This window comes from Chromobacterium alkanivorans (assembly GCF_016937655.1).
Taxonomy (GTDB): Bacteria; Pseudomonadota; Gammaproteobacteria; order Burkholderiales; family Chromobacteriaceae; genus Chromobacterium; species Chromobacterium alkanivorans.
This window is the reverse complement of sequence record NZ_JAFHKL010000004.1, coordinates 113,661-169,403: the sequence shown is the minus strand read 5'-3', so window position 1 is coordinate 169,403 and position 55,743 is coordinate 113,661. Positions and strand designations below refer to the sequence as shown.

Annotated in this window: 59 protein-coding genes (2 of these 59 running past the window's edge); 46 read left to right on the top strand and 13 right to left on the bottom strand. The window is 61.9% G+C overall.

Annotated features, from left to right (window positions below; translation table 11 throughout):
* The 36 genes from rplJ to rplQ all read left to right on the top strand — a co-directional run.
* Positions 1-159, top strand: partial view of a 50S ribosomal protein L10 gene (gene rplJ, locus JW897_RS08820; protein WP_048416068.1) — the 3' portion only. The gene continues 339 nt to the left of window position 1, outside the view; only the last 159 of its 498 coding nucleotides appear in the window; its start codon lies beyond the left edge, outside the window; the stop codon is at positions 157-159.
* Between the two features lie 36 nt (positions 160-195).
* The gene (gene rplL, locus JW897_RS08815) at positions 196-567 is read left to right on the top strand and encodes a 50S ribosomal protein L7/L12 (RefSeq protein WP_019102910.1); all 372 of its coding nucleotides are present in this window, start codon (positions 196-198) and stop codon (positions 565-567) included.
* A gap of 158 nt (positions 568-725) precedes the next feature.
* Positions 726-4,901 (top strand): DNA-directed RNA polymerase subunit beta, encoded by a 4,176-nt coding sequence (gene rpoB, locus JW897_RS08810; RefSeq protein ID WP_048416067.1) that lies wholly within the window; start codon positions 726-728, stop codon positions 4,899-4,901.
* Positions 4,902-4,955: 54 nt separating this feature from the next.
* Positions 4,956-9,152: a DNA-directed RNA polymerase subunit beta' gene (gene rpoC / locus JW897_RS08805; protein ID WP_048416066.1), complete on the top strand. Its 4,197-nt coding sequence runs from the start codon at positions 4,956-4,958 to the stop codon at positions 9,150-9,152.
* A gap of 206 nt (positions 9,153-9,358) precedes the next feature.
* Positions 9,359-9,730 carry a 30S ribosomal protein S12 gene (gene rpsL / locus JW897_RS08800; RefSeq protein ID WP_019103491.1) on the top strand — a complete coding sequence of 124 codons (372 nt, stop codon included), beginning with the start codon at positions 9,359-9,361 and terminating at the stop codon, positions 9,728-9,730.
* 109 nt (positions 9,731-9,839) lie between these two features.
* Positions 9,840-10,310: a 30S ribosomal protein S7 gene (gene rpsG, locus JW897_RS08795; protein ID WP_021479140.1), complete on the top strand. Its 471-nt coding sequence runs from the start codon at positions 9,840-9,842 to the stop codon at positions 10,308-10,310.
* Between the two features lie 27 nt (positions 10,311-10,337).
* Positions 10,338-12,434: an elongation factor G gene (gene fusA, locus JW897_RS08790; RefSeq protein ID WP_048416065.1), complete on the top strand. Its 2,097-nt coding sequence runs from the start codon at positions 10,338-10,340 to the stop codon at positions 12,432-12,434.
* A 76-nt stretch (positions 12,435-12,510) separates the two neighbouring features.
* The gene (gene tuf, locus JW897_RS08785; RefSeq protein ID WP_205465835.1) at positions 12,511-13,701 is read left to right on the top strand and encodes an elongation factor Tu; all 1,191 of its coding nucleotides are present in this window, start codon (positions 12,511-12,513) and stop codon (positions 13,699-13,701) included.
* A gap of 15 nt (positions 13,702-13,716) precedes the next feature.
* Positions 13,717-14,028 carry a 30S ribosomal protein S10 gene (gene rpsJ, locus JW897_RS08780; RefSeq protein ID WP_011137734.1) on the top strand — a complete coding sequence of 104 codons (312 nt, stop codon included), beginning with the start codon at positions 13,717-13,719 and terminating at the stop codon, positions 14,026-14,028.
* A gap of 158 nt (positions 14,029-14,186) precedes the next feature.
* A complete protein-coding gene (gene rplC, locus JW897_RS08775) occupies positions 14,187-14,831 on the top strand; it encodes a 50S ribosomal protein L3 (RefSeq protein WP_107797928.1) in 645 nt (214 codons plus the stop codon).
* Positions 14,831-15,451, top strand: a complete 621-nt coding sequence (gene rplD, locus JW897_RS08770) for a 50S ribosomal protein L4 (RefSeq protein ID WP_048413700.1) — start codon at positions 14,831-14,833, stop codon at positions 15,449-15,451. The genes rplC and rplD overlap by 1 nt, the downstream gene beginning before the upstream one ends.
* Positions 15,448-15,756 carry a 50S ribosomal protein L23 gene (rplW, locus tag JW897_RS08765; RefSeq protein ID WP_019100830.1) on the top strand — a complete coding sequence of 103 codons (309 nt, stop codon included), beginning with the start codon at positions 15,448-15,450 and terminating at the stop codon, positions 15,754-15,756. Before rplD ends, rplW begins: the two co-directional genes overlap by 4 nt.
* Positions 15,757-15,767: 11 nt before the next feature.
* Positions 15,768-16,601, top strand: coding sequence for a 50S ribosomal protein L2 (rplB, locus tag JW897_RS08760; RefSeq protein ID WP_082158849.1), 834 nt, complete (start codon positions 15,768-15,770; stop codon positions 16,599-16,601).
* A gap of 6 nt (positions 16,602-16,607) precedes the next feature.
* A complete protein-coding gene (gene rpsS, locus JW897_RS08755) occupies positions 16,608-16,886 on the top strand; it encodes a 30S ribosomal protein S19 (RefSeq protein ID WP_019099947.1) in 279 nt (92 codons plus the stop codon).
* Positions 16,887-16,895: 9 nt separating this feature from the next.
* A complete protein-coding gene (rplV, locus tag JW897_RS08750; protein ID WP_019099946.1) occupies positions 16,896-17,225 on the top strand; it encodes a 50S ribosomal protein L22 in 330 nt (109 codons plus the stop codon).
* Positions 17,226-17,235: 10 nt separating this feature from the next.
* Complete coding sequence (rpsC, locus tag JW897_RS08745; RefSeq protein ID WP_048413702.1) at positions 17,236-17,937, top strand: 30S ribosomal protein S3; 702 nt, start codon at positions 17,236-17,238, stop codon at positions 17,935-17,937.
* Positions 17,921-18,337 (top strand): 50S ribosomal protein L16, encoded by a 417-nt coding sequence (rplP, locus tag JW897_RS08740; RefSeq protein WP_019101458.1) that lies wholly within the window; start codon positions 17,921-17,923, stop codon positions 18,335-18,337. The genes rpsC and rplP overlap by 17 nt, the downstream gene beginning before the upstream one ends.
* A complete protein-coding gene (gene rpmC, locus JW897_RS08735) occupies positions 18,337-18,525 on the top strand; it encodes a 50S ribosomal protein L29 (protein ID WP_011137725.1) in 189 nt (62 codons plus the stop codon). The genes rplP and rpmC overlap by 1 nt, the downstream gene beginning before the upstream one ends.
* A 1-nt stretch (position 18,526) precedes the next feature.
* On the top strand, positions 18,527-18,790 hold the full coding sequence (rpsQ, locus tag JW897_RS08730) for a 30S ribosomal protein S17 (RefSeq protein WP_043594104.1): 264 nt from the start codon (positions 18,527-18,529) through the stop codon (positions 18,788-18,790).
* A gap of 203 nt (positions 18,791-18,993) precedes the next feature.
* Positions 18,994-19,362: a 50S ribosomal protein L14 gene (gene rplN, locus JW897_RS08725; RefSeq protein WP_019104491.1), complete on the top strand. Its 369-nt coding sequence runs from the start codon at positions 18,994-18,996 to the stop codon at positions 19,360-19,362.
* Between the two features lie 9 nt (positions 19,363-19,371).
* Entirely contained in the window at positions 19,372-19,686 is a 315-nt protein-coding gene (rplX, locus tag JW897_RS08720; RefSeq protein ID WP_048413703.1) for a 50S ribosomal protein L24, read from the top strand.
* A gap of 10 nt (positions 19,687-19,696) precedes the next feature.
* Entirely contained in the window at positions 19,697-20,236 is a 540-nt protein-coding gene (gene rplE / locus JW897_RS08715) for a 50S ribosomal protein L5 (protein WP_019104493.1), read from the top strand.
* A 4-nt stretch (positions 20,237-20,240) separates the two neighbouring features.
* Positions 20,241-20,546 (top strand): 30S ribosomal protein S14, encoded by a 306-nt coding sequence (gene rpsN, locus JW897_RS08710; protein ID WP_081546296.1) that lies wholly within the window; start codon positions 20,241-20,243, stop codon positions 20,544-20,546.
* Between the two features lie 14 nt (positions 20,547-20,560).
* Entirely contained in the window at positions 20,561-20,956 is a 396-nt protein-coding gene (gene rpsH, locus JW897_RS08705) for a 30S ribosomal protein S8 (RefSeq protein WP_019104495.1), read from the top strand.
* 9 nt (positions 20,957-20,965) lie between these two features.
* Positions 20,966-21,499, top strand: coding sequence for a 50S ribosomal protein L6 (gene rplF, locus JW897_RS08700; protein ID WP_019104496.1), 534 nt, complete (start codon positions 20,966-20,968; stop codon positions 21,497-21,499).
* Positions 21,500-21,512: 13 nt separating this feature from the next.
* Positions 21,513-21,866 carry a 50S ribosomal protein L18 gene (gene rplR, locus JW897_RS08695; RefSeq protein WP_048411919.1) on the top strand — a complete coding sequence of 118 codons (354 nt, stop codon included), beginning with the start codon at positions 21,513-21,515 and terminating at the stop codon, positions 21,864-21,866.
* A 13-nt stretch (positions 21,867-21,879) separates the two neighbouring features.
* On the top strand, positions 21,880-22,398 hold the full coding sequence (gene rpsE, locus JW897_RS08690; RefSeq protein WP_043594101.1) for a 30S ribosomal protein S5: 519 nt from the start codon (positions 21,880-21,882) through the stop codon (positions 22,396-22,398).
* Positions 22,391-22,576 (top strand): 50S ribosomal protein L30, encoded by a 186-nt coding sequence (gene rpmD / locus JW897_RS08685; RefSeq protein WP_011137715.1) that lies wholly within the window; start codon positions 22,391-22,393, stop codon positions 22,574-22,576. Before rpsE ends, rpmD begins: the two co-directional genes overlap by 8 nt.
* Positions 22,577-22,579: 3 nt before the next feature.
* Positions 22,580-23,011: a 50S ribosomal protein L15 gene (gene rplO / locus JW897_RS08680; protein ID WP_048413704.1), complete on the top strand. Its 432-nt coding sequence runs from the start codon at positions 22,580-22,582 to the stop codon at positions 23,009-23,011.
* Positions 23,012-23,022: 11 nt separating this feature from the next.
* The gene (gene secY, locus JW897_RS08675; RefSeq protein WP_039755684.1) at positions 23,023-24,342 is read left to right on the top strand and encodes a preprotein translocase subunit SecY; all 1,320 of its coding nucleotides are present in this window, start codon (positions 23,023-23,025) and stop codon (positions 24,340-24,342) included.
* 262 nt (positions 24,343-24,604) lie between these two features.
* Positions 24,605-24,718, top strand: coding sequence for a 50S ribosomal protein L36 (gene rpmJ, locus JW897_RS08670; protein WP_011137711.1), 114 nt, complete (start codon positions 24,605-24,607; stop codon positions 24,716-24,718).
* Positions 24,719-24,788: 70 nt separating this feature from the next.
* Positions 24,789-25,151 (top strand): 30S ribosomal protein S13, encoded by a 363-nt coding sequence (gene rpsM, locus JW897_RS08665; RefSeq protein WP_048411917.1) that lies wholly within the window; start codon positions 24,789-24,791, stop codon positions 25,149-25,151.
* 19 nt (positions 25,152-25,170) lie between these two features.
* Positions 25,171-25,566: a 30S ribosomal protein S11 gene (gene rpsK, locus JW897_RS08660; protein ID WP_008955659.1), complete on the top strand. Its 396-nt coding sequence runs from the start codon at positions 25,171-25,173 to the stop codon at positions 25,564-25,566.
* An 18-nt stretch (positions 25,567-25,584) separates the two neighbouring features.
* On the top strand, positions 25,585-26,205 hold the full coding sequence (gene rpsD / locus JW897_RS08655; protein WP_043594097.1) for a 30S ribosomal protein S4: 621 nt from the start codon (positions 25,585-25,587) through the stop codon (positions 26,203-26,205).
* Positions 26,206-26,228: 23 nt separating this feature from the next.
* A complete protein-coding gene (locus JW897_RS08650) occupies positions 26,229-27,212 on the top strand; it encodes a DNA-directed RNA polymerase subunit alpha (protein WP_039755788.1) in 984 nt (327 codons plus the stop codon).
* A 25-nt stretch (positions 27,213-27,237) separates the two neighbouring features.
* Entirely contained in the window at positions 27,238-27,633 is a 396-nt protein-coding gene (gene rplQ / locus JW897_RS08645) for a 50S ribosomal protein L17 (RefSeq protein WP_048411916.1), read from the top strand.
* 114 nt (positions 27,634-27,747) lie between these two features.
* Here rplQ and JW897_RS08640 read toward each other — a convergent pair whose 3' ends face one another.
* Genes JW897_RS08640 through JW897_RS08630 form a run of 3 tightly spaced genes read right to left on the bottom strand, consistent with a single transcriptional unit; the run spans position 27,748 to position 30,924 of the window.
* Positions 27,748-28,659, bottom strand: a complete 912-nt coding sequence (locus JW897_RS08640) for a glutaminase (RefSeq protein WP_048413705.1) — start codon at positions 28,657-28,659, stop codon at positions 27,748-27,750.
* Positions 28,660-28,711: 52 nt separating this feature from the next.
* Positions 28,712-29,509 carry an MOSC domain-containing protein gene (locus JW897_RS08635; protein ID WP_205465834.1) on the bottom strand — a complete coding sequence of 266 codons (798 nt, stop codon included), beginning with the start codon at positions 29,507-29,509 and terminating at the stop codon, positions 28,712-28,714.
* 35 nt (positions 29,510-29,544) lie between these two features.
* Positions 29,545-30,924, bottom strand: coding sequence for an aminotransferase-like domain-containing protein (locus JW897_RS08630; RefSeq protein ID WP_275899855.1), 1,380 nt, complete (start codon positions 30,922-30,924; stop codon positions 29,545-29,547).
* Positions 30,925-31,209: 285 nt separating this feature from the next.
* On the opposite strand from JW897_RS08630, the gene JW897_RS08625 reads away from it, so the two are divergent.
* From JW897_RS08625 to JW897_RS08610, 4 genes are all read left to right on the top strand, one after another.
* Positions 31,210-33,066, top strand: a complete 1,857-nt coding sequence (locus tag JW897_RS08625) for a methyl-accepting chemotaxis protein (protein WP_053077298.1) — start codon at positions 31,210-31,212, stop codon at positions 33,064-33,066.
* 178 nt (positions 33,067-33,244) lie between these two features.
* The gene (gene aptA / locus JW897_RS08620; protein ID WP_048413709.1) at positions 33,245-34,561 is read left to right on the top strand and encodes an omega-aminotransferase AptA; all 1,317 of its coding nucleotides are present in this window, start codon (positions 33,245-33,247) and stop codon (positions 34,559-34,561) included.
* Positions 34,562-34,600: 39 nt separating this feature from the next.
* Positions 34,601-36,088, top strand: a complete 1,488-nt coding sequence (locus JW897_RS08615; protein ID WP_205465832.1) for a CoA-acylating methylmalonate-semialdehyde dehydrogenase — start codon at positions 34,601-34,603, stop codon at positions 36,086-36,088.
* Between the two features lie 197 nt (positions 36,089-36,285).
* The gene (locus JW897_RS08610) at positions 36,286-37,923 is read left to right on the top strand and encodes a methyl-accepting chemotaxis protein (protein ID WP_205465831.1); all 1,638 of its coding nucleotides are present in this window, start codon (positions 36,286-36,288) and stop codon (positions 37,921-37,923) included.
* 177 nt (positions 37,924-38,100) lie between these two features.
* Here the strand turns inward: JW897_RS08610 and kynA are convergent, their stop codons facing one another.
* The 9 genes from kynA to JW897_RS08565 form a co-directional block, all read right to left on the bottom strand.
* Entirely contained in the window at positions 38,101-38,943 is an 843-nt protein-coding gene (gene kynA / locus JW897_RS08605; protein ID WP_048413712.1) for a tryptophan 2,3-dioxygenase, read from the bottom strand.
* Between the two features lie 164 nt (positions 38,944-39,107).
* On the bottom strand, positions 39,108-40,592 hold the full coding sequence (gene lnt / locus JW897_RS08600; RefSeq protein WP_053077299.1) for an apolipoprotein N-acyltransferase: 1,485 nt from the start codon (positions 40,590-40,592) through the stop codon (positions 39,108-39,110).
* 256 nt (positions 40,593-40,848) lie between these two features.
* The gene (locus tag JW897_RS08595; RefSeq protein ID WP_048413713.1) at positions 40,849-41,700 is read right to left on the bottom strand and encodes an HlyC/CorC family transporter; all 852 of its coding nucleotides are present in this window, start codon (positions 41,698-41,700) and stop codon (positions 40,849-40,851) included.
* A gap of 3 nt (positions 41,701-41,703) precedes the next feature.
* Positions 41,704-42,210: an rRNA maturation RNase YbeY gene (gene ybeY / locus JW897_RS08590; RefSeq protein ID WP_048413714.1), complete on the bottom strand. Its 507-nt coding sequence runs from the start codon at positions 42,208-42,210 to the stop codon at positions 41,704-41,706.
* A complete protein-coding gene (locus JW897_RS08585) occupies positions 42,191-43,177 on the bottom strand; it encodes a PhoH family protein (protein WP_048413715.1) in 987 nt (328 codons plus the stop codon). The genes ybeY and JW897_RS08585 overlap by 20 nt, the downstream gene beginning before the upstream one ends.
* Positions 43,178-43,259: 82 nt before the next feature.
* Positions 43,260-43,547: a YciI family protein gene (locus tag JW897_RS08580; RefSeq protein WP_048413716.1), complete on the bottom strand. Its 288-nt coding sequence runs from the start codon at positions 43,545-43,547 to the stop codon at positions 43,260-43,262.
* An 84-nt stretch (positions 43,548-43,631) separates the two neighbouring features.
* On the bottom strand, positions 43,632-44,966 hold the full coding sequence (gene miaB / locus JW897_RS08575) for a tRNA (N6-isopentenyl adenosine(37)-C2)-methylthiotransferase MiaB (protein ID WP_205465830.1): 1,335 nt from the start codon (positions 44,964-44,966) through the stop codon (positions 43,632-43,634).
* 76 nt (positions 44,967-45,042) lie between these two features.
* A complete protein-coding gene (locus tag JW897_RS08570; protein ID WP_048413718.1) occupies positions 45,043-45,435 on the bottom strand; it encodes a hypothetical protein in 393 nt (130 codons plus the stop codon).
* A 117-nt stretch (positions 45,436-45,552) separates the two neighbouring features.
* The gene (locus JW897_RS08565) at positions 45,553-46,023 is read right to left on the bottom strand and encodes a GNAT family N-acetyltransferase (protein ID WP_205465829.1); all 471 of its coding nucleotides are present in this window, start codon (positions 46,021-46,023) and stop codon (positions 45,553-45,555) included.
* Positions 46,024-46,261: 238 nt separating this feature from the next.
* On the opposite strand from JW897_RS08565, the gene JW897_RS08560 reads away from it, so the two are divergent.
* From JW897_RS08560 to JW897_RS08550, 3 genes are all read left to right on the top strand, one after another.
* Positions 46,262-47,305 (top strand): GGDEF domain-containing protein, encoded by a 1,044-nt coding sequence (locus JW897_RS08560; protein WP_205465828.1) that lies wholly within the window; start codon positions 46,262-46,264, stop codon positions 47,303-47,305.
* Between the two features lie 89 nt (positions 47,306-47,394).
* Complete coding sequence (locus JW897_RS08555) at positions 47,395-48,615, top strand: DUF2399 domain-containing protein (protein ID WP_048413787.1); 1,221 nt, start codon at positions 47,395-47,397, stop codon at positions 48,613-48,615.
* A 327-nt stretch (positions 48,616-48,942) separates the two neighbouring features.
* Positions 48,943-50,379 (top strand): high affinity choline transporter 1, encoded by a 1,437-nt coding sequence (locus JW897_RS08550; RefSeq protein ID WP_048413721.1) that lies wholly within the window; start codon positions 48,943-48,945, stop codon positions 50,377-50,379.
* A gap of 542 nt (positions 50,380-50,921) precedes the next feature.
* Here the strand turns inward: JW897_RS08550 and JW897_RS08545 are convergent.
* The gene (locus JW897_RS08545) at positions 50,922-51,470 is read right to left on the bottom strand and encodes a cupin domain-containing protein (protein WP_048413722.1); all 549 of its coding nucleotides are present in this window, start codon (positions 51,468-51,470) and stop codon (positions 50,922-50,924) included.
* Positions 51,471-51,795: 325 nt separating this feature from the next.
* Here JW897_RS08545 and JW897_RS08540 point away from each other — a divergent pair, with 325 nt between their 5' ends.
* The 3 genes from JW897_RS08540 to JW897_RS08530 form a co-directional block, all read left to right on the top strand.
* Positions 51,796-54,183, top strand: coding sequence for a PAS domain-containing sensor histidine kinase (locus JW897_RS08540; protein ID WP_205465827.1), 2,388 nt, complete (start codon positions 51,796-51,798; stop codon positions 54,181-54,183).
* Entirely contained in the window at positions 54,180-54,809 is a 630-nt protein-coding gene (locus tag JW897_RS08535) for a response regulator (RefSeq protein WP_205465826.1), read from the top strand. Before JW897_RS08540 ends, JW897_RS08535 begins: the two co-directional genes overlap by 4 nt.
* A gap of 146 nt (positions 54,810-54,955) precedes the next feature.
* Positions 54,956-55,743 carry the 5' portion of an ABC transporter ATP-binding protein gene (locus JW897_RS08530; RefSeq protein WP_048413725.1) on the top strand. It continues 319 nt past the right edge of the window, so the window shows 788 of its 1,107 coding nt (coding positions 1-788); it begins with the start codon at positions 54,956-54,958; its stop codon lies off the right edge, out of view.

The following is a 55,743-nucleotide window of genomic DNA, read 5'->3' as shown; positions in this document are numbered from 1 at the left end:
GGCCAGGTGCTGAACGCCGCTCAGGTTGCTGAGCTCGCGTCCATCCCGAGCCGCGAAGAACTGCTGTCCAAGCTTCTCTACGTTATGCAGGCTCCGGTCGCTGGCTTCGCCCGCGCGCTGGCCGCCCTGTCCGACAAGAAGCAAGCCGAAGCCGCTTAACTTATTTGATTCTTATAGAATTCAGGAGATTTTCACATGGCAATCACCAAAGAAGACATCCTCGAGGCCGTTGCTGGTCTGACCGTGATGGAACTGAACGACCTGGTTAAGGCGTTCGAAGAGAAGTTCGGCGTTTCCGCCGCTGCTGTTGCTGTTGCTGGCCCGGCTGGCGCCGGCGCTGCTGCCGCTGAAGAAAAAACCGAGTTTGACGTTATCCTGACTGGCGCTGGCGACAACAAGGTTGGCGTGATCAAGGTTGTGCGCGCAATCACCGGTCTGGGCCTGAAAGAAGCCAAAGACCTGGTTGACGGCGCTCCGAAAGCCCTGAAAGAAGGCGTGGCGAAGGCTGAAGCCGACGACATCCTGAAACAGCTGACCGAAGCCGGTGCTAAGGCTGAAATCAAATAATCTTCTTTGAAAAAAGAGGGTGAGGCTGGCGGAGAAATCCGCCAGCCTTATTGCGCTTGTAGTTGGCCGAAACGAAGAAGGTAAAAGCCAGCAATTATTGAGCGTGGCTGCTGACTTTTGGTTTCTTGCTTGCGCCACCCCACCTCGATGGAGACTCTATGAGTTATTCGTTTACTGAGAAGAAGCGTATTCGTAAAAGTTTTGCGAAGCGTGCCAGTGTTCTCGATGTCCCATTCCTGTTGGCGACCCAGATTGATTCCTACACCGAATTTCTCCAGTTGGGTGTGCCGCTTGACCAGCGTAGGGATGTGGGCCTTCAGGCTGCGTTCAAATCGATCTACCCGATCATTAGCCACAACGGCTACGCGCGTCTGGACTTCGCTCATTACATCTTGGGCGAGCCGCCGTTCGATGTGCAGGAGTGTCAGCTGCGCGGCATCACCTACGCCGCTCCGCTGCGCGCGCGCATCCGCCTGACCATCTTCGACAAGGAGTCTTCCAAGCCGGTGGTGAAGGAAGTGCGCGAGAACGAAGTGTACATGGGCGAAATCCCGCTGATGACGACCAATGGCTCGTTCATCATCAACGGCACCGAGCGCGTCATCGTTTCTCAGTTGCATCGTTCCCCGGGCGTGTTCTTCGAGCACGACCGCGGCAAGACTCATTCCTCCGGCAAACTGTTGTTCTCCGCCCGCGTGATTCCTTACCGCGGTTCCTGGCTGGACTTCGAGTTTGACCCGAAAGACCTGCTGTACTTCCGTATCGACCGTCGCCGCAAGATGCCGGTGACCATCCTGCTGAAGGCGCTGGGTTACACCAACGAAGAAATCCTGTCCGAGTTCTACAGCTTCGACACCTTCTACCTGACCAAGAGCGGCGTGTTCATGCGCGTGGTTCCGGATCGTCTGAAGGGCGAAGTGGCCAAGTTCGACATCGTTGCCGCCGACGGCAAGCTGATCGTGGCCAAGGACAAGCGCATCACCGCCAAGCACATCCGCGACATCCAGACCGCTGAGCTGGACCGCATCGAAGTGCCGGCCGACGCGCTGCTGGGCAAGGTGCTGGCGCACAACGTCGCCAACGCCGACACCGGCGAGCTGATTTCGCGCGCCAACGACGAAGTGACCGAGGAAGTGCTGGCCAAGCTGGCGCTGGCCGATATCCAGCAGGTGGAAGTGCTGTTCACCAACGACCTGGATCAGGGCTCTTACATCTCCCAGACCCTGCGCGCCGACGACATCCAGGACCAGCTGCAGGCCCGCGTGGCCATCTACCGCATGATGCGTCCGGGCGAACCGCCGACGGAAGACGCGGTGGAAGCGCTGTTCCAGCGTCTGTTCTTCAGCGAAGAAACCTACGATCTGTCGCGCGTGGGCCGCATGAAGTTCAGCTCGCGCACTTATCAGTACAAGTTCGACGACAAGACCCCTGAGTGGTTCAAGGTGCTGATCGGCGAGAAATTCGCCGAGCGTCGCGATGTGATGGAAGGCACGCTGTCGACTGAAGACATCGTTTCCGTGATCGCCATCCTGACCGAGCTGCGCAATGGCCGCGGCGAAGTGGACGACATCGATCACCTGGGCAACCGTCGCGTGCGTTCGGTGGGCGAACTGGCCGAAAACCAGTTCCGCGCCGGCCTGGTGCGCGTGGAGCGCGCGGTCAAGGAACGCCTGAATCAGGCGGAGTCCGACAATCTGATGCCGCACGATCTGATCAACGCCAAACCGGTGTCCGCCGCGATCAAGGAGTTCTTCGGCTCCTCGCAGCTGTCCCAGTTCATGGACCAGACCAACCCGCTGTCGGAAATCACCCACAAGCGCCGCGTATCGGCTCTTGGTCCGGGCGGTCTGACCCGCGAACGCGCCGGCTTCGAAGTGCGCGACGTACACCCGACCCACTATGGCCGCGTGTGCCCGATCGAAACGCCGGAAGGCCCGAACATCGGTCTGATCAACTCGCTGTCCGTCTATGCGCGCACCAACGAGTTCGGCTTCCTGGAAACCCCGTACCGCAAAGTCGTGGACGGCAAGGTGACCAACGAGATCGACTACCTGTCCGCGATCGAAGAAGGCCGCTACGTGATTGCTCAGGCCAACGCCGAGCTGAGCGAAGAAGGCGCGCTGATCGACGAGCTGGTGACCTGCCGCGAGAAGGGCGAAACCATTCTGGCGACTCCGGACCGCGTGCAGTACATGGACGTGGCCACCGGCCAGGTGGTGTCCGTTGCCGCCTCGCTGATTCCATTCCTGGAACACGATGACGCCAACCGCGCATTGATGGGCGCCAACATGCAGCGTCAGGCCGTGCCTTGCCTGCGTCCGGAAAAAGCCCTGGTGGGCACCGGCATCGAGCGTTCGGTGGCGGTTGACTCCGGCACCACCGTGGTGGCGCGTCGCGGCGGCGTGGTCGACTATGTCGACGCGACCCGCGTGGTGGTTCGCGTCAACGACGAAGAGGCCGTTGCAGGCGAAGTGGGCGTGGACATCTACAACCTGACCAAGTTCACCCGCTCCAACCAGAACACCAACATCAACCAGCGTCCGGTGGTGAAAGTGGGCGACCACATCGCCCGCGGCGACGTGGTGGCCGACGGCGCCTCCACCGACCTGGGCGAGCTGGCGCTGGGTCAGAACATGACCATCGCCTTCATGCCGTGGAACGGTTACAACTACGAGGACTCGATCCTGATCTCGGAGAAGCTGGTCGCCGAAGACCGCTACACCTCGATCCATATCGAAGAACTGTCCGTGGTTGCCCGCGACACCAAGCTGGGCCCTGAGGAAATCACCCGCGACATCCCGAACCTGTCCGAGCGCATGGCCGGCCGTCTGGATGAATCCGGCATCGTCTACATCGGTGCGGAGGTTGAAGCGGGCGACGTGCTGGTGGGCAAGGTGACGCCTAAGGGCGAAACCCAGCTGACGCCGGAAGAAAAGCTGCTGCGCGCGATCTTCGGTGAGAAGGCTTCCGACGTGAAGGACACCTCGCTGCGCGTGCCGACCGGCACCGTGGGCACCGTGATCGACGTTCAGGTGTTCACCCGCGAAGGCATCGAGCGCGACAAGCGCGCTCAGTCCATCATCGATTCGGAACTGAAGCGCTATCGCCTGGACCTGAACGACCAGCTGCGTATTTTCGACAACGACGCCTTCAGCCGCATCGAGCGTCTGATCGTGGGCAAGGTCGCCAACGGCGGTCCGAAGCGCCTGGTGAAAGGCACTGTGATCGATCAGGAATACCTGGCCGATCTGCCGTCCAAGCACGACTGGTTCGACATCCGCATGGCCGATGAAGACATCGCCAAGCAGCTGGAACTGATCAAGGAAAGCCTGGCGCAGAAGCGCGAAGAATTTGACCTCAAGTTCGAAGACAAGAAGCGCAAGCTGACCCAGGGCGATGAACTGCCGCCGGGCGTGCAGAAGATGGTCAAGGTTTACCTGGCCGTCAAGCGCCGCCTGCAGGCCGGCGACAAGATGGCCGGCCGTCACGGTAACAAGGGCGTGGTGTCGCGCATTCTGCCGATCGAAGACATGCCTTACATGGGCGATGGTCGTCCGGTCGACATCGTGCTGAACCCGCTGGGCGTACCGTCGCGTATGAACATCGGTCAGATTCTGGAAGTGCATCTGGGTTGGGCCGCCAAGGGCATCGGCGAGCGCATCGACCGCATGGTCAAGGAGCAGCAGACCGCTTCCTCGGTGCGCGGCTATCTGGAGCGCATCTACAACGAAGCCGGCAAGGCCGAAGACATCGCCTCGCTGAGCGACGACGAAGTGCTGGCGCTGGCCGACAATCTGCGCAAGGGCATGCCGTTCGCCACGCCGGTATTCGACGGCGCCAAGGAGACCGAGATCAAGCACATGCTGGATCTGGCCTACCCGGACGAAGACCCGCTGACCGAGAAAATGGGCTTTAATGAGTCCAAGACCCAGATGACCCTGTACGATGGCCGCTCCGGCGAAGCCTTCGACCGCAAGGTCACCGTGGGCGTGATGCACTATCTGAAGCTGCATCACCTGGTCGACGACAAGATGCACGCGCGTTCCACCGGCCCGTACTCGCTGGTGACCCAGCAGCCGCTGGGCGGTAAGGCCCAGTTCGGTGGCCAGCGTTTCGGTGAGATGGAGGTTTGGGCGCTGGAAGCTTACGGCGCCGCCTACACCCTGCAGGAAATGCTGACCGTGAAGTCGGACGATGTGACCGGTCGTACCAAGGTGTACGAGAACATCGTCAAGGGCGAGCACAAGATCGATGCCGGCATGCCGGAATCCTTCAACGTGCTGGTGAAGGAAATCCGTTCGCTCGGCCTCGACATGGACCTGGAACGTTATTGATTGGGTTGAATGGGCGCGGCAAGCCGCCGCGCCTGTCCCCTGACTGGAGACGCAATGAAAGCTCTGCTCGACCTCTTTAAGCAAGTTACGCAAGAAGAAGAGTTTGATGCGATTAAGATCGGCATCGCCTCGCCTGACAAGATCCGTTCCTGGTCTTATGGTGAAGTAAAAAAGCCTGAAACCATCAACTACCGTACCTTCAAACCGGAACGCGACGGCCTGTTCTGCGCGCGCATCTTCGGACCGGTGAAGGACTATGAGTGCTTGTGCGGCAAGTACAAGCGCCTGAAGCATCGCGGCGTGATCTGCGAGAAGTGCGGCGTGGAAGTCACCTTGTCCAAGGTGCGTCGCGAGCGCATGGGCCACATCGAGCTGGCCAGCCCGACCGCGCACATCTGGTTCCTGAAGTCGCTGCCGTCGCGTCTGGGCATGGTGCTGGACATGACGCTGCGCGACATCGAGCGCGTGCTGTACTTCGAAGCGTTCGTGGTGACCGATCCGGGCATGACCCCGCTGCAATACCGTCAACTGCTGACCGAAGAGGACTTCCTGGACAAGGAAGACCAGTACGGTGAGGAATTCGTCGCCATGATGGGCGCCGAGGCGGTCAAGGAATTGCTGAAAAAGCTGAACCTGGACAGCGAGATCGAGACCCTGCGCGCCGAACTCAAGGCCACCAGCTCCGACACCAAGATCAAGAAGATCTCCAAGCGCCTGAAAGTGCTGGAGGCCTTCCAGCGTTCCGGCATGAAGCCGGAATGGATGATCCTGGAAGTGCTGCCGGTGTTGCCGCCGGAACTGCGTCCGCTGGTGCCGCTGGACGGCGGTCGCTTCGCGACTTCCGATCTGAACGATCTGTACCGCCGCGTGATCAACCGCAACAACCGTCTGAAGCGTCTGCTGGAACTGCGCGCGCCGGACATCATCGTGCGCAACGAGAAGCGCATGCTGCAGGAATCGGTTGACTCGCTGCTGGACAACGGCCGTCGCGGCAAGGCGATGACCGGCGCCAACAAGCGTCCGCTGAAATCGCTGGCCGACATGATCAAGGGCAAGGGCGGTCGTTTCCGTCAGAACTTGCTGGGTAAGCGCGTGGACTACTCCGGTCGTTCCGTGATTACCGTGGGCCCGACCCTGCGTCTGCACCAGTGCGGCCTGCCGAAGAAGATGGCGCTGGAACTGTTCAAGCCCTTCATCTTCCACAAGCTGGAAGTAATGGGCCTGGCATCCACCATCAAGGCGGCCAAGAAGCTGGTAGAGCAGGAAGTGCCGGAAGTTTGGGACATCCTGGAAGACGTGATTCGCGAGCATCCGGTACTGCTGAACCGTGCGCCGACGCTGCACCGTCTGGGCATTCAGGCGTTTGAGCCGGTGCTGATCGAAGGCAAGGCCATCCAGTTGCACCCGCTGGTCTGCGCGGCGTTCAACGCCGACTTCGACGGTGACCAGATGGCCGTTCACGTGCCGCTGTCGCTGGAAGCGCAGATGGAAGCCCGCACCCTGATGCTGGCCACCAACAACGTGCTGTCCCCGGCCAACGGCGATCCTATCATCGTGCCGTCGCAGGATATCGTGTTGGGTCTGTACTACATGACCCGCGACAAGGTGAATGGCAAGGGCGAAGGCATGGTGTTCGCGGACACCAAGGAAGTGCATCGCGCCTACGAAACCCGTCAGGTCGAACTGGCGACGCGCATTACCGTGCGTTTGCGCGAATGGGAAAAGGACGAGCAGGGCGAGTTCCAGCCGGTGATCAAGCGTTACGACACCACCGTGGGCCGCGCCATCCTGTCCGACATCCTGCCGAAAGGCCTGCCGTTCGAGCACATCAACAAGGCGCTGAAGAAGAAGGAAATCTCCAAGCTGATCAACGTATCGTTCCGCCGTTGCGGCATCCGCGATACCGTGATCTTCGCCGACCAGTTGATGTACACCGGTTTCGCCTACTCTACTCGCGGCGGCATCTCCATTTGCGTGGACGATATGCAGATCCCGGCCAAGAAGGTCGACCTGCTTGCCGACGCGCAGAAGGAAGTCAAAGAGATCGAAGAGCAGTACCGTCAAGGTCTGGTGACCCAGGGCGAACGCTACAACAAGGTAGTGGACATCTGGGGCCGCACCGGCGACAAGATCGCCAAGGCGATGATGGACGAGCTGTCCAAGCAGAAGGTGCTGGACCGCGAAGGCAAGGAAGTCGATCAGGAATCCTTCAACTCCATTTACATGATGGCCGACTCGGGCGCGCGGGGTTCCGCCGCCCAGATCAAGCAGCTGGCCGGCATGCGGGGTCTGATGGCCAAGCCGGACGGCTCGATTATCGAGACGCCGATTACCGCGAACTTCCGCGAAGGCCTGACCGTACTGCAGTACTTTATTTCCACTCACGGTGCGCGTAAGGGTCTGGCGGATACCGCCTTGAAGACCGCGAACTCCGGTTACCTGACCCGTCGTCTGGTCGACGTGACCCAGGATCTGGTGGTGATCGAGGACGATTGCGGCACCAGCAACGGCTTCACCATGAAGGCCGTGTTGCAGGGCGGCGACGTGATCGAACCGCTGCGCGACCGCATTCTGGGCCGCGTGGCCGCGATCGACCTGGTGGATCCGTCCACAGGCGAGACCGTGATCGAAGCCGGCACGCTGCTGGACGAGCAACTGGTGGACGTGGTGGACAGCCTCGGCATCGACGAGGTGAAAGTTCGCACCGCCATCACTTGCGACACCCGCTACGGTCTGTGCGCCAAGTGCTACGGTCGCGACCTGGCGCGCGGCAAGCGCGTCAACGCCGGCGAAGCCATTGGCGTGATCGCCGCCCAGTCCATCGGTGAACCGGGCACCCAGCTGACCATGCGTACCTTCCACATCGGTGGTGCGGCGTCGCGAAACGCGGCGGCGAGCCAGGTGGAAGGCAAGTCCAACGGCACCGTGCGCTTCTCCAGTCAGATGCGCTATGTGGCGAACACCAAGGGCGAACTCATCGTCATCACCCGCTCCGGCGAAGTGGTGATCCACGACGATATGGGCCGCGAGCGCGAGCGTCACAAAGTGCCGTACGGCGCGACCCTGATGGTGACCGACGGTCTGCAGATCAAGGCCGGCGCCGTGTTGGCCACTTGGGACCCGCACACCCGCCCGATCATCACCGAGTACGCTGGCCGCGTGAAGTTCGAAAACGTGGAAGAGGGCAACACCGTTGCCAAGCAGACTGACGAAGTGACCGGTCTGTCGACGCTGGTGGTTATCGATCCGAAGCGCCGCGCCGGTTCGCAGTCCAAGATGCTGCGTCCTCTGGTGAAGCTGCTGGACGACAACGGCAACGAAGTGAAGCTGGCCGGTTCCGAAGCCTCGGTATCGATCACCTTCCAGGTGGGCGCCATTATCACGGTGCGCGACGGTCAGGAAGTGGGCAAGGGCGAAGTGCTGGCCCGCATCCCGCAGGAATCGTCCAAGACCCGCGATATTACCGGTGGTCTGCCGCGTGTGGCCGAGCTGTTCGAAGCGCGTTCGCCGAAAGACGCCGGCATGCTGGCGGAAGTGACCGGTACGATCTCCTTCGGCAAGGACACCAAGGGCAAGCAGCGCCTGATCATCACCGATCTGGAAGGCAACGGTTACGAAAACCTGATCCCGAAAGACAAGCACGTGCTGGTGCACGATGGTCAGGTGGTGAACCGCGGCGAATCCATCGTGGACGGCCCGGTGGACCCGCACGACATCCTGCGTCTGCAGGGTATCGAGGCGCTGGCCCGCTACATCGTCCAAGAGGTGCAGGAGGTGTATCGTCTGCAGGGCGTGAAGATCAACGACAAGCACATCGAGGTGATCATTCGCCAGATGCTGCGTCGCGTGATCATCTCCGACAGCGGCGACACCGAGTTCATCCAGGGTGAGCAGGTGGAGCGCGCCGACGCGCTGGAAATGAACGACAAGATGCTGGCGGAAGGCCGCGAGCCCGCGCAGTACGAAAACGTGCTGCTGGGTATCACCAAGGCCTCCTTGTCCACCGACTCGTTCATCTCCGCGGCTTCCTTCCAGGAAACCACCCGCGTGCTGACCGAAGCGGCGATCATGGGCAAGAAGGACGATCTGCGTGGTCTGAAGGAAAACGTGATCGTTGGCCGTCTGATCCCGGCGGGTACCGGCCTGGCTTACCACCGCACCCGTCGCGGTTCGACCCAGCACACGCTGGAAGCGGCCGAAGCCCAGTTCTTCGACATCGCTCCGGCCGACGCGCTCGACAGCAACGAATAACGCTTAGTCGTCCTGGCCGGAAGGGGCGGAATTGCCCGCCTCCGCCGGTCCTGACGCAAAGTGTTGAAAAAACGCTGCCCTATCAACGGTTAAGGTGATGGGGCGGCGTTGTTTTCATTGACGGTAGGACGTTGACTAAAATATAATCCTCCGTCCTTTCTGGCGGCGTGTTGCCGTTGGAGAGCTTCAACTAGGAACTGATAGTAATGCCAACCATTAACCAACTCGTTCGCAAAGGCCGCGTCGCCATCAAGGCGAAGAGCAAGGTGCCTGCGCTGGAAGCCTGCCCGCAGAAGCGTGGCGTGTGCACCCGTGTCTACACCACCACTCCGAAGAAGCCGAACTCGGCTCTGCGTAAAGTGTGCAAGGTTCGTCTGACCAACGGTTTCGAAGTGATTTCCTACATCGGTGGTGAAGGCCACAACCTGCAGGAACACTCCGTAGTGCTGCTCCGCGGCGGTCGTGTAAAAGACTTGCCGGGCGTTCGCTACCACACCGTTCGCGGCTCCCTCGACACCGCAGGTGTTAAAGACCGTAAACAGGCTCGTTCCAAGTACGGCGCCAAGCGTCCCAAGTAATTGGGGTGCTCTCAAGGCGGCCTGATCAACACTCAGGGTCGTCTAGTAAGTGACTGCTCCATTGGGTAGTCATGAGCCCAAGCTCAACTGAATAATCTAAGGAAGTAACATGCCACGTCGCAGAGAAGTCCCCAAGCGCGAAATCCTGCCGGATCCGAAGTTCGGTTCCCAGGACCTGTCCAAGTTCATGAACGTAGTCATGATCGATGGCAAGAAATCCGTTGCAGAGCGCATCATTTACGGTGCTCTGGAGCAGATCGAAAAGAAATCCGGCAAAAACGCCCTGGAAGTGTTCAACGCAGCACTGTCCAACGCCAAGCCGGTAGTTGAAGTAAAAAGCCGCCGCGTAGGCGGTGCCAACTATCAAGTTCCTGTTGAAGTACGTCCGTCGCGTCGTATGGCTCTGGCCATGCGTTGGCTGCGCGACGCTGCGCGCAAGCGCGGCGAAAAGTCCATGGACCTGCGCCTGGCTGGTGAGTTGCTCGACGCGGCCGAAGGCCGTGGCGGCGCGATGAAGAAGCGTGACGAAGTGCACCGCATGGCAGAAGCCAACAAGGCCTTCTCGCACTTCCGCTTCTAAGCAGACCCACTATTTAAGGTGTAGATCGTGGCAAGGAAAACCCCCATTGAGCGTTACCGTAACATCGGTATCTCTGCTCACATTGACGCCGGTAAGACGACCACTACCGAGCGTATTCTGTTTTACACCGGCGTGAACCACAAGCTGGGCGAGGTTCATGACGGCGCTGCCACCACCGACTGGATGGAGCAGGAGCAGGAGCGTGGCATTACCATCACCTCCGCTGCTGTGACCACCTTCTGGAAAGGTATGGGGATGCAGTTCCCCGAGCACCGCTTCAACATCATCGACACCCCGGGACACGTGGACTTTACCATTGAGGTAGAGCGTTCCATGCGCGTTCTGGACGGCGCGGTGATGGTGTACTGCGCGGTGGGCGGCGTTCAGCCCCAGTCTGAAACCGTATGGCGTCAGGCTAACAAGTACAAAGTTCCGCGTATCGCTTTCGTGAACAAGATGGACCGTCAAGGCGCCAACTTCTTCCGTGCGGTTGAACAGGTGAAGACTCGCCTGCGCGGCAACCCGGTGCCCATCGTCGTGCCTATCGGCGCGGAAGACGGCTTCACCGGCGTGGTTGACCTGCTGAAGATGAAGGCCATCATCTGGGATGAAGCTTCCCAGGGTATGAAATTCGAATACGGCGAGATCCCGGCCGACCTGGTTTCCGTGGCTGAAGAATGGCGCGAGAAGATGGTTGAAGCCGCCGCCGAAGTCAGCGACGAGATGATGGACAAGTACTTGGGCGGCGAAACGCTGACCGAGGAAGAAATCATCGCCGGTCTGCGCGAGCGTACCCTGCGTTGCGAAATTCAGCCGATGCTGTGCGGCTCCGCGTTCAAGAACAAGGGTGTTCAGCGCATGCTGGACGCCGTGGTTGAACTGCTGCCGGCGCCGATCGACATTCCGGCTATCGCGGGTGAAACCGACGGCAAGCCGGCCGAGCGTCACGCTTCCGACGACGAGCCGTTCTCGGCTCTGGCGTTCAAGCTGATGAACGACCCGTACGTTGGTCAGCTGACCTTCTTCCGCGTCTACTCCGGTGTGGTGAAGTCCGGTGATACCGTGCTGAACTCCATCAAGGGCAAGAAAGAGCGTATCGGCCGTATCGTGCAGATGATGGCGAACGACCGTATCGAGCTGGAAGAAGTGCGCGCAGGCGACATCGCCGCCGCCATCGGCCTGAAAGAAGTGACCACCGGCGAAACCCTGTGCGATCTGAACGCCGAAATCATCCTGGAGCGCATGGAGTTCCCGGAGCCGGTGATTCACGTTGCCGTTGAGCCGAAGACCAAGGCCGACCAGGAGAAGATGGGCGTTGCCCTGAACCGCCTGGCCAAGGAAGACCCGTCGTTCCGCGTGCGTACCGACGAAGAATCCGGCCAGACCATTATTTCCGGTATGGGCGAACTGCACCTGGAAATTCTGGTTGACCGCATGAAGCGCGAATTTGGCGTTGAAGCCAACGTTGGCGCTCCGCAAGTGGCTTACCGCGAAACCATTACCAAAACCGTTACCGACGTTGACGGCAAGCACGTCAAGCAGTCCGGTGGTAAGGGTCAGTACGGCCACGCAGTCATTACCCTGGAGCCGTCCGGCGAGGGCAATGGCTACAAGTTTGTCGACGAGATCAAGGGTGGCGTGATTCCGCGTGAATTCATCCCGTCCGTGGACAAGGGTATTCAAAACACCCTGTCCAGCGGTATTCTCGCCGGCTTCCCGGTGGTTGACGTTACCGTGCGTCTGACCTTCGGTTCCTACCACGACGTCGACTCCTCGCAGATCGCGTTCGAACTGGCTGGCTCCCTGGCATTCAAAGAAGCCATGCGCCGCGCCGGTCCGTGCATCCTCGAGCCGATGATGGCGGTGGAAGTGGAAACTCCGGAAGAGTACATGGGCGATGTGATGGGCGACTTGAACCGTCGTCGCGGCATCGTTCAGGGTATGGACGACGATGGTTTGGGTGGCAAGAAGATCAAGGCCGAAGTACCGCTGGCCGAGATGTTCGGTTACTCCACCGACCTGCGTTCCGCTACCCAGGGTCGTGCGACCTACTCCATGGAGTTCAAGCACTACTCCGAAGCTCCGAAGCATGTTGCCGACGCCGTAATGGCCGCTCGCAAGTAATGCGCGCTGAGGCTGGCCGGGCCGTGAGGTCCGGTCAGTCCCGATCTAATGTTCTTTAATTAAGGATTTTTGCAAAATGGCAAAAGAAAAGTTTGAGCGGACCAAACCGCACGTAAACGTAGGCACCATCGGTCACGTGGACCATGGTAAAACCACTCTGACCGCTGCTATCACCACCATTCTGTCCAAGAAGTTCGGCGGCGAAGCCAAAGACTACTCCCAGATCGACAGCGCGCCGGAAGAGAAGGCTCGTGGTATTACCATCAATACCGCCCACGTAGAATACGAAACCGAGTCCCGCCACTACGCTCACGTAGACTGCCCGGGTCACGCCGACTACGTTAAGAACATGATTACCGGTGCCGCCCAGATGGACGGCGCTATCCTGGTGTGCTCGGCCGCTGACGGTCCGATGCCGCAAACCCGCGAACACATCCTGCTGTCCCGTCAGGTTGGCGTTCCGTACATCATCGTGTTCCTGAACAAGGCCGACCTGGTGGACGACGCTGAGCTGCTGGAACTGGTTGAAATGGAAGTGCGCGATCTGCTGTCTTCCTACGACTTCCCGGGCGACGACACCCCGGTGGTGATCGGCTCCGCTCGTCTGGCGCTGGAAGGCGACCAGTCCGAATACGGCGAACCGGCCATCTTCAAGCTGGCTGCTGCTCTGGATTCCTACATCCCGACTCCGGAACGCGCCATCGACAAGCCGTTCCTGCTGCCGATCGAAGACGTGTTCTCGATCTCCGGCCGCGGCACCGTGGTGACCGGTCGCGTTGAGCGCGGCATTGTTAAAGTCGGCGAAGAACTGGAAATCGTGGGCCTGAAGGCTACCGCGAAGACCACTTGCACCGGCGTGGAAATGTTCCGCAAGCTGCTGGACCAAGGTCAAGCCGGCGACAACGTGGGCGTGCTGCTGCGCGGCACCAAGCGTGAAGACGTTGAGCGTGGTCAGGTTCTGGCCAAGCCGGGTACCATCACCCCGCACACCAAGTTCCAGGCTTCGGTATACGTACTGAGCAAAGACGAAGGTGGCCGTCACACCCCGTTCTTCGCTAACTACCGTCCGCAGTTCTACTTCCGCACCACCGACGTAACGGGCGCCGTTACTCTGGCGGAAGGCGTGGAAATGGTAATGCCGGGCGACAACGTGGAGATCACTGTTGAGCTGATCGCTCCGATCGCCATGGAAGATGGTCTGCGTTTCGCCATCCGCGAAGGCGGTCGTACCGTCGGCGCCGGCGTTGTTGCCAAGATCATCGCTTAAGGATCGGAGAATCTAATGTCTAGCCAGAAAATCCGCATCCGCCTGAAAGCTTTCGATTACAACCTGATCGATCGCTCCGCTCAGGAAATCGTTGAAACCGCCAAGCGCACCGGCGCCGTTGTTAAAGGCCCGGTTCCGCTGCCGACCAAAATCGAGCGTTTCAACGTTCTGCGTTCCCCGCACGTGAACAAGACTTCCCGCGACCAGCTGGAAATCCGCACTCACCTGCGTCTGATGGACATCGTGGATCCGACCGACAAGACCGTCGACGCTCTGATGAAGCTCGACCTGCCGGCCGGTGTTGATGTGGAAATCAAGCTGCAGTAATCGCTTAAGTTCAAGGGTTTGCGAGCTAAGTTCTTGCGATTCTTGAATTTTCTGTGATACATTAGCGGACTCGCCATTTTGGCGAGTCCGTTTTTGTTTTTTCTGTCGTGTTTTTTATGCCGGTCAATCGTAATCGGCGCCTGAAAAAGGAAATAAACATGAGTTTAGGTCTTGTCGGTCGCAAAGTCGGCATGACCCGCATTTTTGCCGAAGATGGCGCAACCATCCCGGTAACTGTGCTGGACATGTCCGCTAACCGCGTCACGCAAATCAAAACTGCTGAAACCGACGGCTACAATGCCGTGCAGGTTACCTATGGCTCCAAAAAGGCCAGCCGTGTTGTTAAGGCTGCCGCGGGCCACTTCGCCAAGGCTGGCGTTGAAGCAGGTCTGGGTCTGGTCGAGTTTCCTCTGACCGCCTCCGATCTGTCCAACTTCAAGCCGGGCGATGCCATCGCTGTTGAGATCTTCACCGTTGGTCAACTGGTTGATGTAACCGGCACCTCCAAAGGTAAAGGCTTCTCCGGCGTGATCAAGCGTCACAACTTCTCTTCCAACCGTGCTTCCCATGGTAACTCGCGTTCGCATAACACGCCGGGTTCCATCGGTCAGGCGCAAGATCCGGGCCGCGTTTTCCCGGGTAAGCGCATGGCGGGCCAATACGGTAACGTCAAGAGCACCGTGCAGTGCCTGGAAATCGTTCGTGTCGATGCCGAGCGTCAACTGATTCTGGTTAAAGGTGCTGTTCCTGGCGCCAAGAACGGTGACGTAGTCGTTCGTCCTAGCGTGAAGGCAGGTGCGTGATGGAATTGAATGTAATCAATACCCAAGGCAAGGCTGTTGGCAGCCTGCAAGTGTCCGACTCTTTGTTCGGCCGCGAGTACAACGAAGCCCTGGTGCACCAGGTCGTTACCGCATTCCTGGCGAATGCTCGTAGCGCCAACCGCGCCCAGCTGACCCGTGCTGAAGTGAAGCACTCGACCAAGAAGCCTTTCCGTCAGAAAGGTACTGGTAACGCTCGTGCCGGTATGACTTCCACCCCGAACCGTCGTGGTGGTGGCCGTGCCTTCCCGAACAAGCCGGACGAGAACTTCACCCAGAAAGTTAACCGCAAGATGTTCCGTGCAGGCATGGCCGCGATTCTGTCGCAGCTGGTCCGCGACGAGCGTCTGATCGTGGTTGACGAACTGAACGTTGAAAGCCCGAAGACCAAAGAATTCGTTGGCGCCGTTCAGCCCATGGGCCTGGAGCAAGCTTTGTTCATCACTAGCGAGCTGAGCGAAAACCTCTATCTCTCTTCGCGTAACCTGACGAACGTGCTGGTTATCGAAGCGGTTCAAGCTGACCCGTACAGCCTGTTGCGCTTCAAGAAGACCGTGATCACTCGCGACGCTGTGAAGCAACTTGAGGAGCAGTGGGCATGAATCAAGAACGTCTGTTGCAAGTAATTCTTGCTCCCATCGTTTCCGAAAAGAGCACCATGATTGCTGAGAAGAACCAGCAAATGGCGTTCCGCGTTGCCAAAGATGCGACCAAGCCGGAAATCAAGGCTGCTGTTGAAATGCTGTTCAATGTAAAAGTTGAAGGCGTTTCCACTGTCAATGTCAAGGGCAAGGTTAAGCGCTTTGGCCGTTCCATCGGTCGTCGCAGTGACTGGAAAAAGGCCTACGTTAGCCTGGTGGAAGGTCAAGAAATTGATCTGACCGCTACCCCGGCCGCAGCGGAGTAAGGAGATAGAGCATGCCTATCGTTAAGGTAAAACCGACTTCCGCGGGCCGCCGTGCCGTTGTCAAGGTAGTAAACCCTGACCTGCACAAAGGTGCTCCGCACGCCGCCCTGCTGGAAAAGAAATCTTCCACCGGTGGCCGTAACCACAATGGTCACATCACCACGCGTCATCGTGGCGGTGGCCATAAGAAGCACTACCGCATCATCGACTTCCGTCGCAACAAGGATGGCATCCCGGCGAAAGTGGAACGCATCGAATACGATCCGAACCGCACCGCCCACATCGCCCTCCTGTGCTACGCCGATGGCGAGCGTCGCTACATCATCGCCCCGCGCGGTGTGAAAGCCGGCGCCGAGCTGTTGTCCGGCGCGGAAGCTCCGATCAAGGCCGGTAACGCTCTGCCGATCCGCAATATCCCGGTGGGTACCACTATCCACTGCGTGGAAATGCAGCCTGGCAAGGGCGCCCAGATGGTTCGTTCCGCTGGCGCATCCGCGATGCTGCTGGCTCGCGAAGGCGCTTACGCTCAGCTGCGTCTGCGTTCGGGCGAAATTCGCCTGGTGCACGTTGATTGCCGAGCGACTGTTGGTGAAGTGGGTAACGAAGAGCACTCCCTGCGCAAGCTGGGCAAGGCTGGCGCTACTCGCTGGCGCGGTATCCGCCCGACCGTTCGTGGCGTTGCCATGAACCCGGTTGACCACCCGCACGGTGGTGGTGAAGGCCGTACTGGCGAAGGCCGCGTGCCGGTTAGCCCGTGGGGCACTCCGACTAAGGGCTTCCGTACCCGTCGCAACAAGCGTACCGACAATATGATCGTACGCCGTCGCTATTCCAAAAAAGGGTAATTGACAATGGCACGTTCGCAGAAAAAAGGCCCGTTCGTTGATCTGCATCTGCTGAAAAAAGTAGATGCGGTGCGGGCAACCAGCGACAAGCGTCCGATCAAGACTTGGTCCCGTCGTTCGACCATCCTGCCGGATTTCATTGGTCTGACCATCGCTGTGCACAACGGTCGCACCCATGTGCCTGTTTATGTTTCCGAAAACATGGTCGGCCATAAACTGGGCGAATTCTCGCTGACTCGTACCTTCAAAGGCCACGCGGCCGATAAGAAGGCGAAGAAGAGATAAGGTGAAGCGATGAGAGTATCTGCAAATCTGAAAAGCGTTCGCCTGTCGGCACAAAAATGCCGCCTGGTGGCCGATCTGATCCGCGGCAAATCCGTTGATCAGGCTCTGAATATCTTGGCCTTCTCCCCGAAGAAGGGCGCGGTAATCATCAAGAAAGTGCTGGAATCTGCCATCGCTAACGCCGAGCACAATGAAGGCGCCGACATCGACACCCTGCGTGTCACCGGCATCTTTGTTGACAAAGGCGCTAGTCTGAAGCGTTTCACCGCCCGTGCTAAGGGTCGTGGTAACCGCATCGAAAAGCAGACCTGCCACATCTCGTTGACCGTTGGCAATTAAGGGGTAAGAAATGGGTCAGAAGATTCATCCGACGGGATTCCGTCTTGCCGTTAACAAAAACTGGTCTTCCAAGTGGTTCGCGAATTCGCAGAACTTCCCGGAAATGCTGAAGCAGGATATCGAAGTTCGCGAATTCCTGAAAAAGCGTCTGGGTCACGCTTCGGTTGGCCGTGTGACCATCGAGCGCCCGGCTAAGTCCGCCCGCATCACCATCCACAGCGCCCGTCCGGGTGTTGTGATCGGTAAAAAAGGCGAAGACATCGAGCTGCTCAAGCAAGAGCTGCAAAAGCGCCTGGGCGTTCCTGTGCATGTGAACATCGAAGAAGTTCGCAAGCCGGAACTGGACGCTCAAATCATCGCCGACGGCATCGCTTCCCAGCTGGAGAAGCGCGTGATGTTCCGTCGCGCCATGAAGCGCTCTATGCAAAACGCAATGCGCATGGGCGCTCAAGGCATCAAGATCATGAGCTCCGGCCGTCTGAACGGTATCGACATCGCTCGTAGCGAATGGTACCGCGAAGGCCGCGTGCCGCTGCATACCCTGCGCGCAGACGTAGACTACGCAACCTCCGAAGCCAAGACCACCTACGGGATCATCGGCATCAAGGTATGGGTATACAAGGGCGAGCTCAAGCCGGGTCAAGTTCAGCCGGCTCCGGTAGCGACCGAGAAGAAATCGAGAAAGGGTGCTCGAAATGCTGCAGCCAACTAGACTCAAGTACCGTAAACAGCATAAAGGCCGCAACACGGGTATCGCTACTCGTGGCAACAAAGTGAGCTTTGGTGATTTCGGTCTGAAGGCGGTTGGTCGTGGTCGTCTGACCGCGCGCCAGATCGAAGCTGCGCGTCGCGCGATGACCCGTCACATCAAACGTGGCGGCCGCATCTGGATCCGCATCTTCCCGGACAAGCCGATCACCTCCAAGCCTGCTGAAGTTCGTATGGGCGGGGGTAAAGGCTCTCCGGAGTACTACGTGGCCGAAATCCAGCCTGGCAAGATGCTGTATGAAATGGATGGTGTTTCCGAGGAACTCGCTCGCGAAGCTTTCCGTCTGGCCGCAGCCAAGTTGCCGATCGCCACTGTGTTTGTAACTAGACAGGTAGGTCAGTAATGAAAGCGTCCGAACTGAAAGCCAAAACTGTTGACGAGCTGAAGGCGGAACTGCTTAGCCTCTTGAAGGCCCAGTTTGCTCTGCGCATGCAGCACGCCACTCAGCAACTCGCCAAGACCTCTGAACTGAAGAAAGTACGTCGCGACATCGCTCGCGTGCGCACCGTTCTGAAAGAAAAGGCAGTTTAAGATGAGCGAAACCAAAGTGGTACGTACGCTGACCGGTACCGTAGTCAGCGACAAGATGGATAAGACCGTGACCGTACTGGTCGAGCGCAAAGTAAAGCACCCGATCTACGGCAAAATTATCCGTCGTTCTAAGAAGTTCCACGCGCACGACGAGAACAACGAGTTCAAGGCCGGCGATATCGTTGTTATCAGCGAGTCCCGTCCGCTCTCGAAGACCAAGACGTGGGTGGTAACTGCCCTGGTAGAGAAATCCCGCCAGGTGTAAAGACTTGCAGGGGGCGAAAGCTCCCTGTATAATGGCCATCTTCCTACTCCTATCGAGTAGGAGTTCCGCCCTTACGGGGTCCAAAACTGGCCGTTGGATACGCCACAGTTTCTGTGGCGTTTCGTCTGTTTGGTCTTGCTCTTATGCGAGAAACCGGCAGGTGAGAGTGACGGATAAAGTTGGATTAGAAAGGTAATCATCACATGATCCAAATGCAGACCATGCTTGAGGTCGCTGACAATACAGGTGCGCGTCACGTTATGTGCATCAAGGTATTGGGCGGTTCCAAGCGTCGCTATGCAAGCGTAGGCGACATCATCAAGGTGACCATCAAGGATGCTGCACCGCGCGGACGCGTCAAAAAAGGCGACGTTTACAACGCGGTTGTGGTTCGCACTGCCAAAGGCGTGCGTCGTCCTGATGGCTCGTTGATCAAGTTCGACGGCAATGCCGCCGTCCTGCTCAACAACAAGCTTGAGCCTATCGGCACTCGTATCTTCGGGCCTGTTACGCGTGAACTGCGTACCGAGCGCTTCATGAAGATCGTTTCGCTGGCTCCTGAAGTACTGTAAGGAGATCGCATGCGCAAAATTCGCAAGGGTGATGAAGTCGTAGTAATCACCGGCAAAGACAAAGGTAAGCGCGGCACCGTTCTGCGCGTTCTGGACGAGAAACTGGTTGTTGAAGGCGTGAATGTCGCCAAGAAACACCAGAAGCCGAATCCGGTGCGTGGCGTGGCCGGCGGCATCGTTGAAAAGACCATGCCTGTTGACGCATCGAACGTCGCCATTTTCAATCCGGCAAGCCAAAAGGCTGACCGCGTAGGCTTCAAGGTTCTTGAAGACGGCCGCAAGGTACGCGTGTTCAAGTCCAACGGCGAAGTCATTGGCGCGTAAGGAACAAAACATGGCACGTCTCTACGATTTCTACAAAGACACCGTAGTGCCTGAACTGATGAAACAGTTCGGCTACAAGTCGATCATGCAAGTCCCGCGCATTGAGAAGATCACTGTGAACATGGGTGTGGGCGAAGCTGTTGCCGATAAAAAGGTAATGGATTTCGCCGTGGGCGACCTGGAAAAGATCGCCGGCCAGAAGCCGGTTGTCACCACCGCTCGCAAATCCATCGCAGGCTTCAAGATTCGTGATCACTACCCGGTAGGTTGCAAGGTAACTCTGCGTCGCGAACGCATGTACGAGTTCCTGGACCGCCTGGTGACGATCGCGCTGCCGCGCGTTCGCGACTTCCGTGGTGTTTCCGCCAAGTCTTTCGACGGCCGCGGCAACTACAACATGGGCGTTAAAGAACAGATCATCTTCCCGGAAATCGAGTACGACAAGATCGATGCTCTGCGTGGTATGAACATTACTGTTACCACCACCGCGAAGACTGACGAAGAGGCCCGCGCTTTGCTGGCCGCGTTCAAGTTCCCGTTCAAGGGTTAAGCACATGGCAAAACTTGCACTGATTCAGCGCGAAGAGAAGCGTGTCAAGCTGGCTGCAAAATTTGCTGCCAAGCGCGAAGCCCTTATCGCGACTATCAACAATCAAAGCCTCTCGGAAGAAGAGCGCTTTGCAGCTCGCCTGCAACTGCAGCAGCTGCCGCGCAATGCTTCCCCGGTTCGCCAGCGTCGTCGCTGCGCCATTACCGGTCGTCCGCGTGGCGTATTCCGCAAATTCGGTCTGGGTCGTAACAAACTCCGTGAAATCGCTCTGAAGGGCGAGATTCCGGGGGTTGTGAAGGCCAGCTGGTAATAGGAGACACATAAATGAGCATGCACGATCCTATTTCCGATATGTTGACCCGCATCCGCAACGGCCAAATGGCTTCCAAGGTGGCTGTTTCCATGCCGTCTTCCAAGCTGAAAATTGCGCTGGCGCAGGTGTTGAAAGAAGAAGGCTACATCGAAGACTTCGCCGTTGCCGGCGAAGAGAAGAAGCCTGTTCTCGATATCCAGCTCAAGTACTATGCTGGCCGTCCGGTGATCGAGCGCATTGACCGCGTTTCCCGCCCTGGCCTGCGTGTGTACAAGGGCTCCACCGAAATCCCGAAAGTCATGAATGGCTTGGGCGTGGCTATCCTGTCCACCTCCAAAGGCGTTATGACTGATCGCAAAGCGCGCGCGGCCGGCATCGGCGGCGAGTTGCTGTGCGTCGTGGCTTAAGGGGGTCAAATGTCTCGCGTAGCTAAGAATCCCGTAGTCATCCCGGCTGGCGTCGAAGTGAAGTTCGGCGCTGCAGAAGTGACTGTTAAGGGCGCCCTGGGCTCCCTGAGCACCGCTCTGTGCGAAGAGGTAGATGTCAAGCTGGACAACGGCCAACTGACATTCGCCGCCAAGAACGACAGCAAATTCGCTCGTGCCATGTCCGGCACCCTGCGCGCGCTGCTGAACAATATGGTGACCGGCGTGTCCAAAGGCTTCGAGAAGAAGCTGCAGCTGGTAGGCGTGGGCTATCGTGCCCAGGCTCAAGGCGACACCCTGAACCTGTCTCTGGGTTTCTCCCACCCGGTGGCTCATCAAATGCCTGAAGGCGTTAAAGCTGAGACCCCGAGTCAGACCGAGATCCTGATCAAAGGCGCTGACAAACAGCGCGTTGGCCAGGTGGCTGCCGAAATCCGCGCTTACCGCGCTCCTGAGCCGTACAAAGGCAAGGGCGTTCGTTACGCTGATGAGGTTGTGGTTCTGAAAGAAACCAAGAAGAAGTAACTGAGGCACTGATATGGACAAGAAACAAGCTCGACTCCGCCGCGCACGTAAAACCCGTGCCCGGATCGCGGAGCTCAAGATGGTGCGTCTCACTGTGTATCGCACCAATAGCCACATTTATGCCCAGATCGTTGATGAGACCGGCAGCAAAGTACTGGCCAGCGCTTCTTCGCTGGAAGCCGACGTGCGCGCTGATCTCAAAAATGGCGGCAACGTGGCAACTGCAGCCGTGATCGGCAAGCGCATTGCTGAAAAAGCAAAAGCTGCTGGCATCGAGAAAGTTGCTTTCGACCGCTCTGGTTTCAAATACCACGGTCGTATGAAAGCGCTGGCTGACGCCGCTCGCGAACACGGTCTCGTATTCTAATTCGGAGTGAAGAATGGCTAAACACGAAACGGAAGATCGTGGCGACGGTCTGGTCGAGAAAATGATCAGCGTCAACCGCGTCACCAAAGTGGTTAAAGGCGGCCGTATCATGGCTTTCTCCGCCTTGACCGTGGTTGGTGATGGCGATGGCGGAATCGGCATGGGTAAGGGCCGTTCCAAGGAAGTTCCGGTTGCCGTACAAAAGGCAATGGAACAAGCTCGCCACAACATGGTTAAGGTTCCGTTGAAAAACGGCACTTTCCACCACACTGTGGTTGGCAAGCACGGCGCTACTACTGTATTCATCCAGCCCGCTAAAGAAGGTACCGGTGTGAAAGCCGGCGGCCCGATGCGCGCTATCTTTGATGCTATGGGTGTTCATAACGTCTCGGCAAAAATTCATGGTTCCACCAACCCGTACAACGTGGTGCGTGCAACTCTGGATGGTCTGAGCAACATCAACACCCCGGCGCAAATCGCCTCCAAGCGTGGCCTGAGCGTCGAGGACATCCTGGGGGTGAGCCATGAGTAACGCCAAGACTGTAAAGGTCACTCTGGTAAAGAGCCTGATCGGTCGCCTGGAGTCTCACAAGGCTTGCGCCCGTGGTCTGGGTCTGAAGAAGATTCGCCAGACTGTTGAAGTGCTCGATACCCCTGAAAACCGTGGCATGATCAACAAGATCAGCTACTTGTTGAAATTCGAGGGCTAAGAGATGCTGCTGAACACTGTACAGCCGGGTGCCGGCGCCAAGCATGCCAAGCGCCGTGTAGGCCGTGGCATCGGCAGCGGCCTGGGCAAGACTTGTGGCCGCGGTCACAAAGGTCAGAAGAGCCGTGCAGGTGGTTTCCACAAGGTTGGTTTCGAAGGCGGTCAAATGCCGCTGCAACGTCGTCTGCCGAAGCGCGGCTTCAAGTCGCTGAACGCAGGCAAGGTTGCCGAGATTCGCCTGTCCGAACTGAACCTGCTGCCGGTTGATGAAATCGACCTGCTCTCTCTCAAGCAAGCTGGTCTGGCTTCCATCCAGGTGACTTCCGCCAAGGTGGTGCTGTCCGGCAAGATTGAGCGCGCAGTAAAACTGCGCGGCGTTGGCGTAACCGCCGGCGCTCGCGCCGCCATCGAAGCTGCCGGCGGCAGCGTAGAATAAGGCAATAATCTGTGGCGAATACTTCTCTAGTGGCAAATGCCAATAAGTTTGGTGATCTCAAGCGTCGAATCTGGTTCCTGATTGGTGCCCTGATCGTTTATCGCATCGGTGCTCACATTCCGGTTCCGGGTATCAACCCTGCCGAGCTAGCGAAGTTGTTCCACTCATCGCAGACGGGCCTGCTCGACATGTTCAACATGTTCTCGGGCGGCGCCCTCTCGAGGTTTACGGTGTTTGCCATCGGCATCATGCCGTACATCTCGGCCTCCATCATTCTTCAGCTCGCCTCCGAGGTTCTTCCGAGCCTCAAGCAGCTGAAGAAGGAGGGCGATGCGGGACGTCGTAAGATAACCCAGTACACACGTTACGCCACCGTTTTGCTCGCGACTTTCCAAAGTTTCGGCATTGCGGTGATGCTGTACAAGCAGCCTAACCTGGTGGTGACTCCGCAGTGGGAGTTCTACCTGACGACAGTCGTATCGCTGGTAACCGGCACCATGTTCCTCATGTGGCTGGGCGAGCAGATCACCGAGCGCGGGATTGGCAACGGTATTTCGTTGATCATCTGCGCGGGTATCGCCGCTGGCGTTCCGGCTGCGATCGGCAAGACCTTGACTCTGACCAGTCAGGGTTCTTTGCCCATCCTGTTTGCCGTCGTGCTGTTTGTCGGAGTGATCGTAGTGACTTATGTGGTGGTGTACGCCGAGCGCGGCCAACGCAAAGTCCTGGTGAACTACGCCAAGCGTCAGGTCGGTAACCGCGTCATGCAGGGCCAGAGCACGCATCTGCCGCTCAAGCTCAACATGGCGGGGGTGATTCCGCCGATTTTCGCGTCCAGCATCATCCTGTTCCCGGCCACCGTTCTCGGCTGGTTCGGTCAGGGCGAGCACATGGGCTGGCTGAAGGGCATTGCAGACAAACTGCATCCCGGACAGCCGATCTACGTGCTGCTGTATGCGGCGGCCATCGTCTTCTTCTGCTATTTCTACACGGCGTTGGTGTTCAACCCGAAGGAAACGGCTGACAACCTGAAGAAGAGCGGTGCCTTCATCCCGGGTATTCGTCCAGGTGAGCAGACTTCCCGATACATCGAGAAGATCATTCTGCGGCTGACGCTGATTGGTGCGATCTATATCACACTGGTCTGCTTGCTGCCGGAATTCCTGATCTTGAAGTGGAACGTTCCGTTCTACTTCGGCGGCACTTCGCTGCTGATCATCGTGGTGGTAACCATGGATTTCATGGCGCAGGTACAGTCTTACGTGCTGTCGCATCAGTACGAGAGCTTGCTGAAGAAGGCCAACTTCAAAGGCAACGCGCTCACGCGCTGACAACTTGAGCTCACGCTGGGTTATTGGCTAAGGAAGACACCATCCAGATGCAGTGCGAAATTCCGAAGTTCGCTTCGGAGTTTTGCTTGTGAATGGACACGTGGTAACCGGGCACTTCAGGCGGGGTGCGATTGCGAAGGCATTCGCATCCAGTCTGACAGCCGCTTGGAGCGAGGGGCTTTCCCCTCGGTCCTGCTTGTCCCGGATAGTGTTCCGTGCGAAATAACGCACTTGCTCTTTTAGAGGATTGAAAGGAACTGACATGCGAGTACAGCCTTCGGTAAAGAAGATTTGCCGCAACTGCAAAATCATTCGTCGCAATCGCGTAGTTCGCGTGATTTGCACGGATCCGCGTCACAAGCAAAAACAAGGCTAACATTTGTTAGACCTCGATTTGCGTGTTACAATCGCAAACTTTTCAAGGTCTTAAGGCTTAAGGAAAGAGTATGGCCCGTATTGCAGGGGTAAACATCCCCAATCATGCGCATGCCGTTATCGGCCTGCAGGCAATTTTCGGCATCGGTCAGACTCGCGCCCAGCAGATTTGTGCTGCTGCCAGCGTGAACCCTTCCACGAAAGTGAAGGATCTGACTGACGCTGAAATGGAAACTCTGCGTGACGAAGTCGCCAAGTTCACCGTTGAAGGTGATCTGCGTCGTGAAGTCACCATGAGCATCAAGCGTCTGATGGACATGGGCTGCTATCGCGGCTTCCGCCATCGTCGTGGCCTGCCGTGCCGCGGTCAGCGCACTCGCACTAACGCTCGCACTCGTAAGGGTCCGCGTAAGGCGATCGCCGGCAAGAAGTAATTAATAGGAACAACAGATAATGGCTAAAGCAAACACAGCAGTTCGTGTACGCAAGAAAGTGCGCAAGTCTGTTAGCGAAGGCATCGTGCACGTGCACGCTTCGTTCAACAACACCATCATCACGATCACCGACCGTCAAGGCAATGCATTGTCTTGGGCTACCTCTGGCGGCGCTGGTTTTAAGGGCTCGCGCAAGAGTACACCCTTTGCCGCTCAGGTAGCTGCAGAGCACGCTGGTAAAGTTGCCCAAGAATACGGTGTGAAGAACCTCGAAGTTCGTATCAAGGGCCCGGGTCCGGGTCGTGAATCCGCTGTTCGCGCACTCAACGCGCTGGGTTTCAAGATCACCAGCATCTCCGACGTGACGCCGGTACCGCACAACGGTTGCCGTCCGCCCAAAAAACGTCGTATCTAATTCGGAGAGTGTGAGAACATGGCACGTTATATCGGCCCTAAGTGTAAGCTCGCTCGTCGTGAAGGCACTGACCTTTTCCTGAAGAGCGCGCGTCGTGCACTGGATTCCAAGTGCAAACTGGATAGCCCTCCGGGCCAGCATGGCGCTCGTAAGAGCCGCCTGTCTGACTACGGTGTGCAACTGCGTGAAAAGCAGAAGATCCGTCGTATTTACGGTGTACTCGAGCGCCAGTTCCGCAATTACTTTGCGGAAGCTGTGCGTCGCAAGGGCTCCACGGGTGAAAACCTGCTGAAGCTGCTCGAGGCCCGCCTGGACAACGTTGTATATCGCATGGGCTTTGGCTCCACTCGCGCCGAAGCGCGCCAGCTGGTTAGCCACAAGGCTATCGTTGTGAACGGCCAGGTTGTGAACATTCCGTCCTACCAGGTTAAAGCCGGTGACGTAGTGTCCGTCCGTGAAAAAGCCAAGAAGCAGGCCCGTATCGTAGAAGGTCTGGCTCTGGCCGAGCAGGGTGGTTTCCCGTCTTGGGTCCTGGTTGACTCCAAGAAAATGGAAGGCACTTTCAAATCCGCTCCGGAACGTTCCGAACTGTCTAGCGATATCAACGAACAACTCGTTGTGGAATTCTACTCCAAGTAATCGCTAGCTCTTAGGGAATGACTATGCAAAACAGCGCTTCGGAATTTCTGAAACCTCGTCTTATCGACGTTCAGCCGGTTTCCGCCACTCACGCTCGTGTGTCGATGGAGCCGTTCGAGCGCGGCTACGCTCATACTCTGGGTAACTCGCTGCGCCGGATTCTGCTGTCGTCGATGCCGGGCTATGCTCCGACCGAAGTGACTATCGCTGGCGTTTTGCATGAGTATTCCGCACTTGATGGCGTGCGCGAGGATGTCGTTGACATCCTCCTCAACCTCAAGGGCGTAGTGCTTAAGCTGCATGGTCGTGACAGTGTTGTGCTGTCCTTGAAAAAGGACGGCGAAGGCGCTGTCTTGGCTGGCGATATCGAACTGCCGCACGATGTGGAAGTGATCAATCCGGACCACGTGATTTGTCACATCTCCTCTGGCGGTAAGATCGACATGGAGATCAAGATCGAAAAAGGCCGCGGCTATCAGCCGGTGTCGGTTCGATCCAATCATGAAGACAACCGTTCCATCGGTACCATTCAACTGGACGCTTCCTTCTCGCCGGTTCGCCGCGTGAGCTTCGCTGTGGAAAGCGCCCGTGTTGAGCAGCGTACCGACCTCGACCGCCTGGTTCTCGACATCGAGACCAATGGCGTGATCGAGCCGGAACAGGCAGTGCGCAACGCTGCCCGTATTCTGATGGATCAACTGTCGATCTTTGCCGATCTCCAAGGCACAGCGGTTGAAGAAGTCGTTGAAAAGGCGCCGCCGATCGATCCGATCCTGCTGCGTCCGGTAGACGATCTTGAACTGACGGTTCGTTCGGCCAACTGCCTGAAAGCTGAGAACATTTATTACATCGGCGATCTGATCCAGCGTACTGAAACCGAGCTTCTGAAGACTCCGAACCTCGGCCGCAAGTCGCTGAACGAGATCAAGGAAGTTCTCGCTTCCAAAGGCCTGACTCTCGGAATGAAACTCGAGAACTGGCCGCCTGCTGGCCTCGAAAAGCCGTAAGGTTTGAGATAAAAGGACATTAACAATGCGTCATCGTTACAGTAATCGTAAACTGAACCGCACGACCAGCCATCGTCTGGCGATGCTGCGTAACATGGCCAACTCGCTGCTGAAGCACGAAGTGATCGTGACCACGCTGCCGAAAGCCAAGGAACTGCGTCGTGTGGCCGAGCCGTTGATCACGCTCGGCAAAAAGCCGTCTCTCGCCAACCGTCGTCTGGCGTTTGACCGCACTCGTGACCGCGATATCGTGGTTAAACTCTTCGACGTTCTCGGCCCGCGCTTCTCCGCCCGCAATGGCGGCTATGTGCGTATCCTGAAGTACGGTTTCCGCAAGGGCGACAACGCCCCGATGGCTCTGGTAGAGCTGGTGGACCGTCCGGAAGATGCCGTAGCGGTTGAAGACAACTCCGCCGAGTAATCGACGAAGTTGAGGAAAAAGCCAGGCGCAAGCCTGGCTTTTTTCATTGCTGGACAAGAAAAGACCCGCCTTGAGCGGGTTTTTTCCTGTCCGGCGGCCTGGCGGGAGAACGGCCTAAAAAATCGACAAGCCGGTGCGGGTGGTGAAGCGGTCCAGCGCCTCCAGGCCCAGCACCGAATTGCCCTTGCCGTCCAGCTCCGGGCTCCATACCGCGATGCTCATCTTGCCGGGAATGATGGCGAGCATGCCGCCGCCGACGCCGCTTTTCACCGGCAGGCCGACGCGGTAGGCGAACTCGCCGGCGGCGTCGTAAGTGCCGCAGGTCAGCATCACCGCGTTGATCTGCTTGGCCTGGCTGCGGCTCAGCGATTGCCGGCCGTCGCGGGTGATGCCGTGGTTGGCGAGGAACAGGCCGGCGTTGGCCAATTCCACGCAGTTCATCGTGATGCTGCAGCTGTTGAAATACTGTTGCAGCACCGTCTCCACCTCGTTGTCGAGGTTGTCGTAGCTTTTCATGAAATGGGCCAGCGCCGCGTTGCGGTGGCCGTGGGCGCGCTCGGATTCGGCGACGCGGGCGTTGCCGCACAGCGTGGCGTTGCCCGACTCCTGGCGCAGGCGGGCCAGCAGCGCGCCGTGGGCGTCTTCGAAATGGCTGACGGCGCGGTCGGTGACCACCAGGGCGCCTGCGTTGATGAAGGGATTGCGCGGCACGCCGTCCTCGTACTCCAGCTGCACCAGCGAGTTGAACGGATTGCCGGACGGCTCCTTGCCAACGTGGCGCCACAGTTCCTCGCCGTCGGCTTCCAGCGTCAGCGCCAGCATGAAGGCCTTGGAAATGCTCTGGATGGAGAAGGGCACGGCGGCGTCGCCGCAGCGGTAGTGTTGACCGTCCAGGGTGGTGATGGCCATGCCGAACTGGCGAGGGGGCACCTCGGCCAGCGCCGGGATGTAGTCGGCGACGCGGCCCTGGCCGTAATAGGCGGCGACTTCGCCGTGGATTTGATCGAGCAGTTCTTGCAAATTCATGAATCTATTCAGCATAAATCGGTAATAACGCCGGCGAACCGGCGTCGGAAAATCAGAATTCGTAGCGGGTTTCCAGCACGCTGAACTCGGCGCCCAACTCCAGCACGCCTTCATTGCGCGGCACCAGGTTGACGCCGAAACAGACCCCTTCCGGCAAGGTGCGGATGCTGACCAGGGTGCGCAGAGGCTGCTGTTCCGGCGATTTGATCCCGGTGTCCGGGTCCACTGTGGTCAGCACGCAGCGCGAGCAGGGTTTGGCGACGTCGAACACCACCTCGCCGATCTGCACCACCTTCCAATCGTCTTCTTCCCAGGCGTAATCGCCGCTGACCACCAGATTGGGGCGGAAATGGCGCAGCGATACCGGCTGGTCCAGCTCGTCGTTCAGGGCGTCCAGCGAGGCCTGGTTCACCAGCAGATAAGGATAGCCGTCGGCGAAGGACATCTCGTGGTCGCGGTCCTTCAAGCGGCGGTTGGAGCGCATGCCCAGCCACAGCAGCCGGCAGGGTTCGCCCAGCACTTCGCCGAACCAGCGATCGACGGCGGCGTCGCCGTGATAGGCGGCGAAGTTGTCCTTCCACACCGTGGCCGGCGCTTCTTGCTGGTATTGAGTGCTCATCGCCAGCACCGGCGCCTTGTCCGGGAACTTGAACAGCGCGCCGCCGGGTATCAGATCCACCTCCACGCGCACCAGCTGCGGGTGGGAGCGGGCGGTGAAGAAGCGGCCGTTGTCGCCGGCCAGCAGCCATTCGCGGTCATGAAGCAGGCCCTGCTTGCCGGCGAAGGCGCGGCTGTAGGACAGGCCGCGACAGGATTTCAACGGATGGACGAACATTTCGACAAGTTGCATGGAGGGCTCCGCTAAGCTGTGGTTACGGCATGTTATCACTGTGGCGGGCAACTCAGAAAATCCCACAGCCGACGATCCTGGCTGAAGGCGACGTTGAAGCGCAGCCAGTCCGAGGGCATGCCGTAGGCGCGGAACAGATGGCCGGGGGCGAGCAGGATCTTGTGCTGCTGCGCCTGTTCGGCCAACTGCCTGGCGTCCAGCTCCCCGGGCGGCCGGGCCAGCAGGAACAGGCCGTTGTCCGGCCGCGCGAACAACTGCCAGCCGTGTTCGAGGAAGAGCTGCTGGCATTGCGCCTGCGCTTCGGCCAGCCGCGCGCGCAGCCGCTCCAGCTGGCGGCGATAGCGGCCCTCCGACACCAGTTCCAGCGCCAGCCTCTCGTTCAGTTCCGGCGAGGTCAGCCCGGACATCATCTTGTAGTGGACGATGCGCTCGAGCAGCTCGGACGGGCCGCACAGATAGCCGACGCGCAGCCCCGGCGACAGCGATTTGGAGAAGCTGTCGATATAGAGCACGCGCTTGAGCCCGTCCAGCGCCGCCAGCGCGGGCTGGCGGCCGCCGGCGAAGTCCGCGGAAACATTGTCTTCCACGATCAGGAAATCGTGCTCCTCGGCCAGCCGCAGCACCTGGTGGGCGACGGACGGCGAGTAGCTGGCGCCGGTGGGGTTTTGCAGCCAGGGATTGGTGAAGAAGGCCCGCGGCCGGTGTTGGCGGAGCAGCGCGCGCAGCGCTTCGAGATCGGGCCCGTGTTCGGTCCACGGCACCGACACCAGCTTGAACTCGCGAAAGGCCAGGCAGGACAGCAGATTGCAATAGCCGGGATCGTCCACCAGCACGGTGTCTCCGGCCTGCAGCAGCGCGCAGGCCGCCATGTCCAGCGCGCGGCTGGCGCCCTGGGTCAGCGCGATGTCGTCGGCGCGGGCCGGGATGCCGCGTTCGGCCAGCCGGTCGGCCAGATGCTCGCGCAAGGGCTGAAAGCCCTTGGGGTCGCCGTAGCCGGGCGCGGCGACGGCGTCGCGGGCCAGTTGCCGCAGCGCTTTTTGCTGGGCTTCGGCGTCGTACCAGTGCGAGGGCAGCCAGCCGCAGCCGGCGAACAGGGTATTGGCGTCCTGCTGGTAAATCTTGCGCAGCAGCCAGTATTCGTCCACCGGCCAGACGCGCGGCGCGGCGGGCAGTTCGGGCGGCCGGCTTTCCCGCCTCGCCTCCACGTAAAAGCCGGAGCCCGGCCGCGCCGCCAGATAGCCCAGGGTCACCAGCCTATCGTAGGCCTCGACCACGGTGAATGGGCTGACGCCCAGCTCCCCGGCCATTCTGCGAATAGATGGGATTTTTGCACCGTTGCGCCACTGGCCGCATTGGATGGCGGAAATAGCTGAATTAACGATGTTTTCCACCAATGTAATGCCATCCGCAGGCATAAGATTCAGGCTGGCCATTGCGCGTTATTTGAGCATCATTGATATTGGGCCTGTCCGTTGAGAACAGCTTGTGATAAATATCTCGTCATAAGCCGGATGGCATGTTGCAGCCGTCAATCTGTATGTTTTTTGTTGAGCTTTGCAGGCGAAACGGCTAAGACAAGAACAGAGCCTACCGGCATCGAGAATGATCATAACAGCGCTTTGTCGTGAATTGACAAGCAATCGCGGCAAGCCAAGTCGAATTGGGGATGGAGGACGGAAATGCGCTCTTTGCGTGTAAAGTTGATTGTATTCATTGCGGTGTTGCTGGTTTTGCTGGGCGCCATCATTACGACCTTGGTGTATACCCAGATGCGCAACGAGATTGTCCAGGGCGTGGATAACGAACTGTCCAGCACCTCGCGCGGCTACGCCAATCTGGTCAAGGACTGGTACGGCAGCAAGGTCAAGGTGGTGATCGCCGGCAATCCGGTGGTGGGCACGCCGGAACCGATGCCGATGCTGGCGCGCCTGAGCCAGGCCGGCGGCTACGACATGACCTATATCGGCACCGCCGACCATAAAATGATCCGTTCCGACTTCAAGCCGCAGCCGGCGGGCTACGATCCGGTGGCGCGTCCCTGGTATCAGCAGGCCCAGGCCAGCGGCAAGCCGGGCGTGTCCGATCCCTATGTCGATTTCGACACCAAGAAGCTGGTGGTGACCTTTGTTTCGCCGGTGTTCGACGGCTCCACGCTGAAGGCGGTGGTGGGCGGCGACATCTTCATCGACGACCTGGTCAAGACCGTGCTGTCCGCCAAGCTGCGCGGCAACGGCTATGCCTTCCTGGTGGACAAGAGCGGCAAGGTGATCGCCCACCCCGACACCACCTTGACGCTGAAGCCGCTGGCGGAAAAAGTGCCGGCGCTGTCCGCCGAGAAGCTGGTGCAGTTGTCCACCAGCAGCGCGATGGAGGAGATCGAGGTCAACGGCGAAGCTAAGCTGGTGCAAGTGGACCCGGTGGAGGGCACCAACTGGCTGCTGGGCGTGATGATAGACAAGTCCGTGGTCAGCGAGCCGCTGGAGAAACTGTTGCTGACCGTCGTGGGCCTGGGCGCGCTGTGCGTGGTGGTGCTGATCCCGGTGGCCAGCGTGATGCTGAGCAAGATGTTGGCCGGCCTGGGCCGCTTGCGCAACGCGATGCTGGAGATTTCCAAGGGCGAGGGCGATTTGACCCGCCGCATCGAAGTGCAGGGCCAGGATGAGATCGCCGAGACCGCCACCGCGTTCAACAGCTTCATCCAGCGTCTGCAAAGCATGTTCGTGGCGGTGCGAACCGAGGCGGAAAACGTCACCAACGGCGTGCAGAGCGTGGCCACCACCGTGGACCAGGTGGCGCGCGATTCCCGGCAGATTTCCGACGTGTCCAGCTCCAACGCCGCGACGCTGGAAGAGATCACCGTCAGCATTTCCCACATAGCCGACGCCGCGCGCGAGGCGGACTCGCTGGTCAACCACACCGGCACCGTGTCCAGCGAAAGCGCGGACGAGATGCAGCGCATCTCCCGCGAGATGAACAGCACGGTGGAGGCGGTGAAGGGCTTGTCCGGCATGTTGGTGTCGCTGGATCAGCGTTCGCAACAGATCAGCGGCATCACCAATGTGATCAAGGACATCGCCGATCAGACCAACCTCTTGGCCTTGAACGCGGCGATCGAGGCGGCGCGCGCCGGCGAAATGGGCCGCGGCTTCGCGGTGGTGGCCGACGAAGTGCGCAAGCTGGCCGAGCGCACCGGCCAGGCCACGGTGGAGATTTCCAGCATGGTCAGCACCATCCGCGAGGAAACCAGCCAGGCGGTGACCAATATGCAGCGCACCGTCAGCTCGGTGGACGACGGCGTGGAACTGACCGACAGCGCGGTGCAGCGCATCGAGCAGATCCAGCAGGCGATGCAGGAGGTGATGGCCAAGATGAACGAGATCACCTTGTCCACCAGCGAGCAGCACAAGGCCACCACCTTGATCGCGCAGAGCACCGAGCAGATCAACGGCCGCATCGTCGACAGCGACGGCGCCTTGCAGACCGTGCACGACACCTTGAACGACCTGTCGCAGGCGGCCAAGGACATGCGGCAGCTGTTCTCCAGCTTCCGAGTCTGAGCGGACAGGCGCGACACGAAAACCCGGCTGCGGCCGGGTTTTTTTCATGCTTGCGGACTGTACTGGCGATTTTGCCGATACGGGAATGGGCAAATCCGCGCGAACTGTACCTGTAATTGTATTGGTGGCCCGGCTAGATTAGTTGTCATCATTCGGCAGAGAGCCAGGGGAGACAACGATGAATCAGCCGCAGATGGACGCGTTCTGGATGCCGTTCACCGCCAACCGCCAGTTCAAGCGCGCGCCGCGCATGCTGGTGAGCGCCGACGGCATGTATTACACCGACGATCAGGGCCGCCAGATCCTGGACGGCAGCGCCGGCCTGTGGTGCGTGACCGCCGGCCACAACCGCAAGCCCATCGTCGAGGCGGTGCAGCGCCAGGTGGCGACGCTGGACTACGCGCCGCCGTTCCAGATGGCGCACCCGAAGGCTTTCGAGGCCGCCGACAAGCTGGTGGCGATGGCGCCCAAGGGCTTAAGCAAGGCTTTCTTCGTCGGCTCCGGCTCGGAGGCGGTGGACACCGCGCTGAAGATGGCGGTGGCTTACCACCGCGTGCGCGGCGACGCCGCCCGCGTCAAGTTGATCGGCCGCGAGCGCGGCTATCACGGCGTCAACTTCGGCGGCATTTCGGTGGGCGGCATGGCCGGCAACCGCAAGCACTTTCCGGTGTCCTTGCCGGCGGTGGACCATCTGCGCAGCACCCACGACCTGGCGCGCAACGCCTTCAGCCGCGGCGAACCGGAGCACGGAGCCGAGTTCGCCGACGAGCTGGAAGCGCGGATCCTGACCCTGCACGATCCGTCCACCATCGCCGCCGTCATCGTCGAGCCGATGGCCGGCTCCACCGGCGTGCTGATTCCGCCCAAGGGCTATTTGCGGCGCCTGCGCGAAATCTGCGACCGCTACGGCATCCTGCTGATCTTCGACGAGGTGATCACCGGTTTCGGCCGCCTGGGCGCTGACTGGGCGGCGAACAAGTTCGGCGTGCTGCCGGACATCATCACCTGCGCCAAGGGCCTGACCAACGGCGTGGTGCCGATGGGCGCGCTGCTGGTGAAGCCGGAGATCCACGACGCCTTCATGGCCGCCGCCGGCGAGCGCATGATCGAGTTTCCGCACGGCTACACCTATTCCGCCCACCCGCTGGCCTGCGCCGCGGCGATCGCCTCGCTGGACCTGTACCGCGAGGAGCAGCTGTTCGAGCGCGCCGCCGGCCTGTCCGCTTATTTCGAGGAGCGCGCGCACGCCTTGCGCGGCCAGCCCTACGTCAAGGACATCCGCAACCTGGGCCTGGTGGCCGGCATCGAGCTGGACAGCCGCCCCGGCGCGGCCGGACAGCGCGGTTTCGACGCCTTCCTCAAGTGCTGGGAACAAGGCGTGCTGGTGCGCTTCACCGGCGACATCCTGGCGGTTTCGCCGCCGCTGATCATTGAGAAACACGAGATCGACCGGCTGTTCGACACCATCGCCGCCGCCTTGCGCGCCTGCGAATAAACACGGCAGCGCGTTAACCCATTCAAATCGGAACCACCCATGCAAACCATTCCTCACTACATCGGCGGCGAACGCTGCGAAGGCCGCAGCGGCCGCTTTGGCGATGTCTACAACCCGGCGCTGGGCAGCGTCGCCGCCCGCGTGCCGCTGGCCAGCCCGGACGAGGTCCAGGCCGCGGTGGCGGCGGCGCGCAAGGCCTTTCCGGCCTGGGCGGAAACCTCGCCGCTGAAGCGCGCGCGGGTGATGTTCAAATTCAAGGAGCTGCTGGAGCAGAACCAGCAGCGGCTGGCGGCGCTGATTTCCAGCGAGCACGGCAAGGTGGTGTCGGACGCCATCGGCGAAGTCGCCCGCGGCCTGGAAGTGGTGGAGTTCGCCTGCGGCATCCCCCAGTTGCTGAAGGGCGAGTTCACCGAGCAAGTGGGCGGCGGCATCGACAGCCATTCCATGCGCCAGCCGCTGGGCGTGGTGGCCGGCATCACCCCGTTCAACTTCCCGGCCATGGTGCCGCTGTGGATGTTCCCGGTGGCGCTGGCCTGCGGCAACTGCTTCATTCTCAAGCCGTCCGAGCGCGACCCGTCCGCCGCTTTGTTGCTGGCCGAGTTGCTGCAGCAGGCCGGCCTGCCGGCCGGGGTGTTCAATGTGGTGCACGGCGACAAGCAGGCGGTGGACGCCTTGCTCGGCCACCCGGACATCGCCGCGCTCAGCTTCGTCGGCTCCACCCCCATCGCCCAGTACATCTACGAAACCGGCGCGCGCCACGGCAAGCGGGTGCAGGCGCTGGGCGGCGCCAAGAACCACCTAGTGGTGATGCCGGACGCGGACCTGGACGGCGCGGTGGAGGCGCTGATCGGCGCCGCCTACGGCTCGGCCGGCGAGCGCTGCATGGCGATCTCGGTGGTGCTGGCGGTGGGCGATATCGGCGACGCGCTGGTGGAGCGGCTGGCCGAACGGGCGCGCAATCTGAAGATAGGCGTGGGCGACGACGCGGCGGCGGAAATGGGGCCGCTGGTGACGCGCCAGCATCTGGACAAGGTGACGGGCTATGTAGCTCAGGGCGTGGCCGAAGGCTCGCAGCTGGTGGTGGACGGCCGCGGCTATCGCCATCCGGGCCACGAGGACGGCTTTTTCCTCGGCGGCTGCCTGTTCGACCACGTGACGCCGGAGATGACCATCTACAAGGAGGAAATCTTCGGGCCGGTGCTGGCGGTGGTGCGGGTGCCGGACTTCGACAGCGCGGTCAGCCTGATCAACGCCCATCCCTTCGCCAACGGCACCAGCATCTTCACCCGTTCCGGCGGCGCCGCGCGCGAATTCAGCCACCGCATCCAGGTGGGCATGGTGGGCGTCAATGTGCCGATTCCGGTGCCTATGGCTTTCCACAGCTTCGGCGGCTGGAAGGCTTCGCTGTTCGGCGATCACCATATGCACGGCCCGGAGGGCGTGCGTTTCTATACCCGAATGAAGACGGTGACCAGCCGCTGGCCGGCCAAGATGACCGCCGAATTCGTGATGCCGACGATGAAGTGAGGCGGCGCGGACTGAATCCTAAGGAATGACGACCCTGAGCGCGGGGATGACCGCTCGCGTTCAGTTTGACCCGGAGCAATCCGGGTTTTTTTATGCTGTTGATATTTTCGGAAAAAATGTATCAAATTAGGATTAATCGCATAAAAAGAGCGATGGGCGCTGTCTAGAATAAGCTAACAAGGTGTGGGGAGATGGAGATGAACAAAACAACAATGAGCCTGCGCGGCCGCTTGCTGCTGCTCTTGGTGGCGATGGCGCTGCTGGTGACGGCGATAGGCGTGCTGTCGGTGATGCGCGAGCGCGACACCATGTTGCAGGACCGCAAGGACAAGACGCGCAATCTGGTGGAGTCGGCGGCGGCGCTGGTGAGCTCCTACGAGAAGATGGCGGCGGACGGCAAGATGAGCGAACCGCAGGCCAAGCAGCTGGCGGCGGCGGCGCTGAGCAGCATGCGCTACGACGAGCGCGAGTATTTCTTCGCCTTCGACAAGGGCCTGACCTATGTCGCCCACGGCGTGAAGCCGGCCTTGATCGGCAAGAATCTGCACGGAGTTAAAGAGGGCAGCGGCCAGGACATGGGCCAGCTGTTCGACCAGGCGCTGAGCGCCGGCGGCGGCAAGGGTTACGCCGGCTACGTCTGGGACAAGCCGGGCTTCGACGCGCCGCAGCCCAAGATCTCCTATTTGATGACCTCGCCCGGCTGGGGCTGGGTGCTGGGCACCGGCATCTATCTGGACGACGTGGCCGCCGCCTATCACAAATCGCTGTTCAATCTGGCGCTGGAGGTCGGCGTGATCCTGCTGCTGCTGGCGGGCCTGGGCGGCTACATCATGCGCAGCGTGCTGGGCCAGCTGGGCGGCGAGCCGGCGGTCACCGTGGACATCGTCAAACGCATCGCCGCCGGCCAGCTGGATATGGAGGTGCCGGTGAAGAGCGGCGACCGGGACAGCCTGCTGGCCAATGTGGCCGGCATGCAGGGGCAGTTGCGACAGCTGGTGGGCGACATCGCCGCCGCCGCCAACCGGGTGTCGGAGATGAGCGCCGACGTCAGCAGCCATGCCAGCGAGGTGGCCAACGGCTCGGAGCAGCAGAGCGAGGCGGCCACCTCGATGGCGGCGTCGATAGAAGAGCTGACCGTCAGCATCAACCATATTTCCGACCGCGCCCAGGACGCCCGCAATCTGTCCGAACAGTCCGGCGAATCGTCGCAGCAGGGCAGCGAGGTGATTTCGCGTGCGGTGGCGGAGATGCGCCGCATCAATGAATCGGTGGAACTGGCCGCCGGCACCATCAACGAGCTGGTGGACAAGGCGCAGGTGATCTCCGGCATCATGCAGGTGATCAAGGACATCGCCGACCAGACCAATCTCTTGGCCTTGAACGCGGCGATCGAGGCGGCGCGCGCCGGCGAGCAGGGCCGCGGCTTCGCGGTGGTGGCGGACGAGGTGCGCAAGCTGTCCGAGCGCACCGCCCAGGCCACCGAGGAGATCGCCGGCATGATAGCCGAGATTCAGCAAAGCTCCACCCAGTCGCACGGCTCGATGGAAGAGGCGGTGCGGCGCGCCAAGAACGGCCTGGAACTGGCCGAGCAGGGCGGCGCGGCGGTGAGCGAGATCCGTCAGAGCGCCGGCGGGGTGCTGGGCGTGGTCAACGACATCTCCCACGCGCTGAAGGAACAGGGCACCGCCAGCCAGGACATCGCCCAATACGTCGAGCAGATCGCGATGAGCTCCAGCAAGAACGCGCAGGCGGCGTCCACCGCCTCGGCGGCGCTGGCGGACATGCGCCAGCTGGCCGGCAATCTGCGCGGGCTGGTGTCCCGCTTCCGCTGTTGAGCGCCGCCGCGCTAGGCCGTCTTAGAACCGGTTCTTAGAGCCTGTTCAAAGCCTCGCGAGCGAGGGCGAGACAAGGCGAAAACGAGCGAAAAAGCGGAATGTACGCGTGGTACATGAGCATTTTGAGCTTGTTTTTAACGCCGTATCGCTGAAGCGCAGCAGACTTTGAACAGGTTCTTAGCGGCCGATCTCGGTGCGCACGTCCAGCAGTTCCGGGAAGAAGGTCAGCTCCAGCGCCTGCTTGAGGAAGCGCACGCCGCTGGAGCCGCCGGTGCCCTGCTTGAAGCCGATCACCCGCTCCACCGTCTTCATGTGGCGGAAGCGCCACAGGTGGAAGTATTCCTCCACGTCCACCAGCTTTTCCGCCATCTCATAGGCTTCCCAGTGTTGTTGGGGCTGGTCGTAAATGGTCTTGAACAGCGGGATCAGTTCCGGATTGCGCTGATAGGGCTGCGACCAGTCGCGCTCCAGGCTGGAGGCCGGCACCGGCAGGCCGCGCCGCGCCAGGTGGCGCAGGAATTCGTCGTAGAGGCTGGGCGCGTCCAGAATGGCTTTCAGCGCCGCGTGCTTGTCCGGCTCATGGGCGAACACGTTCAGCATCGCCTGGTTCTTGTTGCCCAGCAGGAATTCGATGGAGCGGTATTGGTGCGACTGGAAACCGGAGGAGTTGCCCAGCACGTCGCGGAATTCCATGTACTCGGACGGCGTCAGCGTTTCCAGCACCGCCCATTGTTCGAACAGCAGGCGCTGGATCTGTTTGACCCGCGCCAGGCATTTGAAGCTGGGGCCCAGCGTGTCCTGCTGGACGAAGCGCACCGCGGCTTGCAGCTCGTGCAGCATCAGCTTCATCCACAATTCCGACGTCTGATGCTGGATCACGAACAGCAACTCGTCGTGGTGCGGCGGGTTGGACAGCGGCTTCTGGCAGGCCAGCAGTTCGTCCAGGCACAGATAGCCGCCGTAGCTCATGCGCTCGGAAAAGTTGGTGACGATCCCGGCTTCCAGTTTTCTCTCGTTCATGGTTTTTCCCTTGTAGAGGCGGCGCGTCTTTCTTGGTGTGCTTCCGGTGCGGGACCGGTTCGCGCCGCCGGCGAATGATGATCGGGAATCCGGGGCCGAATGTCAAAACGCGCGATGTTCCGGTGAGGAAACATCGCGCGTTTTCAAGGCGAAGGCGGCAAGGCTCAGGGCCGGTGCTTGCGGCCCAGCAGCATGGCCAGCAGCAGCAGCGCCGCGCAGCCTATCAAGACCGGCGCGTTGCCGTGGCGCATATAGGGGGTTAGCCCCTGGCGGCCCTGGGCGAAGCCCTGCAGCACCTGGCGGGTGTAGGGTGCCGCCACCGAGGCGATCTCGCCGTCCGGACGGATGATGGCGGTCATGCCGTTATTGGTGGCGCGCAGCATGTAGCGGCCGTTTTCCAGCGCGCGCGCCTGGGACAGCTGCAGATGCTGGCTCATCGCCACGCTCTTGCCGAACCAGGCCAGATTGCTGACGTTGGCCATGATGCTGGCCTGGGAGGCCGGGCCTATCAACTCCTCGCCGAAGCTGTCCTCGTAGCAGACGTTGAAGGCGATTTTCTCGCCGGCCAGCGCCAACGGCGGCTGATTGGCGCCGCCGCTGCTGAAGCCGGACATCGGCATATTCATGAACTGGTAGATCCAGCCTATCAGCCCCGGCACCGGGATGAATTCGCCAAAGGGCACCAGGTGGTCCTTGGCGAAATACGGACGGCCCGGCGTGGTCAGCGCCACCACCGCGTTCAAATAGCCGCGGCCGTCGTTGGTGCGGCGGGGCACGCCGGTGGCCAGCGCCATGCCGGCGCGCTGGGCCTGGCCTTCCATCATGCTCAGATAGCCGGAGGGCAGGTCGTCGAGGAAGAGCGGCAGCGCGGTTTCCGGCAGCAGCATCAGGTCGGCGCGGGCGGTGGCCACTTGCTGGTAATACACGCGCAGCGACTCTTCCAGGTTTTCCGGCGACCATTTCAGCTCCTGGGCGATATTGCCCTGGGCCAGCGCCACGCTGATCGGCTTGCCCTGCGGCTGAGTCCATTCGATGCTTTTCAGCCAGAAGCCGTTGCCCCACACCGCCAGCGCGGCGATCAGCAGGCCGGCGCGCATCTTCCAGCCGCTGTGGACCATCAGCGCCAGCGCGCCGGCGGACAGCGCCACCAGATAGCTGACCAGGTGGGAGCCGCCCAGCGGCGTGTAGCCGGCCAGCGGGCTTTCGGTGATCTGCGAATAGCCGGCGGCGGCCCAGGGGAAGCCGGTCAGCACCCAGCCGCGCAGCCATTCCCCCAGCTCCCACAGCGCCGGAAAGGCCAGCAGCCAGCGCTGCCACGGCTTGGCGGTGACGCGGGCGCTCAGCCACATCGCGAGGCCGGGGTAGAGCGCCAGATAGGCGGGCAGCAAGAGCACCAGCGGCAAGGCGATCCAGACCGGCAGGCCGGCCACGTCGTGCAGGCTGTTGTAGATCCAGTTGAAGTTGCTGGTGTAGGCGGCCAGGCCCCAGACATAGCCGATCCAGAACGCGCGTTGCGGGTGGCGCTGGGTCAGATCCGCCAGCGCCGCCAGCGACAGCGGCATGATCCAGAACAGCCGGTAGGGGGCGAAGGCGAACAGTGTGAGGCTGCCAGCCAAGGCGGCTGCCAGCAGGACCAGTAAAGTGCGCATGGTAGGCATCAGGCGAAGCCGGCCGGCAAAAGCCGGCCGACGGATTGTCAAATGGCTGATATTCATCTTAGAAACGGGAGGCGCGGGCACCAAGTGCTATCCGGCCTCCGGCGCCCGCAGGCTGTTCTAGCGTTCATGGTTTCGTGAGCCGGAGCGAGGCAAGGCCTTGCGGCTGAGAACCAGGAATGGACATGCGGCGCATGCGCGTTCCGAAGTGACTCGCCGCGCGGCGCCTCGCGCCGGATCGTCAACCGCTTCAGACCTCGCTGGTCTCGCCGGCTTGTATCCGCTCCACCAGCAGGGTGTCGACGCGGCGGTTGTCGGCGCGCAACACGGTGAAGCGCAGGCCGGAGGCTTCCACCGCCTCGCCGCGCTTGGGCAGATGGCCGGTCAGCGAGATCACCAGGCCGCCGACGGTGTCGACGTCGTCGTCTTCGAAATCGGTTTCAAAGTAATGGTTGAAGTCCTCGATTTCGGTCAGCGCCTTGACCCGGTAGCGTTGATGGCCGCGCACCGGCAGGATGTCTTCCTCGTCGTCCTCGGTGTCGTATTCGTCCTCGATGTCGCCGACGATCTGCTCGATCACGTCCTCGATGGTCACCAGGCCGGACACGCCGCCGTATTCGTCCACCACCACCGCCATGTGGTTGTGGGTGGCGCGGAAATCGCGCAGCAGCACGTTCAGCGGCTTGGATTCCGGCACGAACACCGCCGGGCGCAGCACCGCCTTCAAGTCGAAGCTGGCCGGCGCGTGGAAATAGCGCAACAGTTCCTTGGCCAACAGAATGCCCAGCACGTCGTCCTTGCTGTCGCCTATCACCGGAAAGCGCGAGTGTCCGGAGTCGATCACCATAGGCAGGAAGCGGGTGATCGGGTCGTCGCAGCTGATCACGTTCATCTGGCTGCGCGGAATCATCACGTCGCGCACGGTCAGCTCGCTGACTTCCAGCACGCCCTCGATCATGCCGAGCGCTTCCGCGTCCAGCAGATTGCGCTCGAAGGCGTTGTGCAAGAGTTCGATCAACTCTTCGCGATCTTCCGGCTCGCGCAGCAACATGGTGGACAGGCGTTCCAGCCAAGTCGGCCGCGGTTTACTGGGGTCTTCCATTTCTTAGAACTGCTCCTCTCGATAAGGGTCGGGATATCCTAGCCTTTGCATGATGACGGTTTCAAGCGTCTCCATGGTTTCGGCTTCGTCGTCTTGCTCATGGTCAAAGCCCTGCAAGTGCAGCATGCCGTGCACCAGCAGGTGGGCGTAATGGGCTTGCAGCGGCTTGTTTTGCTCGGCCGCCTCTTTTTCCACCACCGGCGCGCACAGCACCAGGTCGCCGATCAGCGGCAGGCCGGGCACCGGCTCGCCCTCGTTGAGGGCGAAGCTCAGCACATTGGTGGCGTAGTCCTTGCCGCGGTAGTCGCGGTTCATCTGGCGGCCTTCGTCGGCGTCCACGATCAGGATGCTGACCTGGGCCTGTTTGACGCCGGCTTGCAGCGCCGCCTGGCTCCAGCGGCGCAGGTCGGCCGGCCGCGGCAGCGCCGCGGTTTGGCTGCGCACGTCCAGGCTCAGTTCCAGGCGCGCGGCCAGGCGCGCCAGCAGCGGGTTACGCTTGGCTCTTTTCATCTTGCTTGCTTTGGTATTGGTCGTAGGCGTCGACGATTTTCTGCACCAGCGGGTGGCGCACCACGTCGTCGCTCTGGAAATGGTGGAAATGGATGCCGCGCACCTTGTCCAGGATGCGCTCCACCTCGACCAGGCCGCTTTTCTGATGGCGGGCCAGGTCGATCTGGGTCACGTCGCCGGTGATCACCGCCCTGGAGCCGAAGCCGATGCGGGTCAGGAACATCTTCATCTGTTCCGGCGTGGTGTTCTGCGCCTCGTCCAGAATGATGAAGGCGTTGTTCAGCGTGCGGCCGCGCATATAGGCCAGCGGCGCGATTTCGATCAGGTTCTTCTCGAACAGCCGGGTCACGCGGTCGAAGCCCATCAGATCGTACAGCGCGTCGTACAGCGGCCGCAGATACGGGTCCACCTTCTGCGCAAGGTCGCCGGGCAGGAAACCCAGCTTCTCGCCGGCTTCCACCGCCGGGCGCACCAGCACGATGCGCTTGACCGTGTCGCGCTCCATCGCGTCCACCGCGCAGCCCACCGCCAGATAGGTCTTGCCGGTGCCGGCCGGGCCGATGCCGAAGGTGATGTCGTGTTGCTGGATGGCCTTGATGTAGCGGCTCTGGCGCGGCGTGCGGCCGCGCAGATCGCCGCGGCGGGTCACCAGCACCGGCGCGTCTTCGTCGTCGGCGGGCGCCGCGGCGCCGTTGGGCGCGTGGCGGCGCAACTCCACCAGGCACAGTTGCACGTCGTCTATCGACAGCTCCTGTTTTTCCGCCAGCAGATAGAGCCGGGTCAGCGCCTCCACCGCGGTCTTGGCCTGTTCGCCTTGGACGCGGAAGCTTTCGCCGCGGCGCTGCACCGTCACGTCCAGGCCGGTTTCTATCTGTTTCAGATTTTCGTCCAGCGGGCCGCACAGGCGGGCCAGCCGTTCATTGTCGACAGGGTTGAAGCTCAGGGGTTCGGCGTGCGATGTAGTCATGCGGCTCGTAGTCTGGGTCGTTGTCGGCGGCCCGCGGCGGGGCGGGACGACCGATGGACAAGGGTTAAGGCTGCGGCGTTCATCAAATGTTCCGCAGACAATCCAGTTCCGGCGCGCTCATGCTGGCGTGGAACTCGGTGATCTCGTAGCGGGCGAGGCCGGCGACGGCGAACGGATCGCGCGCCAGCAGGGCTTCCAGCTCGGCGCGTTCGCCGCGCGCCAGGATCACGCCGCCGGTGCGCGGGCTTTTGCGGCCGGAGGCCAGCAGCAGGCCGGAGGCGTAGCCCTGCCGCAACCAGGCGACGTGCGCTTCCAGCTGCGCGTCGATGTCGGACAGCGGGGCGATATAGCTTAGCGAAACGATGAACATGGCGGCGTCAGCGTGAGTGCAAAGCGCCAAGCATACGCCCGCCCGCGGCGTCCGGCGCGAAAAAATGGCGGACGGGCCTCATGCTCAGACGGTTTCCGCGATCAGCGCCTCGCCCACCAGCGAGTGCGGGCGGGCTTCGGTGATGCGCACGTCCATCATCTGATTCAACAGCCGCGGGTGGCCGACGAAGTTGACCACGCGGTTGTTGGCGGTGCGCGCCGCCAGCATGGTGGCGTCTTTCTTGGACACGCTTTCCACCAGCACGCGCTGCACCGTGCCCACCATCTCCTGGTTGATGGCGAAGCCCTTGGCCTCGATCACCTCGTTCAGGGCTTCCAGCCGGCGCACTTTTTCCGAGTGCGGCGTGTCGTCCGGCAGGTTGGACGCCGGCGTGCCCGGACGCGGGCTGTAGATGAACACGAAGCTGAAATCGAACTCCATGTCCTTGACCAGCTTCAGCGTTTGCTCGAAGTCGGCCTCGGTCTCGCCGGGGAAGCCGACGATGAAGTCGGACGACAGGCACAGGTCCGGCCGCAGCGCGCGCAGCTTGCGGATGATGGACTTGTATTCCAGGCCGGTGTAGCCGCGTTTCATCGCGGTCAGCACGCGGTCGGCGCCGCTTTGCACCGGCAGGTGCAGATGCGACACCAGCTTGGGCAGCTTGCCGTAGCAGTCGATGATGCGCTGGCTGAATTCGCGCGGGTGGCTGGTGGTGAAGCGGATGCGCTCCACGCCCGGCACTTCGTGCACGTATTCCAGCAACAGCGCGAAGTCGGCGATTTCGCCGTCGGCCATCGCGCCGCGATAGGCGTTGACGTTCTGGCCCAGCAGGGTGATTTCCTTGACGCCTTGCGCGGCCAGGCCGGCGATTTCGGTCAGCACGTCGTCGAAGGGGCGGCTGACTTCCTCGCCGCGGGTGTAGGGCACCACGCAGAAGGAGCAATACTTGGAACAGCCTTCCATGATGGAGACGTAGGCCGCGCCGCCTTCCACCTTGGCCGGCGGGATGTGGTCGAACTTCTCGATCTCCGGGAAGGAGATGTCCACCTGGGAGCTGCCGCTGGACTGGCGCGACTTGATCAGCTCCGGCAGCCGGTGCAGCGTTTGCGGGCCGAACACCACGTCGACGTAGGGCGCACGCTTGACGATGGTTTCGCCTTCCTGCGACGCCACGCAGCCGCCGACGCCGATGATCAGGTCGGGCTTGGCCTCTTTCAGCGGGCGGATGCGGCCCAGGTCCGAAAACACTTTCTCCTGCGCCTTTTCGCGCACGCTACAGGTGTTGAACAGGATGATGTCGGCTTCTTCCGGCTTGTCCGTTTTGACCATGCCTTCGGAGTCGGACAGCACGTCCGCCATCTTGTCCGAGTCGTACTCGTTCATTTGGCAGCCAAACGTCTTGATGTATACCTTTTTCATTGCGGCTAGATTCCAGCGTGTTTCTGTCAGTTCCCGCCGGGCCGGGCCCGGCAGGCGCCGCCGCGGGCGGCTGAGGTTATCGGGACGGTTGGGCGGCCGCTTCGGCTTCCCTTTGCTTCAGCAGCTCCACTTCCTCGGGGCGCAGCACCCAGATCCGGTTGATCTGGCCTTGCATATTGAAGGTGACGCCCACCGGCCGGCCTTCCAGGCCGTCCAGTTGGCCGCGCAGCAGGAAACGGTTGTTCTCGTCGAAGATGCGCAGGCCGGGCGCCAACGGGAACTGGCGTTCCGAGCGGATGAAGATGCCGAGCAGGCTTTCCAGCAGCGAGCGGTCTTTCTTGACGAACTCGATGGTGGCGTCGTCCGCGGCGCGGACCGTGCCGGCCTTCAGTTCCATCGGCAGCAAACGGCCGGCCAGGGCCGGGGCGGCGAGCCATGCCGCGCACAGGGCGACTATGAGTATTTTCATAAGGAATTGAATACGTTGCGCGCGATTCTATCATAGCTTGGCCTGGGGGCTGGCCAAATCTTCCTTGCAGCATAGGCGTTTTGGCGTGCCGGCGCGGCCCGCATTTAGAACCTGTTCTTAGAGCGGGCGTTGCATGCCGACCGCGCTTTCGCCATAAGTCCGGCGGGTGTAATCGTCGCGCGCGCAGGCCTGGTAGCCGAAGCGGCGCCAGTAGCGCGCGGGGCCCTGCACCGCCACCAGCCGCGCCTGGCGCAAGCCGCGTCGGCGGCCCTGGCCCAGAACGGTTTGCACCAGGCGCGGTCCCAAGCCGTGGCCGCGCGCGTCCGGATGCAGCGCCAGATCGTGGATGAACAGGGTGTCGGCCGCGTCCGGCAGCCGCTCCAGCGGACGGTTCAGGCTGGGCGGGCTGCCGCCGGTCCAAGGGTGGGCGAACACATAGCCCAGCAATTGGCCGGGGCGCTCCGCCACCCAGCAGGTGTCCGGCGACAGCCGGTGGCGCGAGGCCAGCGCGTCGCGGCTCTCGATCAGCGACGGCGGATAGCAGTGTTGCTGAACTTGCAGCACGGCGGGAAAATCTTGAACTTGCATCGGGCGCAGGACAATGGCGTCCTGCCGGCGACAGACTGCGGACATCGGGTGCGGCCAATCCATGAAAGACAAAAAGCAAAGCGCGCGGCTAAGGCCGCGCCGCGTCGAAGGCGGCGATTATAGCCGGGCGGGGAAGGCGGAGCCAGCCGGCGCCGCGGAGGATTGCATGGGCGCGGCCCTGGCGCCTATACCACAGCAAGACGCGATGTCAGACGCGTGTGGGCGGGAGCATGATGCGATGACGATACCTGCGCCGGTGCGGCCGCTGGAACAAGATTTCGACGCTTATCTGATCGACGCTTTCCAATGGCGCAGCCTGGGTTTCCAGGGCGTGGGGGTGTTGGGCGCTTTGGGCTTTCTGCTGGTGCGCCGCCTGTACGGCGGCATGGTGCCGGGCTGGCTGTTCCTGGCGGTGGGCCTGGGCCTGGGCGGCTTGATCCTGTTGCAGATCGCGGCGCGGCGCGGCCGCTCCCTGCTGTTGTGGCAGGTCTTATTCGCCATTGGCTATTGCCTGGCGATGAAGCGCGCGCTGGACGCCGGCGGCTACGGCGAATATCTGCTGTTGCCGACGCTGGGCGTGTCGGCGCTGGTGATGTCGATCAGCATGTCCAGCGTATGGCACACGCTGAGCTTTTGGGGGCTGCTGCTGCTGGTGTTCGATCCCGCGCGGGTGTTTCTGCGCTGGGGCGGCGAGCAGGCGATTTACGGCTTCGGCTTTCTGGCCATCATCATCGGCGGCATGGTGCTGGTGCATCTGCAGGTGGTGCAGACGCTGCGCAGCAATCATCTGTTGCTGAACAAGCTGAGACGGCAGGCTTTTTACGATTCGCTGAGCAGTCTGCCCAACCGGCGTTCCTTTCTGCAGCAGGCGGAGTACGCGCTTGGGCACGATGACATCGTTTTCTACCTGGCCATCATCGATATCGATCTGTTCAAGTGCATCAACGACACCCACGGCCACGCGGTGGGGGATCAGACGATACGCGAGGTCAGCGCCTTGCTGGCCGAAACCTTTCACGACCAGATCTACGGCCGCATCGGCGGCGAGGAATTCGGCGTGCTGCTGGCGGCGCGCAGCGACGCGGCGGGGCAGGCGCGGCTGGAGTGTTTCCGCCAGCAGGTGCGCGCCGCTCCCTTTCCCCATGGCCAGGTGACGGTCAGCGCCGGCGTTTGCCTGGTGGGGAACGGCGGGCTGCAGCAGGCTTTCCATCGGGCGGACCAGGCGTTGTACCGGGCCAAGGCCGGCGGCCGCGACCGGGTGATCGCCTGGCAAGCGGCTTGAGAAGCCGCTGGCGATCCGCGGCGCCGGCATTGAATTTCTGGCGGAAAAATGGTCTATTCCTCATCCGCCTTTTCATCGAGTCGTCCGCTATGTCGCATTGGCTGTCCCAGATCGATCCCGATTCCGTTCGCCGCACCCCGCTGGGCGCGCGCGGCCACAATCTGCTGCTGACGCCGCTGGCCGCGCCGCGGTCCTTGCCGCTGAGCGCGGAGGAACAGGACATGGTGCGCGGCTGGCTCAAGACGCGGCGCGACCGCGCGCGCTGGAGCACCTTGTTGGCGCCGGCGGACAGCCCGACCTTGGCTGAGAACCTGCTGCGTCGCCTGCTGGAGGCCGGCTGGTGCGAAGTGGAGCTGCACGCCGAAACCGGGCTGCGCTTCCAGCCCTTGCAGCCGTTCTGGGTGCAGTGGCTGGACATGTACGGCCTGCGCCACTTGCTGGGCATGGCCGACGCGCGGCCGCAGGCCGAGGTGGTGGAACTGTGGCGCGGCTGGCAGCCGCGCCATCCGCTGTTGTTGGGCTTGGCGGAAAGCCTGAGCCCGCATCTGCAATCCTCCACGCTGGAGCGCCGGCTGAAGCTGGCCCAGGCGCTGGACCAATGGCTGCTGGACGGTTGCTGGGGCACCGAGCGCCAGTTTTCGCAGCGCGCGCTGGGGCGCAGCAAGGCCTTCGGCGTCGCGGACCGGCAGTGGCTGGCGGAGTTCGGCGTCGACCTGGAGGCCTGCGGCGTCGCCGGCCACACCCCTCACGTTTTCCTGTCCGGGCCGCTGGGCCTGTGGGCCGGGCAGCAATGCCTGCTGTCCGCCGCCTTGTTGCAGCAGGGCGTGGCCTTGGGGCCGGAGGCCTTGATGAGCGTCAGCGCGGTGGAAGGCGCGATCCGCAGCGTGCGCATCGTGGAGAACCTCAGCGTGTTCCAGACGCTGAGCCAGCAGGCGTTGCCGGTGCTGACCATCTGGGTGCCGGGCCAGCCGCATCAGCGCTGGCGCGAGGCGGTGCGCCATTTATTGACTCTGCTGCGGGTGCCGGTGCAGATCGCCTGCGACCTGGCCCCGTCCGGCATCGCCGTCGCCATGGCCGCCGGCCAGGTGGCGGAGCAGGCCGGCCGGCCGTGGTCGCCGTGGCGGATGCAGCCGGAGCAGCTGACGTTGGCCAACGGCGCCCAGCCCTTGAGCGAGGCGGACCAGGCGCAACTGGCGCGGCTGATGGGCGGCGGCTTGCCGCCCTTGCTGCATGGACTGGCGATGGAGATGCAGGAGCGGCAGTGCAAGGTGGAGCAAGAGGCGCTGTTCATCGAGGACTGGGGAGACTGAGCGCCCCCTGTCCGGCGGCTTGAAAACCGCCGGGCAATCCGGCCGCGACGGCGGACGGCGAGCGGAAAATGGGGGCGGGCGGCGACGCGCCGGCAATGACATCCGGGCAAATTGGGCCGGGTGTGAAAAATCTGCCCGGCGATGGGTACACAGCGGGAAAAAGCTGCGTTATCATCGCCCCCCAAACCCTTGATGGCAAAGGCAAGATATCAGGGTTTTCAGGAATTGAGAGAGGCTGGCGGGGTGTCAGGCACCCCCGCCGGCCTCTTGCTTTTGGGCCGCCGTTTGGGCGCGTGAGCGCGCCGCCAGAAGAGGAACATCCTTCCCATGTTGATTGGCTTCGTCGTCGTCTATCTGCTGCTGTCCGTGGGCATCGGCCTGTTCGCCGCCACCCGCGTGCGCAATGCCCGCGATTTCGCCGTGGCCGGCCGCAGCCTGCCGTTTCCCATCGTCACCGCCATGGTGTTCGCCACCTGGTTCGGCTCGGAGGCGGTGCTGGGCATTCCGGCCACCTTCATCGACAAGGGCTTCGCGGGCATCGTCGAAGACCCGTTCGGTTCGTCCATGTGTCTGGTGCTGGTGGGGCTCTTGTTCGCGCGGCCGCTGTACCGGCTCAATCTGCTGACCATAGGCGACTTCTACAAACAGCGTTTCGGCCGCAATGTGGAGCTGTTCGTGTCGCTGTGCATCATCGCCTCCTACCTGGGCTGGGTGGCGGCGCAGCTGACCGCGCTGGGAGTGGTGTTCAACGTGCTGTCCCAGGGCGCGATCAGCGCCAACGCCGGCATGCTGCTGGGCGCCGGCATCGTGCTGGTGTACACGCTGTTCGGCGGCATGTGGTCGGTGGCGCTGACCGATTTCTTCCAGATGACGGTGATCGTCGCCGGCCTGCTCTACCTGACCTGGCTGATAGGCGATATGGCCGGCGGCCCGGTCAAGGTGCTGCAGCACGCGGCGGCGCAGGACAAGTTCACCATGATTCCCAGCCTGTCGCCCAAGGACGTGGTCGGCTTCGTCGGCGCCTTGCTGACCATGATGCTGGGCTCGATTCCGCAGCAGGATATTTTCCAGCGGGTGATGTCGGCCAAGAACGAGAACGTCGCGGCGCGCGCGTCCATCGTCGGCGGCGGCCTGTACCTGACTTTCTGCATGCTGCCCATCTTCATCGGCTTCGCCGCCACCCTGATCGATCCGACCATGGTCAGCCGCTGGATGCAGCAGGACGCGCAGATGATTCTGCCCAGCCTGATCCTGGAGCGCACGCCGCTGTTCGCGCAGGTGATGTTCTTCGGCGCGCTGCTGTCCGCCATCATGTCCACCGCGTCCGGCACCTTGCTGGCGCCGTCGGTGACCTTCACCGAGAACGTGCTCAGCCGCTTCATCCCGGTGATGTCGGACCGCCAGTTCCTGCTGGCGATGCGGCTGACCGTGGTGGGCCTGGCCATCGTCACCACGGTGTTCGCGCTCTTGTCCGACGCCACCATCTACGAGATGGTGGGCAATGCCTACAAGGTGACGCTGGTGTCGGCGGTGGCGCCGCTGTTCGCCGGCCTGTTCTGGAAGCGTTCCACGCCGCAGGGCGCCTTGCTGGCCATCGCGCTGGGCCTGGGCAGCTGGCTGGCGCTGGATTACTTCGGCCCGGCGGACCCGTTCTGGCCGCCGCAGCTGGTGGGCCTGGGCTTCAGCGTCTTCGGCATGGTGGCCGGCAGCCTGCTGCCGCAGCGGCTGGGGCGCGGGGCGCTGGCGGGGATGGCTCGAGGCTGAGTCAGTGCCGGTTCACGATTTTTTCGGCTAAGGTCATTGCCCAATGCATTGAATCCGCTGCGCGGATGATGGTTTGCATTGCCGGGGCGGCCCGGCGAGCAGGGAGAGGATATTTGCTTGGCCAAATATCCTCTCCACTCCTAAAGGCCACCCTGCAAGCCTGGCCTACGGCTTCCCGCCGGTTCCCGTCAGTCCCGAGGCGCGGCTGAACTCGCAGCGCGCTAACGTCGCGCTGCTCGAACAAGCAGCCGCTTAAGACCTCGGGCCTGCCACCCGACGGCAGGCTTGAAGGGACCCGGGGCGCGTCGAATACGCCGTTTCCTTTGTATTAACGATGTGGATACCCGTGGATAAAAAGATCATGAACAGCTTCTTGGAACTCAGATCGTAAACTGGTTCTCAGAACGTGTTTACGATCTCGCGAGCTAAGGCGAGACAAGGCGAAAACGGCTGAGAAAGCGGAATGTACGCGTGGTACATGAGCATTTCGAAGATGTTTTCAACGCCGTATCGCCGCAGCGCAGCAGATCGTAAACCGGTTCTCAGAAATTGGCCGGGGTGTTGGCGCTAATGATCTCGGCCTCGTCCGGCCCGATATTGCGGAATTTGTGCGGCAGGGTGCTGGGGAAGTAATAACCGTCGCCGGCGGAGAGAATGCTGATGTGGCCGTCCACGGTCAGCTCCACGGTGCCGCGCACCACCACGCCGCATTCCTCGCCTTCCGGGTGGGTGATCATTTCCTTGCCGGTGTCCGCGCCCGGAGAATACAGCTCGCGCAGCATGCGCATCTGACGGTTGGGGTTGGAGGCGCCGATGATCAGCAGCTTCAGGCCGTCGCGGCCCAGGTCCGGCTGCTGTTCGCGGCGGAAGGTGTAGGGGTCGCTGGGCGGCGGTTCGCCAAAGGTCAGGAATTCGGTCAGCGTCATCGGGAAGCCCTGAATCAGCTTCAACAGCGAGCTGATGGACGGGCTGACCCGGTTCTGTTCTATCAGCGAGATGGTGGCGTTGGCCATGCCGGCCCGTTTCGCCAGCTCGCGCTGCGACAGCGCGAAGTGCTCGCGCACTTGTTTGACGCGTAATCCAATATCCATGCCTGTAACCTCGGTGGCGTGCCTTTGTCGGCCTCTGCTTAGTATTTTCGACAATTTTTCGAAATAGCGTCACAGTATACTGATGTCGTCGCCGGCCATGCAGTGCAATTCGCGCTTTCTGGTCGACGGCGGCGCATTTTCGACGCCTGGGGCCGCTCCGCTGCGTTCCGCCCGCCTTGTCGTCTTCCCGCATCCGCTTCTTCCGCTCCGCAGCCTGCGTCTCTTGCCACAGCCTTTCCCGCTTTGCGTTTGATTTTTTAGACAGCGCCGCCGCGCTGCCACAGTATGGAGTCATGCGCGCCGTCCGGCGCGCCGGAGGGACGCATTGAAAGCCTTATTGTGGATGGCGGGACTGGCGGCGCTGTGGCTGGCGTCGCCAAGCTGGGCGCTGAGCTTGTCGGCGGAGGAGCGGGACTGGCTGCGCCGGCATCCGGTGCTGCGCGTGGGCGTGGTGCCGCAAGCGCCGTACGCGGCGCTGGACGCGCGGCGGCAGTCGCTGAGCGGCGCGCACGTGGAGCTGATGAACCGCCTGGCCGCCGAGCTTGGGCTCCAGCTGGCCTGGACCTTTTACCCGAACAAGACGCAATTGAGCGCGGCGGCGCGGGCGGGGCGAGTGGATGTCGCGCCCGGCCTGGAGCAGACCCCGGCCGGACTACGCTACTGGCTGTTTTCCGGCCCCTTCCTGCGCATCCCCTACAAGCTGGTCGGCCGCGGCGAGCCGGCGGCGGCGCTGGAGCTGGAGCAACTGCCCGGCAACGCGCTGGTGGCGGTGCTTGAGCCGGGCGCGGCGGCGGCCTTCCTGGCCGCCAATTACCCGGCCTTGCGGCGCTGGCCGGCCGGCTCGGATCGCTCCGCGCTGCAGCAGGTGCTGCGCCAGCGGGCGGATTACGCGGTGGTGGACGAGGCGCAGCTGAACCAGTTGCTGCGCGAGCCGGAGTTCTCGCCCCTGCGCGCGGTGGGCGACAGCGGAACTACCCGGCTGCTGCGGGTGGCGTCGCGGCAGGACTGGCCGCAGCTGGCGACGCTGCTGGACCGGGCCCTGAGCGCGCTGCCGGCCTCGCAACGCGGCCATCTTTACACGCGCTGGGTGCAGGCCGAGCCAACACCGCTGGGCGACAGCCTGCCGTTCTGGCGGCGTCTGAGCCAGCTTGCGGGTCTGCTGATCCTGGCCTTGGCCGGCGCGCTGCTGTGGCAGAGCCGGCAGCAGCGGCAGGTGCGGCAGTCGCTGGCGGCGGCGCGGCAGGCGCTGGCGCAGCGGGAGGCCAGCGCCGAGGCCTTGCGGCTGACCCAGTTCTCGGTGGATCACAGCACGGTGGGCATTCTGTGGCTGAACTGGGACAGCCGGCTGCGCTACGCCAACCAGGCCGCGTTGACGATGCTGGGCTGCACCGAGGCGCAGGCGGTGGGGCAGCCGCTGTCGCGCTTCCAGCCGGAGCTGGACATGGACGGCTGGCTGGACCTGTGGAGCCGGGCGCGCAGCCGCGGCCTGCTGCAGTTCGAGATCGATTGTCTGCGCGCCGACGGCGACAGCCTGCCGGTGGATGTCTCGCTCAGTTTTCTGCGTTTTGGCGGCGCCGACTACCTGGTGGCCTTCATGCACGACGTCAGCGAGAAGCGGCAGGCGCGCGCCGCCTTGCGGGAAAGCGAGGCGCGTTTCAAGGGGATGGCCGGCAATGTGCCGGGCCTGGTGTTCCGGCTGGAGCGCGGCGACGCGACGGAGGAGCCGCGGCTGGCCTTCGTCAGCGAGGCCAGCCTGGCGCTGACCGGTTATCCGGCGGCGGATTTGCTGGCGCGGCCGGAGGGTTTGCAGGCGCTGGCGCACCCGGAGGACGCCGCCGGGCTGAGCGACAGTTGGCTAGCGGCCCGGCGCGAGCAGCGCGACTGGAGCTGGCAGGGCCGGATTTTGACCCGCGACGGCGCGGAGCGCTGGGCCGATCTGCGCGCCAGCGCCCGCCGCCACGGCGCGACGGGCATGGTGTGGGATGGCATTCTGTGGGATATCAGCGCCGGCAAGCGCAATGAACTGGAACTGAGCGCGTCGCGCGCGATGCTGCGCGATCTGGCCGCCCACCTCGAAACCGTGCGCGAGGAGGAGAAAGCCCATATCGCGCGCGAGGTGCACGACGAACTGGGCCAGGTGCTGACCGTGCTCAAGCTGGAAACCTCGATGCTGGAACTGAGCCTGGGGCGGCCGGAGGGCGCGGCGGCGCAGCGGCTGGCCAGCATCAAGAAGCTGATCGCCCAGACTTTCGCCCTGGTCCGCGACGTGGCCACCGCGCTGCGGCCGCCCATCCTGGACGCGGGCCTGGCCTCGGCGGTGGAGTGGCAGGCGCGCCGCTTCGAAGCCCGCAGCGGCATACCCTGTCTGGTGTTGGTGCCGGACGCGCCGCTGCGGCTGGACGACGCCAAGGCGGTGGGCCTGTTCCGGGTATTGCAGGAGGCGCTGACCAATGTGCTGCGCCATGCCGAGGCCCACACGGTGACGCTGCATTTGCAGGCGCAGCCGGGCGAGCTGACACTGAGCATTGTCGACGACGGCAAGGGCTTCGAGCGGCGGCCGGGGGAGGCGGGCAGTTCCTACGGCCTGGTGGGCATGCGCGAGCGCCTGCTGATGTTCGGCGGCAGCCTGGACGTCGCCAGCGCGCCGGGACAAGGCTGCAGTTTGACGGCCCGGCTGCCCTTGCGGCCGGATGAAGGGGAGGAGAAGACATGATTCGAGTGATTGTGGCGGAAGACCACACCATTGTGCGCGAAGGCATCAAGCAGCTGATCGGCCTGGCCGACGATTTGCAAGTGGTTGGCGAAGCCGCCAACGGCGGCGCGGTGTTCGACGCCTTGCGCGCCGCCGCCTGCGACGTGCTGCTGCTGGATATTTCGATGCCGGGCCTGAGCGGCCTGGACGTGATACCGCGCTTGCGGGCGCTGGCGCAGCCGCCGGCCATCCTGGTGCTGTCCATGCACGACGAGGTGCAGATGGCGGCGCGCGCGCTCAAGGCCGGCGCCGCCGGCTACGCCACCAAGGACAGCGACCCGGCTCTGCTGCTGACCGCGATCCGCAAGGTGGCCGGCGGCGGCCGCTACATCGACCCGCAGCTGGCGGACCGGCTGGTGTTCGAAGTCAATCTCAGCGACGAACGGCCGCCGCATGCCCAGCTGTCCGAGCGCGAGTTCCAGGTGTTCCAGCGGCTGGCGCAAGGCGCCAACGTCAACGAGGTGGCGCAGCTGCTGGCGATCAGCGCCAAGACCGTCAGCACCCACAAGGTCAGGCTGATGCAGAAGCTGCGAGCGCAATCGCTGGCGGATCTGGTGCGTTATGCGATCGAGCATCAATTGTTTTAACGCTAGGCCTGCTGCGGCGCACTAAGAATTTCCCTACAGCCAGCGCCGTTTATCCCGACGGCAAAATCCGCCGCCCGCCGATGGCGGGCGCGCGCCGCGCTCCCTAGCATGGTTGGCGTACGCATTCACTTTCAGGTGCCGCCGCCATGTCCGCAGCCAGCGATGTGCTTGTCCGCTTCCTTGACGTCCAGAAAAGCTATGACGGCGAGAACCTCATCGTCAAAAACCTGAACCTGGACATCCGCCAGGGCGAATTCCTCACCCTGCTGGGGCCGTCCGGCTCCGGCAAGACCACCAGCCTGATGATGCTGGCCGGCTTCGAAACCCCCACCGGCGGCGAAATCCAGCTGGCCGGCCGTTCCATCAACCGGGTGCCGCCGCACAAGCGCAACATCGGCATGGTGTTCCAGAACTACGCCTTGTTCCCGCACATGACGGTGGCGGAAAACCTGGCCTTCCCGCTGTCGGTGCGCGGCGTGTCCAAGACGGACATCCAGGACAAGGTCAAGCGGGCGCTGGCCATGGTGCAGCTGGACGCCTTCGCCGGCCGCTATCCGGGCCAGATGTCCGGCGGCCAGCAGCAGCGGGTGGCGCTGGCGCGCGCCTTGGTGTTCGAGCCGCAACTGGTGCTGATGGACGAGCCCTTGGGCGCGCTGGACAAGCAATTGCGCGAACACATGCAGATGGAGATCAAGCATCTGCACCAGCGCCTGGGCGTCACCGTGGTCTACGTCACCCATGACCAGGGCGAGGCGCTGACCATGTCGGACCGGGTGGCGGTGTTCCACCAGGGCGAAATCCAGCAGGTCGACGCGCCGGCCCAGCTTTACGAGCGGCCGGGCAACGCCTTCGTCGCCAACTTCATCGGCGAGAACAACCGGCTGCAAGGCACTTTGCTGAGCCAGGACGGCGAGCGCTGCCTGGTGGAGCTGGA

Coding starts and splice junctions, on each gene's coding strand:
- rplL (WP_019102910.1), top strand. CDS start 196: ATGGCAATCACCAAAGAAGACATCCTCGAGGCCGTTGCTGGTCTGACC.
- rpoB (WP_048416067.1), top strand. CDS start 726: ATGAGTTATTCGTTTACTGAGAAGAAGCGTATTCGTAAAAGTTTTGCG.
- rpoC (WP_048416066.1), top strand. CDS start 4,956: ATGAAAGCTCTGCTCGACCTCTTTAAGCAAGTTACGCAAGAAGAAGAG.
- rpsL (WP_019103491.1), top strand. CDS start 9,359: ATGCCAACCATTAACCAACTCGTTCGCAAAGGCCGCGTCGCCATCAAG.
- rpsG (WP_021479140.1), top strand. CDS start 9,840: ATGCCACGTCGCAGAGAAGTCCCCAAGCGCGAAATCCTGCCGGATCCG.
- tuf (WP_205465835.1), top strand. CDS start 12,511: ATGGCAAAAGAAAAGTTTGAGCGGACCAAACCGCACGTAAACGTAGGC.
- rpsJ (WP_011137734.1), top strand. CDS start 13,717: ATGTCTAGCCAGAAAATCCGCATCCGCCTGAAAGCTTTCGATTACAAC.
- rplC (WP_107797928.1), top strand. CDS start 14,187: ATGAGTTTAGGTCTTGTCGGTCGCAAAGTCGGCATGACCCGCATTTTT.
- rplD (WP_048413700.1), top strand. CDS start 14,831: ATGGAATTGAATGTAATCAATACCCAAGGCAAGGCTGTTGGCAGCCTG.
- rplW (WP_019100830.1), top strand. CDS start 15,448: ATGAATCAAGAACGTCTGTTGCAAGTAATTCTTGCTCCCATCGTTTCC.
- rplB (WP_082158849.1), top strand. CDS start 15,768: ATGCCTATCGTTAAGGTAAAACCGACTTCCGCGGGCCGCCGTGCCGTT.
- rpsS (WP_019099947.1), top strand. CDS start 16,608: ATGGCACGTTCGCAGAAAAAAGGCCCGTTCGTTGATCTGCATCTGCTG.
- rplV (WP_019099946.1), top strand. CDS start 16,896: ATGAGAGTATCTGCAAATCTGAAAAGCGTTCGCCTGTCGGCACAAAAA.
- rpsC (WP_048413702.1), top strand. CDS start 17,236: ATGGGTCAGAAGATTCATCCGACGGGATTCCGTCTTGCCGTTAACAAA.
- rplP (WP_019101458.1), top strand. CDS start 17,921: ATGCTGCAGCCAACTAGACTCAAGTACCGTAAACAGCATAAAGGCCGC.
- rpmC (WP_011137725.1), top strand. CDS start 18,337: ATGAAAGCGTCCGAACTGAAAGCCAAAACTGTTGACGAGCTGAAGGCG.
- rpsQ (WP_043594104.1), top strand. CDS start 18,527: ATGAGCGAAACCAAAGTGGTACGTACGCTGACCGGTACCGTAGTCAGC.
- rplN (WP_019104491.1), top strand. CDS start 18,994: ATGATCCAAATGCAGACCATGCTTGAGGTCGCTGACAATACAGGTGCG.
- rplX (WP_048413703.1), top strand. CDS start 19,372: ATGCGCAAAATTCGCAAGGGTGATGAAGTCGTAGTAATCACCGGCAAA.
- rplE (WP_019104493.1), top strand. CDS start 19,697: ATGGCACGTCTCTACGATTTCTACAAAGACACCGTAGTGCCTGAACTG.
- rpsN (WP_081546296.1), top strand. CDS start 20,241: ATGGCAAAACTTGCACTGATTCAGCGCGAAGAGAAGCGTGTCAAGCTG.
- rpsH (WP_019104495.1), top strand. CDS start 20,561: ATGAGCATGCACGATCCTATTTCCGATATGTTGACCCGCATCCGCAAC.
- rplF (WP_019104496.1), top strand. CDS start 20,966: ATGTCTCGCGTAGCTAAGAATCCCGTAGTCATCCCGGCTGGCGTCGAA.
- rplR (WP_048411919.1), top strand. CDS start 21,513: ATGGACAAGAAACAAGCTCGACTCCGCCGCGCACGTAAAACCCGTGCC.
- rpsE (WP_043594101.1), top strand. CDS start 21,880: ATGGCTAAACACGAAACGGAAGATCGTGGCGACGGTCTGGTCGAGAAA.
- rpmD (WP_011137715.1), top strand. CDS start 22,391: ATGAGTAACGCCAAGACTGTAAAGGTCACTCTGGTAAAGAGCCTGATC.
- rplO (WP_048413704.1), top strand. CDS start 22,580: ATGCTGCTGAACACTGTACAGCCGGGTGCCGGCGCCAAGCATGCCAAG.
- rpmJ (WP_011137711.1), top strand. CDS start 24,605: ATGCGAGTACAGCCTTCGGTAAAGAAGATTTGCCGCAACTGCAAAATC.
- rpsM (WP_048411917.1), top strand. CDS start 24,789: ATGGCCCGTATTGCAGGGGTAAACATCCCCAATCATGCGCATGCCGTT.
- rpsK (WP_008955659.1), top strand. CDS start 25,171: ATGGCTAAAGCAAACACAGCAGTTCGTGTACGCAAGAAAGTGCGCAAG.
- rpsD (WP_043594097.1), top strand. CDS start 25,585: ATGGCACGTTATATCGGCCCTAAGTGTAAGCTCGCTCGTCGTGAAGGC.
- JW897_RS08650 (WP_039755788.1), top strand. CDS start 26,229: ATGCAAAACAGCGCTTCGGAATTTCTGAAACCTCGTCTTATCGACGTT.
- rplQ (WP_048411916.1), top strand. CDS start 27,238: ATGCGTCATCGTTACAGTAATCGTAAACTGAACCGCACGACCAGCCAT.
- JW897_RS08640 (WP_048413705.1), bottom strand. CDS start 28,659: ATGAATTTGCAAGAACTGCTCGATCAAATCCACGGCGAAGTCGCCGCC.
- JW897_RS08635 (WP_205465834.1), bottom strand. CDS start 29,509: ATGCAACTTGTCGAAATGTTCGTCCATCCGTTGAAATCCTGTCGCGGC.
- JW897_RS08630 (WP_275899855.1), bottom strand. CDS start 30,924: ATGCCTGCGGATGGCATTACATTGGTGGAAAACATCGTTAATTCAGCT.
- aptA (WP_048413709.1), top strand. CDS start 33,245: ATGAATCAGCCGCAGATGGACGCGTTCTGGATGCCGTTCACCGCCAAC.
- JW897_RS08615 (WP_205465832.1), top strand. CDS start 34,601: ATGCAAACCATTCCTCACTACATCGGCGGCGAACGCTGCGAAGGCCGC.
- JW897_RS08610 (WP_205465831.1), top strand. CDS start 36,286: ATGAACAAAACAACAATGAGCCTGCGCGGCCGCTTGCTGCTGCTCTTG.
- kynA (WP_048413712.1), bottom strand. CDS start 38,943: ATGAACGAGAGAAAACTGGAAGCCGGGATCGTCACCAACTTTTCCGAG.
- lnt (WP_053077299.1), bottom strand. CDS start 40,592: ATGCGCACTTTACTGGTCCTGCTGGCAGCCGCCTTGGCTGGCAGCCTC.
- JW897_RS08595 (WP_048413713.1), bottom strand. CDS start 41,700: ATGGAAGACCCCAGTAAACCGCGGCCGACTTGGCTGGAACGCCTGTCC.
- ybeY (WP_048413714.1), bottom strand. CDS start 42,210: ATGAAAAGAGCCAAGCGTAACCCGCTGCTGGCGCGCCTGGCCGCGCGC.
- JW897_RS08585 (WP_048413715.1), bottom strand. CDS start 43,177: ATGACTACATCGCACGCCGAACCCCTGAGCTTCAACCCTGTCGACAAT.
- JW897_RS08580 (WP_048413716.1), bottom strand. CDS start 43,547: ATGTTCATCGTTTCGCTAAGCTATATCGCCCCGCTGTCCGACATCGAC.
- miaB (WP_205465830.1), bottom strand. CDS start 44,966: ATGAAAAAGGTATACATCAAGACGTTTGGCTGCCAAATGAACGAGTAC.
- JW897_RS08570 (WP_048413718.1), bottom strand. CDS start 45,435: ATGAAAATACTCATAGTCGCCCTGTGCGCGGCATGGCTCGCCGCCCCG.
- JW897_RS08565 (WP_205465829.1), bottom strand. CDS start 46,023: ATGCAAGTTCAAGATTTTCCCGCCGTGCTGCAAGTTCAGCAACACTGC.
- JW897_RS08560 (WP_205465828.1), top strand. CDS start 46,262: ATGACGATACCTGCGCCGGTGCGGCCGCTGGAACAAGATTTCGACGCT.
- JW897_RS08555 (WP_048413787.1), top strand. CDS start 47,395: ATGTCGCATTGGCTGTCCCAGATCGATCCCGATTCCGTTCGCCGCACC.
- JW897_RS08550 (WP_048413721.1), top strand. CDS start 48,943: ATGTTGATTGGCTTCGTCGTCGTCTATCTGCTGCTGTCCGTGGGCATC.
- JW897_RS08545 (WP_048413722.1), bottom strand. CDS start 51,470: ATGGATATTGGATTACGCGTCAAACAAGTGCGCGAGCACTTCGCGCTG.
- JW897_RS08535 (WP_205465826.1), top strand. CDS start 54,180: ATGATTCGAGTGATTGTGGCGGAAGACCACACCATTGTGCGCGAAGGC.